Origin of the sequence: Acinetobacter sp. YH12227 (assembly GCF_013417785.1) — a bacterium.
Taxonomy (GTDB): Bacteria; Pseudomonadota; Gammaproteobacteria; order Pseudomonadales; family Moraxellaceae; genus Acinetobacter; species Acinetobacter gandensis.
Map to the genome: position 1 here is coordinate 1 of NZ_VPDH01000033.1, position 41241 is coordinate 41241.

Here is a 41241-nt window from a genome sequence, read left to right on the forward strand (position 1 = left end):
TGATGCCATTTTTCTTTATACTGTCACTGAGGCAGGTTGGACATTTGATTTCTAGAGTTATTTGCATTTCTCTATTTTATCAAAATTCAACCTGCTTTTTTTCAGCATACTTTTTGAAACACCACCTGGATTTGAAGTCGTCGCATTAATCACACAAAAAGAATTACTATTTAAAAAAGTCAGGACACGGTTGCTGGTTGTTCCATCTCTGACTGGTTGAAACTTAATGGCATGATATTCAAAGTTATTTAGAGCTGCAGCAGGTTGGATATCACTGATTACCATGTCATGCAGTAATTGATAACGTTTGGAAATAAATTCACCGCTGCAGGTTTTGCTTGAACTATTGTGTTCAGCATATTTTAGTTCTTCGTTCAGTGAACTGACTGAATTTTCACTGGTTTTATGAATGGAAATTTGTGGTAAATCACAATTACTATTACCGAGAGCAGAGTTTCCTTGAATCCACTCTCCTGTGAATTTATCCGCTACAGTTGTTGGCGTTGGCGTTGGCGTTGGCGTTGGCGTTGGCGTTGGCGTTGGTGTTGGTGTTGGTGTTGGTGTTGGTGTTGGTGTTGGTGTTGGTGTTGGTGTTGGTGTTGGTGTTGGTGTTGGTGTTGGTGTTGGTGTCGGTGTCGGTGTCGGTGTCGGTGTCGGTGTCGGTGTCGGTGTCGGTGTCGGCGTTGGTGATGGGCCATCATTATTGGAGCCGCCACAGCCGACCAAAGTACTAAATACAGCAGTAATAATGCTGATTTTATTGATGTTATTCATGACTAGTGCTCGATAAAAGAAATTGTTATGCACAGCTATTTTTGATGTTTGCTTTTTTTCAGAAATGATTTATTGCACAAGGTGAGATTCAATCCAGCCATTGCCGTATTCTGTAGTGACTTCGATTAGACCAGTTTTGGTCGCATTCCCAGCAAAAATAATATCCGCACTTTTTGACAGTTTGTTCAAAACTACCCCAGATTTATCGGCACTTTGATAAAGCGGAAGATTATTTATTTTCGGGCGAAGTTGTTGGCCTACGGTGAAACTAGAATTTGTATAATTTGACGTGTTATTCGTTCGACTACCTGTCCATTCACGGGCTGTATTTGAAACCTCTTTTGAAGTTTCATTAAATTGGCTCAGGGTGCTGCGTAAATCACGCATGGTATCTGCAAAGCCAGCATTAGTCTGAATGCAAATCAAAGAGAGACTACTTGCTAGTATTAAGTAACTAATTTTCATTAACTTTCTCCTTTGTTGAGTTATCTAGCGCTATTTTTATAGGGGCTGATAACATCCACTGTGTTTAAATAATTTTAAAATGCGAAAATTTAGCATTTTTAAAATAGATCATTTATACTTCAGTTGTAAAGAGGGTGGAGATAGTGAGATGAACTTAGAAAGCCAGTATAAGAATATTCAGCATAGTCAAATTTGGTATCAATCTTTACCAACGGAATGGCAAGACTGGTTGACTGAAAACATTGATAACGGTTGTAATACAGAAAAAATAAGTGAAATTTTACAAGCACATGGATTTAGTCCAGTTAGCTATACAGATACTTTTGCTCCAATAGAGCAATTACCAGTGCATCTGCAAAATGTATTATTAGATGACTGCTTGAATGGTTTAAATACTGCAGAAATATTAGAAAAAAATAAGCAAGAAAATATTTCAAATCATTTGATCATTCATTTTTTAAAGCAAATAAACAATAACGTTATTTTTAAAAGATTGAAAAAAGTAACACAGCAACAAAACAAAGAGCGTTGGTTGTTGAGTGTAATAGGACAACTTAAAACATTGAACGCAACAACCACAAATCATATCGAGCGTATCGAAACACCAAATTTCAAAACATTTATTCAAGATTTTTATAGCCAAATGCAACCTGTAATCTTACAAGGTGGTATAGATCATTGGCCAGCACTGAGTAAATGGTCACCTGACTATTTTTCACAAACTTTCAAAAATGAACTTGTAGAAGTTCAGATGGACAGAACACGACATCAAGACTTTGAAAAAAAGTCGGTACAACTTAAGCGGATTATTTTGATGCAAGATTTTGTTGAAAAAATAAAATTGTCTGAACAGACAAATGATATTTATTTGACGGCAAATAATGCAGCTCAAAATAAAGATTTCATATTGAAATTGAAAGATGATCTCGCTGACTTTTCAACAGGCTATAGTCAAACTGTACAAACAGATCGACATTTTCTTTGGTTTGGGCCAGCAGGCACATTTACGCCACTGCATTATGACTTAACCAATAATTTGTTGGCACAAATCTATGGTCGTAAGAAAGTGACCTTAATTCCTGCTTGGCAAATGCCATATATGTATAACGATCAGTGGGTATTTAGTGAAATTACAGATTTAAAAAAGGCTGATTTTTTTCAATATCCATCGTTGAAAAAGGTCACACCTATTGAGTGTACAGTGCATCCAGGAGAAACCTTATTTATACCGATTGGGTGGTGGCATAGCGTTGAAAGTTTGGATATATCGATCAGCGTGTCATTTACGCACTTTAATGTAAAGAATGATTTTTTTACTGAATACCCTCAAGATCTCATCAGATAAAAATTGTGCAGTAGAACAAATAATGCGAAAATTTCACTTATGCAGTCTAATTTTCATGGCAATTTAATGAGCAAACTTCTCACCAATGAGGCAGATCAAAATTTACAGCAAGTATTGGTGCTGATGAATGAGTTGAGCCAATGGTTGATACGATCAGGTGTTGGATATACTGAGTTTACTGCTGCATTGAAGCCTATATTTTTTCAACAAGCTGTGCATGAACTTGAGCGTATTGATCAAAAACCAACAATATCAGCAATTAGTTTACTTTCAGGGCTGCATCGTAAAGATGTCACGGCTTATAAAGAAGTGATTTCCGAAGGTAAAGCGCTGAAAGATGCAACTGTGTCTGAACCGATTAGTGTGCCATCGCGTGTGATTGGTTTATGGTTAGCAGAAGGTTGGGGGGATTGTTTACCATTTAGCAGTGAGTCAGAAAATAGCTTTGAAATGCTGGTGAAAAGAATTTCAACAGAACGTCATCCGCGTTCAGTACTCAACGAGCTTATAAGGCTTGAAATTGCGACAGAAAAAGATGGGCAGGTATATTTACAACAGCGTCGTTTTATTCCAGATCCTTCACAATTAGAAGCACGCAAAATTTTAACTCGAAACGTTCAAGCGCATTTAGAAGCAGGTTTGCATAATTTATTGAATCCTGATGAAATGCCATACTTAGAACAAGCCATTTGTGCTGACGAATTAACAGAAGAATCGATTAATAAATTACATGAAATGAGTTTAGAGCTTTGGCAAAAATACTCACTACAACTTTTCAAACTTGCCGCGGAGCGTTGCGAAATGGATGAGGGAAATCCTGAAGCAAATCGTGTATTTCGCTTTGGAGTTTATCAACATGATACGAAAATTAAACTTTAAGACTTTAACCCTTTGTGGCTTGATCAGCGTTTTAGCGGGTTGTGACATAGAGTTTTTTCGCAGTGGCGGGGTTTCAATTGAAGGTACAGGTGATCCAATCATTGATATCGGTCATGCAGGGGAAGGCCGCGGAACAATTATCTTGGGGACACGATATTTAGAGTTTTCTGCTTCCGTGCAGGATTCTTGTTATGGCGTGGAACGTAAATTAACCTTCCTCAATCCATTTGATCGTCAGTCGATTGACACAAAAACGTATGTAGAAATACCTGCTGCCCAAGCGGATCTTAATTCGCAAAATGTTCAATTGATCTTAAAAAATACCAATAGCGTACCAGTCACCATTCATTTGCAATGTGATATGCCATTAACCATGCAATTATTCGAGCAGGTTAGACCATATTTTCCAAAACAAGTATGTGATACACCTATAGATATCAAACTCTATTCACAACAACAGCATGTATTTGAAGCAGCTGTAAATTTAGAGACTGTTGAAGATGGTATATGGTCACACGGTGATGGAGCATCGGTTGAATTAAAAGGCAATACACCAGACAAGTGTGAAGAAATTTCAATTCAATTTCAGCAATCTAGAAAAGCCATACAACCTTAATTGGTATATTTAGAACAACAAAAAAGGCGCTTAAAGCGCCTTTTTTGTTTAGAGATAAACTTGATTAGAATTTATCATCAAATTCGTTATGTTGCGGCGCTGGGTGTTTAAAACCTTTGGTTTTATAACCAAGGTATAAAATACCAAACATTGCCCACCATAAACCGTATTTCAATGCAGTTTCTTCAATTTCCAACCACATTGCAAAGATACTGATAAAGCCAAGTAGTGGAATAACTACGAAGCTAAAGATATCTTTGGCATTTTTGGTGCGACCATCACGCAGCGCATATCGTGAAATTACAGACAAGTTCACGAATGTAAATGCAGTCAAAGCACCGAAACTGATCATCGAAATAACGATATCAAGATCCATGAAGCCTGCAGTTAATGCAACAGCACCAACGATCATGATGTTATAAGACGGGGTGAAATTTTTCGGGCTAATATGACCGAAGATTTTCTTATTAATAACACCATCACGGCCCATAACGTACATTAAACGTGATACACCCGCATGAGCAGAAATACCCGATGCCATTACAGTTACAATTGCAAAGTAAAGTACAACAGTCTTAAATGCTACACCACCAACTGCTTGAAGAATGTCAGGTTGCGTTGCAGCAACATCTTCAAAGTATGTTTTTGGATCGTTCGGGAAATAGATTTGCATGAAGTAAGTACTGATGATAAAGATCACACCTGCAATTAAGGCAGTTAAGAAAATTGCCTTAGGTAAAGTCTTCTCAGTATCTTTAGTTTCTTCAGCTAGTGAACTTAATGAGTCAAAACCTGTAAATGAGAAGCAGAGTAAGGTTGCACCTGTAATTAATGCACCTACGCTGGTTAATTCATTCCAGAATGGTTCTAAACTCCATAATTGGTATTGCGCATTAACCAATGTACCGTCGGCATTTACACCGCCAGCCAATAGGCTGTATACCATCCAAGTAAAGTAAGCAATAACACCTAATTGTACGAATACGATCAAACCATTGAAGTTTGCAACGAATTTAGCACCACGCAGGTTGATTCCTGTCATGAATGCTGTCAGTACAATTACCCAAACCCAATGGTTAACTTCTGGGAATAAGGCTTCAAGATAAATCACTGCAAGAATGATATTTACCATTGGAGATAATAGGTAGTCTAACCAAGAAGACCAACCCACCATGAAACCTACGTTCGGGTGAATAGATTTTTGGGCATAGGTATACGCAGAACCCGAAGAAGGGTAGCGACGGATCATATGACCATAACTAATCGAGGTAAACAGAATTGCAATAAGGGCAATAATGTAAGAAGTCGGCACATGTCTATGACTTTCTTCAGATACTAAACCAAAAGTATCAAATAGAGTCATTGGTTGGATGTAAGCCAAACCGATAATAATAATGTGCCAGAGTCCAAGCGTTTTTTGCAGTTTAGCTGCCGATTGAGTCCCAGAAAAATTTGTCAACGGCGTTATCCTCTTATCGTTGATCAAGGATCAGTCATGTTCTAAGGATCGTTTGAGACGAACGATCCCCCCTACGTTTTAAAACAAAAGTGCGCCAATCTACTGTAAATGGAACATTTTGTCAGTAACTTTGAATTTGTTTTTAGCAGAAATTATGCCAATTTGGTTAAAAAACTGACTATTCTTTGTTTCTGCAAGTGAAAAGCCCGATGTTTAAAAAAACATCAGGCTTAAATTTGTCGCTATATTCGCTTATTTTTCAGTAATTACCAAGCTTTTTTTAGAATACTTTTTAGGTCTTCTAAGCTGGCTTCTTTCGGGTTGTAAATGATAGAACCATCATTCAGTGCCTTTTCGGCAACTTCATCTAATTGTGCTTCAGTCACTTTACCTGTTTCACTCAAAGTACGTGGTAATTTGGTCAAGCTATACAGGCGATCACGCATAGTTAAAATCGTTGAAATTGCTTTATCTGCACGAAGATGTGCTGGTGTCTGTGCATAAATGTCTGGGCCAGCTAAAGGTAATAATAATTCTGCAATTTTATCGCCATTGACTTCTTTGTTGTATTCCAGCACATAAGGCAAGAATAAGTTCATGCATAATCCATGGGGCAGGTGAGCAACAGCACCTAAAGCATGACCCAATGAATGGACTAAACCAACCATCGAATTTGAAAAAGCAATTCCTGCCATTGTTGATGCTTGTGCCAATTCTAAACGGCCATGTGCATCGGTTGTATTATCTAATACACTAAATAAACTATTGCTAACCTTTTTGATGGCAGCAGTGGCATAGGCATCTGAAATTGGGTTTGCCGCCATACACGTATAGGCTTCAACCGCATGTGTCATCGCATCCATTGCTGTCATTGCAGTAAGATGCGGCGGTAATGTTTGTGTCATACGCGGATCTAAAATAGCAGCATGTGGCATCAAGTAGTTAGATGCAAAGGCCATTTTGACATTCTTTTCAGTGTCAGATACCACGGCAACCATTGTGACTTCAGAGCCCGTACCTGATGTGGTTGGTATCACAAAGAAAGGATTTAATGGCTTTGGTAAATTGTGCGCACCTGAATATTTTAATAAGTCATCGCCGCCTTCAGACACCAAGATATTGGTCGCTTTAGAAGTATCAATAACTGAACCACCGCCAATGGCAATAATTGCATCACAATTGTTGTCTCGATAAAGCTGTGCTGCTTTGCGAACGGTTTCAAGACTAGAGTCCGGTGGAACATCATCAAAGATAAAACCAATCACAGCATCTGTGCTCTCGAACGCAGCTTCAATGGGTGCAAGTAAATTATTGCTGCGGACACCTTTGTCAGTAATGATCATCGGGCGTTTTGAGCCGAGGCTGGCAAGTTCAAAGGGAATGTGTTCTAAAGCAGCATGGCCAGCAATCACTTTTACAGGACAGAAAAATTCGTAATATGGTTTAGCCATGTGTTATGCACTCCGCTTTAAATAAGATTGGGCTACCTTCAAATAGATATTTGCAGCACCACTGAGTTTTTCTTTTAGACTTAATTGTGTTGGATATTCTTTAACTGCAAGTTCAGCCACCAGTTTTGGCAAAATAAGCGCTTCCATTTTATTAAGACAACGTACTAATCGAATCGCATAAGACAAATCACCATCTGCAATCATACGGTCATTAGCAAAGGCTTGAGCTGTACTTTCTTGAAAGGAAAACACTAAAAAAGCATGGGTCAAATGTTTAAAGGTAATGGTTAAATCAGGTTTTTGGCTACCCGGTATCAGCAGCTTTAGCTGATGATCTTCAGTTACCTGTGCCACAAATGCAGCACCATTTGGAAATACATTCATAGAGAGAATGAAGTTCACAGGAAATTTAGCCACTTCCTGTTTAATTTCTTCATCGACCTGGCTCGCCATGACCAAGCCTCTGCCAATTACATCCATCATGAGTTTGACATAGGCTTGTTGGAGGGCGGGTTTAACGGATTTAGTTGCAATCACGCGATCATCCCTTATCTATAATTATCTATTTAGAGTAAATACTCTAAATTATTTTGTATTAGAAAGCAAAGTCTTTATAGTTGTTTGACGGTTACGTCTTTAAAGTAACCGCTGTTTTTCAAAGTATCAATGATATCGACGCACAAGTTTGCAAATTTTGGATAATCTGGAACTAAGTCTTGTATACGTACCATTTCTAAACCTGCATAACCGCATGGGTTGATGGTATGAAATCCAAACAAGTCACAGTCAATGTTTAATGCTAAACCATGATATGAGCGCCCTTTACGGATTTTAAAACCGAGTGAACCAATTTTGCGTTCTGCAACATAAACACCAGGTGCATCAGGCTTGGCATAAGCGTCGATACCGTACTTTTTCAGCAGTTCGATCATCAAGTTTTCTGCATAGGAAACCAGCGTACGCACGTTCCAACCTAAGCGATTTAAGTCAAACATGAAATAAGCGACCAACTGACCAGGACCATGCCACGTTACTTGACCACCGCGATCGGTTTGTACCACAGGAATATTACTATGCATGAGGATGTGTTCAGGTTTGCCTGCCTGACCTTGAGTTAACACATCATGATGCTGCAATATCCAGAGTTCATCCGCAGTGTGTTCATCACGTTGTTCAGTCAACGCTTTCATTTCTAAAAAGCGATCTTCATAGGGAGTCAGTGTATTGTACTGGCGAATAATTAGTTCTGGCTTTTGAGCAGTCTCAGTCACGCGTGTTGCGTCCTTTATGGTCAAACATAGAGTTTTATTATAATGAATTGGCAGAATAATGGGGGCGTTGAACGGTTTGAGTTGTAATTTAATGCTCTATTTTCACATAAAAAAACACGCTCGAAAGCGTGTTTTTTAGTACTTACAGTGCTGTCTTAATTAATGGACAAGCTGCAAGGTCTGCATAAACTGCGTGAACTTGTTCAAGCTCTATAAAACGCAACTGAGCAGTTACAGAATGGTATTTACCTGTGCGTGAAGGCGTTACAGTCATGGTACTGCCATCAAACTCAGGGAAATGTTTCAAGAAAATATCATTTACCGCTTGACGGAGTTCCTCACCTGCAAGACCAATCAGTTTAATTGGATAGTCCATCGGGAACACCCAAAGATGTTCTTGCAATTCGCGTGATGGCATACGATTTGTCATGTCAGTCATGGGACACCTCATTTATAAAAATACCTGCAAGATGCAGGTATTTTGTTTTATCTCTACATGCTCATATTATGGGGGAGTTTCCCCCATATTCAAGCCTGTATTATCCTATGGATAGGTTAGTCATTCTCAAGGAATGAACGCAGATGTTCTGAGCGTGAAGGATGACGTAATTTACGCAATGCTTTCGCTTCAATCTGACGAATACGTTCACGTGTTACATCAAATTGTTTACCAACTTCTTCTAAAGTGTGGTCCGTTGGCATGTCGATACCGAAACGCATTTTCAAGACTTTCGCTTCACGTTCAGTTAAGTTTTCAAGCACTTCACGTGTTGCTTCTTTTAAGCCTTCTGAAGTTGCAGCATCAATTGGAGAGGTGATGTTGCCATCTTCAATGAAGTCACCAAGATGCGAATCTTCATCATCACCAATTGGCGTTTCCATAGAAATCGGTTCTTTGGCAATTTTCAGTACTTTACGAACTTTAACTTCATCCATTTCCAGACGTTCGCCTAATTCTTCAGGCGTAGGTTCGCGGCCCATTTCTTGAAGTAATTGACGAGATACACGGTTGATTTTGTTAATCGTTTCAATCATGTGTACTGGAATACGAATAGTACGTGCTTGGTCAGCAATCGAACGGGTAATCGCCTGACGAATCCACCAAGTTGCATATGTCGAGAATTTATAACCACGACGGTATTCAAACTTGTCTACCGCTTTCATCAAGCCGATGTTGCCTTCTTGGATCAAGTCAAGGAATTGCAAGCCACGGTTGGTGTATTTCTTCGCAATCGAAATTACCAAACGTAAGTTGGCTTCAACCATTTCCTTTTTCGCACGGCGAGCTTTCGCTTCACCAATCGACATACGTTTTGAAATGTCTTTGATGCCTTTAACGTCAAGGCCCAATTCTTTTTCAATATCAGCAATTTTTTGTTGGAATGCTAAAACGTCAGGACGAACTTTTTCAAGGTAACCTTTCATGTCCGCAGGAGCTTTGGCAATTTGTTCTTCTAACCAAGCGGGATTTGACTCTTGACCAGGGAAAGAAGTACGGAATTGCGTACGATCCATACGACCACGACGTACTGCATAACGCATTACTTCACGTTCAGAAGTACGGATTTGATCATGCGTATCACGAATTAGGTCAGAAATAATGTCAAATAAACGTGGCGTGAATTTGAACATCATGAACACTGTTGCAAGAGCTTCAAGTGCAGCAGCAGCTTCTTTGCTGTTACGACCATGTTTCTCAATCGCAGTTTTAGTTACGATCCAAGCATTTTCAAGTTCAGTAAAACGTGCTTTTGCAATTTCAGGGTCTGGACCAGATTCGCCTTCAGAATCGTCATCACCTTCAGATTCTTCGTCTTCTTCATCGTCATCTAATTTGACATCTTTCGTCGATTTCGTCGATTTCGTCGATTTCGTTGTGCTTGAATCTTCATCATCAAGATCAGCGTCATCTTCTTCGATTACTTCTGGAATTTCTTCATCTGATTCTGGATCGAGATAACCAGACAAAATGTCAGCAAGACGGCGTTCGCCCGCTTCATAATCTTTGTATTCTGATAAAACTACTTCAACCGCGTTTGGCCAGTAAGCAATCGAGTGAAGAACGTCACGAATACCTTCTTCAATACGTTTTGCAATACTGATCTCGCCTTCACGAGTCAACAGTTCAACTGTCCCCATTTCACGCATATACATACGTACAGGGTCAGTGGTACGACCAGGTTCATTTTCTACAGATGCAAGTACAGCAGCAGCTTCTTCTTCAGCAACTTCATCCGTCGCTTCGCTGCCACCTTCAAACATTGTATCGTCAGTTTCCGGAGCTCGATCATGCACAGGAATACCAACGTCATTCAACATTTGAATGATGTCTTCAATCTGTTCGCTTTCTGTGATCGAGTCTGGGAGATGATCGTTAACCTCGGCGAAAGTTAGGTAACCTTGCTCTTTGCCTCGGCTAATCAGCGCCGCTACTTGAGAAGTAGGGGAAGTCATATCGCTCATCTTTGCTTACTCTTCAGTGAATCTGTGGCAGTAAAAAACCGTGCATAAGTGCACGATTCATCTCATTTAAATTTTGTGAATAGCTTGAGTATTTCATCAGTTCTGACAGCGAAATGTGCTGACTGATAAAATATTAAAAATATAAATTCAGTAATTTAAGGTGGGGGTGAATTTGTTGTTTTCAAGTTCATCCCATACGCGCGCCTATTTTGAAAGTTTTGTAAAACTGTCATAAAACAGAAGGACGCAGGGTGGATTATATCATGCCATACATTTCAGTAAGAAAAAAAGCCCTATTTTTCGCTTTTAAATATGTTTTTTTTAAATAAAACTTGACAATATTTTATAACCCATATAAATAGCGGCTAGACCCCTTCAATTTTTTGCATTATGAGGTAGTTTCAGTGTCTTCTACAGATTTTGAACTAGATGATAACTACGGTGATGATGATGTGAATTTCGATGAGGCCAGTGCGAAAACTTCAGCGAAAGAATCGCTAGAAAAACGCCGTCTTATCGATGAACTTCTTACACAACGTCGTCTTGAGCGTGAGCTTAAAGATTTTGACTATGACTTCGACGACGATGATGATTTTGATGACGAAGAAGACTAATTAACGTTTAGCATAGCGCCTGAAAATGCTATGCTAGCGCATTAAGTTTCTAACTCTGGATATGAAATGAGTGCTTTAGATTTAGACCTTTTGAGTGACTATCTAGACGGCGATGACAACGAGCATGGTCTAGATTTTGCAGCGACTCATGGTTTTTTGTGTGCAATTGCAGTTGGCCCAACTTTTGATAAATGGTTGGATGAACTTTTTGATAATAATCAAAAGAAAGTTCCTACTGAAATTATTGCACAAGTAAAAGCATGGCTTGAATCTATACGTCAAAATCTTGCGAATGAAGACGGTATTGAATTTCCGTTTGAAATTGAAGAAGCAGATGTTGAATCAAGTCTTGGTGACTGGAGTGTTGGTTTCGTTGATGCTATGTTCCTAAACGAAGATGCTTGGTTTACAGATGAGTTTGAAGAGCAACTTGTTGACCTGACTTTACCAATTATGGTGTTCAGTGGCATTGACGAAGAAGATCCACAAATGGAATCTTTCCGTCGTAATGGTCAGTTAATGGATGAACTTGCAGAAGAAATTCCAACTAACTTGAACGAGTTGTATTTGATGTATCACACACCAGCATAATGTTTGCAGTGCAATGTTGAATTACATTGCAAGTGTGTTTCAAATGATTCAAAAAAGCACCGTAAGGTGCTTTTTTTATGGGTTAAATAAGCATTTATACTGTTGTCTTGGGTAAAAAGTACTTTGCTATCCAACCAAAAGATAATGCCAAAATCAAATAGTGAATAAGCAGTGTAAATGCGATCGCAATCAACCAAACCCAAGAGGGCAGCTGGGTCATAGCCATTTTTAAAAATGCCAATGTTTCAGGGAATACAACAATACTAATTAATGTCGCAATGATGCTGATGATGATTGAGGCAAGTAGACAGCCCCAAACTAAAGTTTTCTTTTCAGTCTCATCAGGAACACGTTGACGGTCTTTGACAAAGCTTGCAGCAGCGCTAAAACCACCAACAATTAAACAGGTCATGGATGTTCCGCTAGGTAAATCAAATAATGACTCGATGGCAACAACAGCCAGCATCGTAATCACATAAGCTGCAGTAAAAGTCAGGATATATTTTTTCATTTTTAAACTTCGTTTTATCGTTATTAAAAAGGATTGAATCACACAACATGGATCAGTTTAAAACATCCAAAGCTTTTGCTTAGGTTCGGCAATGGTATTTTTTGGAATGTTTCGATGACTATAATTTTTTTGCACAATAAGTTGCATACCAGCCATAGGCAATATGGAATATCACACCATGAATTGCAATCATACATAGCATGATCAGTGCTGATAGCCCTAAACCTGCCTGATCAGCTGCTTTCAAAATGGCTTCAGCATTTGGATTTATCAACACGAGGAAGAATACGAAAATACTGCCAATGATGATTGCTACGGCACTTGAGCCCCATACCAATTGAATTTTTTCATCACTCGTCGCAAGACGATGTTCTTTTTGTACAAAATGACGTGCGGAAATGAAAGCAGAAGCAATCAATGCAGGGAATAGTGTTAGACCACCCAAATTTAAACCAAACATTAAAACTGTAACCAAAAGCACCAAAGCAATGCTATAAACTGCCGCAAAATGTAATAAATAATGTTTCATTCGAACCCCAAAATAAAAACAGATTAACGCTGTCGACGTTGATGGCGACGGTAAAAAATCCAAGCAATGATAATAACTGTAATTGCAATAATGACGTGGCCAACTTTACTAAAAATTTGCTGCATCAATTGTTGGTTTTCCCCAAAATAAAAACCAACATAGGCAAGAAATGTGGTCCAGATAATTGTTCCTAACCCACTAAAAAACATGAATTTCCAAAAAGGCATGCGACTCATGCCTGCTGGAATACTAATGAGGGAGCGGACAGCAGGAATCATACGGCCAAAAAATACAATACGGTGTCCATATTGCTCAAACCAATTTAAGGACTTTTCTACGTCTTGTGATTTGATAAATAGGTATTTTCCATAGCGATCGACAAAACGGAAAATACTGTCATGTTTAAACTTATAACCAATCCAATACAGCAAAGCAGCTGCAGTCAAAGAACCAATACAGCCTGCAATGATGACACCGATGATCATGAGCTGTCCTTGTGAAGCAGCATAACCTGCGGATGGCATAATAATTTCGGATGGAATTGGCGGAAAGACATTATCGAGGAACATGAGAAGGGCAATGCCGAAGTAGCCCAATTGTTCCATGATGGAAATAATCCATTCAGTTAAGTTCATGACAGTCTGGATTTAAAAATGGTAATTCATCCTAAGTGTAATCACTGAATAGGTAAAGTGCTTCATGCATTTACACAATGATAATTTGACGACTAGACTGAAACGAAAAATGGAAAAGTGATTTTAATTTTTAGATGCGCTATTTTGTTTTTTAGTTTGAGGACTGAATTGCTAGAGGCATAGAGCTAATATGGCGCTTCACATTATTTCAATGAAGTATTTTATTTTTGAATGCATTGATGTTTTGAAAGCGCCTTGAATTGAAAAACAGTGAACTGAGTTGTTAAACCCACGCGTTAATCTTGTTCCATATGTATAAGCGTGTAGATATACACTTGGCGTAATAGTAATGCGATGCTTACTGGAATAAGGGTAAGTAATCCGATATGCCACAGTGTGGGTTGTATATGAAGATTGTAGGCAATGCTGATGGCGAAAATGGCCCCAATACACATACCTACAGCGACAATTAACAGTTGTGCTGGATGATTCATTTCTTGTTTGTACATGCTGGCATTTATTGTGGTCGGAGATACACTGTGTGATCTCCTTGCGGGCAGTACCGTTGAATCTAGAACTTTTGGCATATTAGTATCCTTTTCAAGTATCTAGTTGTATTTGTTAGTCGAACTTAATGATTAGGATTAGCTTATAATTGTTAAATGCAGCAGGTATATACCTAGAATCTGTGAAATTGTCGCGAAATTTTAAAATTGTTTAACTTGCGTAAAAAAAAGCCCTTAGAAAAGGGCTTTTTTATTAAAAATTTACAATTAAAAATTAGAGGCGTTTACGTTTTGCCGCAACAATTTGTGATTGGCGCATACGGAAGCCAGCTTTTTGCTGCTCAGATGTTTTATCAATACAGTATTTGCATGAAACGCCGTGTTCATAGCTTGGTAGTTCAACTTCAGCAGGAAGGAGTGGCCAACCACATGCGTGACATTTAATATTTTCGCCTTCTTCCATACCGTGCGTCACAGCGGTACGTCCATCAAATACGAAACATTCGCCTTCCCACATGCTTTCTTCAACAGGGGTTTCTTCTAAGTATTTAAGTACGCCGCCTTTGAGGTGATAGACTTCATTGAAGCCTTCTTGCAAAAGCAATGAAGTTGATTTTTCACAACGAATACCACCCGTACAAAACATCGCAATTTTCTTATCTTTGTGCTGCTCAAGTTCTTTTTTCACATAGTCAGGGAATTCACGGAAAGTTTCAGTTTTCGGGTCAATTGCACCCTTAAAGGTACCTGCTTTGTATTCGTAGTCGTTACGTGTATCAATTAGAATCACGTCATCACGTGCAATCAGTTCATTCCATTCTTTAGGATCAAGATAGTGACCGACTAAATCGCGAGGCTTAACTTCCACGCCCAAAGTCACGATTTCTTTCTTCAATTTGATTTTCATTTTACGGAATGGTTTGTCTTCACTATGTGATTCTTTATATTCCATTGTCGTAAAACCTTCATCAAGAAGGAATTGTTTGATCACATCAACGGATTTACGATCACCTGCAACCGTTCCGTTAATGCCTTCACCTGCCACAATTAGAGTACCGCATAGGTTGATGGTTTTTACCAAGTCTAAAAGACGTTGCTGAAGATCAGCAGGATCTTGAACTTCTTTGAATTGATAAAGTGCGGCAACAACCCAACCAGAGGTCGCTTGCTGTTCTACAGGTGCAAGCTGTTCTACAGTAGCGTTCATGGAGTACTCCAAAGTAATAAAACAGGAAAAATTAAGGGGCGTATTCTATCGTGAATTACATGAATTTGCGAGTGACTTGCAGGCTTTTAAAATACGATATTCACGTGGCTTCAATTCAACGGTTTTAGCGTGTATAGTCATGCGCTGTTGGTCATATTACGCAGTCTTTGTGATGTTGTGGAGTTTGTTTTGAGTATTGATCGTCGAATTGCCTCATTAACCCCGTGTGCAGGGCGCTGCTCTACGGTATTTGGTGATTCAGTTTGTCGTGGTTGTCGTCGATTTAATCATGAAGTGATTCGATGGAATACCTATACCCCTGAACAACATAGCGCTATTTGGCGTCGGCTGGATGCTCAACTTGATCAAATTTTAATTCCAATGTTGCCCATGGCGAATGTTGTACATGTTGAGGCTTTTGTGCTGTCAAAACGTGTGCGTTTACGCACAGATGCCACGAAAGGTCGCAAACTTTATCATGCTTTGAAGCTATGCGAAAAAAATCGTCATTTTACCGATGAAAGTGGTCTAGGCATTCATTATAAAGATGTTCGCCCGTTATGGGATGAATTTGAGCGCCGTGTATTGGCACTTGCGACTGCCAGTTATGATTTGGCCTTTTTACGGGCAGATGGCATCAGTTTGCATTTATTGCATAGTATCGAAGAAGAGGACTAAGTCCTCTTTTTTTTGAGTTCGCATTTAGGCAGGCCAATAAATAAAAGGAAACGAACTTTGAATTTTGCTGAATATTTTTTGTATATGGTTGCGGTGGTCATTATGATCGCAACGCCTGGGCCTGTCATGCTGTTGGTTGCAAGTGCAGGCTTAAAAGGGGGCTATAAAAAGGCATTACAAACAATATTTGGGACGAATCTTGCTTCCTTAGTGTTGATTTTACTATCGGTGCTGATCTTAAAAGGCATGCTAAATATTAATGAACAGTGGTTAAGTCTGATCAAAATATTCGGTTGCCTATATATTGCTTATATTGGACTCGGTATTTTAAAAGAAGTCTTTGATAAATCTTCGATGGATGCTGACCTACCTTTACATGCAGTGAATGGCGGGTTTAAGCAGGGATTTTTGGTCGGTATTTCCAATCCTAAAGATATTATTTTTTTCGCCTCATTTTTCCCACAGTTTGTGAATATAACGCCGGATATGAATCTGAGTTTAACGATGCTGACCTTGACTTGGATTGTTTTAGATTTCGCGACGTTGTCTGTGGTGTACTTGTCTTTTCAAAAGCTGTCTAAATCACGCTTGTATTCAAAGCTTTTGGCAGCCTGTGGTGTGATACTGATATTGGTTGCTCTATATGGCATTTTTACAACCTTAAAACTCTAAATTTAAAATGAAGAACAGGCCTATTTAAATAGACCTGCTAAGTAGCCGTTGAGGTTATTTTAAATATTATGTTTTAAGCGATACTGCACAATTTCTTCAATGGTGATCACTGTAAGGTGATGGGTTTGAGCATAAGCCAAAACTTGAATACCATTCGCCATGGTTCCGTCCGGATTGGTTAATTCACAGAGTACGCCAGCAGGTTTTAAGCCGGCTAAACGGGCTAAATCAATTGTGCCTTCGGTGTGACCACGACGCGTCAACACGCCACCTTCACGAGCTCGAAGAGGAAATACATGCCCAGGGCGATTTAGGTCACTTGCAACGACACCGTCTTTAATTGCAGCTTTAATCGTTGTGGTGCGATCTTTCGCTGAGACCCCTGTTGTTACACCTTCAGCTGCTTCAATTGTTACTGTAAATGCAGTTTTGAATTGGCTTGAATTGTCAGTCACCATTGGTGGTAATGCTAGATGATTGGCATGGGCGTCGGTTAAGCAAAGGCATACAATGCCAGAACCATCACGGATCATACGTGCCATGGTTTCAACGGTGAGGGTTTCAGCTGCCACAATCAGGTCGGCTTCGTTTTCACGGTCAAAGTCATCCATCACAAGTACAGGTTTGCCTTGACGGATATCTTCTAAGGCTTGCAACATACGTTGCTCTGCGGGTGGAAGGGCAGAAAAGAAAATTTCGGGTTGAATTAAACTAGACATTGAAACGCTCGCGTAAATATTAGATACGATTGAACATTTCAGGACATGTGAAATAGTGGCGTTACGATATATATTGAAAATGATCAATGATATAGAGATGTGACGTCGTCTTCTTTCATCCGGACTATACCGTCGGCTCAGGTTTTGCACCTGATCTGCGAATCATAATGAAATGATCCGCTCGTGGGCTTTTTGATTTGGCATATATCAATCAAATTTACCACCGGTGGGGAATTACACCCCGCCCTGAAGCGATGTGAAATGATTATAGACCTGTTCTAGGCTGAATAGGGTGTTAATACTCCGAATCCTTTGCAAAATTTTAGATAAATAAATTCAATGATTGGATTTGTAAGCATTTTCATTAACTGCAGCAAAGCATGTTATCTTCCCGATAAATCAACAGTGATTTCATAATGATAAAAAATGACTGCACACAATAATGCTCAGCAGCAAAATTTAAATCTGCACAGTTCTAAACCTAAACATGAATTCTCTACGCGGTTGTTCCGACACGTACAGGTTATTCAGTATTTGCAAGTGATTGGTCTAGCGTTGATTGCTGCGAGTTTTCTGTATTTAGTTGCGGCAAATTGGTTGATGCTGCCAAAATTCATTCAATTGGCGATACCCATCTTACTACTGGTTTTAAGCGCTGCTGCGAGTGTGTATTTAACTAAACATACATGGATACGGCAAAGTCTTGATGCTTTGAGCGGGTTATTCCTTGGCTTAAGTCTCGCTGTGATTGGACAGGTCTATCAAACAGGTGCGGATAGTTATTTGCTGTTTTTGGTTTGGGCATTGCTACTTTTGCCTTGGCTCTATCGACCCAATATAGGTGTTTTTGCGCTGCTGTGTATCGTCAGTCAATTAGCTTTATTTTTGTATTTTAAACAAAGCTTTTTAATGTCAGAACATTCATTATTGTATTTGCTGTGTATGAATGTTTTGACGGCGTTCTTTCTTACGTTCAGTTTGAAATATTATTCAGCATTGCGCTTTCTATTTATTGCATTTGTCACAGTAATGTCGATGTATAGCATGTTTCTATTTTGCGGCAATGGTGTTGAACAATATCAATGGCAGTATTTGCTGCTTTCAATCGTGCTACCGATTTATCTGATCCTCTATTTTTATCTGCAACATCGCGCATTAGAAACCAGTTTACAAGCCGCAGGTTTGGCAGCCAGTTTTAGTATTTTGATATTCCAATGGGCTGAACATATTTTGTCTGATTCGATTGTTGGAATACTGGTTTTGGCTTTTCTTATTTTTGCTTGGTTTGCCGTAATTAGTTTGGCGTTGATGAAGCTTCTACCACAAACGAAATTTGCTGTTATTCCATTAGCGATTGGCGCATGGCTCGCAGGTATTATTTTATCAAGTCTATTACTGACTTATTGGAAAGCATTTTCCATTGTAATGGGTTTGATCTTCATTACTATAGCTTGGTGGCTTATTCGACGTGCGCAAAGTATTTTTAGTCGCCAATTTGCATATTGTTTATGGGTTTGTGGACAGTCTGCGGTATTAATTCATAGCGAGATGCTGACGCAGAGTATTGCCTTTATTTTCATCCTGCAAATTGGATTTATATTACTGTGTCTATCGAGTCGTATGCATTGGTTTATTGCACTCATTCAACTGATTGCAGGATATGGTCTCGCTGTTGCAACCATTGGCTTTGGCGATATGATCCAGGGTGAAGAAAACCTCTTTTTAGCTGTAACAGGTTTAAACCATCTGCTACTGATTATCTTGCTCATAACTGCAGCATATTGGCTGCAATCAATGTATCGCAAAACCGTTGTGTTATGGATGTTATTTATTGTCTTGGCGAGTGTCGTGTTGCAGACCTTGTCAAATAATTTTCTTTATTTTGAACAATCACATAATCGTGTTGCTTACCTATTTATTGTTTATATCTTACCTGTAATTTGGCTCTGCCTATACATCACATATGATCAAAAGTATCTGGGGGGAGAAAAATGGCTTTTATTGTTATTGGGTATGGTGCTCATTGCGCTGGGCTACTTTGAAATTTTCTTATTATTGGTTCTCATATCTTGGGCACAGGTTTATCAACAAACATTAGTCAAAACGCTAAGCATTGTGTTGTTCATTTTTAGTTTATGGATGCTGTATTACAACTTAGGACTCAGTTTTTTATTAAAAAGTCTCACCATTCTGCTATCAGGTGTATTGCTGCTAGGTATCACATGGGTACTGTCAAAGGTAAATGTAAAGCAAGTAGGAGGAGCATAATGAAAATTCCCATGCAAAAAATGCTTCCACTTGTTTTAGCCACTCTCAGTATTATTCTATTTGGACTGATGATTGCACGACATGAGTGGCATTTGGCTCATAGTGATCATATTTATGTGAAACTCCAACCGGTCGATCCGCGTTCATTGATTCAAGGGGATTATATGGCGCTAAACTACGATTTGTATTTTGGAGGCAAACCACCTCAAGCAACATCAACAGATGTGCAGATTGCTCAAGATAGAACAACTGAAAATTTAGAACGTGAATATTTTATTGATCAACCAAGTATATTGAGCTATGTGCTGCTCGATGCGCAGCATCGTGTCATTCGTACTAGTTTTAATCCAGACTTATTAACGATGTATCCAAATTCATCGACAAAGCTCATACTCAAAAATTCTGAAAATACTTTTGATGAGCTATATCCAGCAGCACGAAGTTATTTATTTGCTGAAGGATTGGAGGCATGTTATCGCGATGCTCAATATGCGGCACTTAAAGTGAAAAAAAATGGTCAGCCTTTATTGGTGGGCTTAGTGGGAGAAAATTTACATGCATTTGACTGTGAACAAAAACAAGCGTGGTGGAAAGGATCGAAAGCGACATTGGTAAATTGATTAAAAATTATTGGGTGTTTGTGTTTAGTGGGTGAATACCTGAATTAAACGCTAATGTTTCTAGCCATAAAAAAGCCTGCAAATTTGCAGGCTTTTTTGAATCTTTAAATTTGTTTATGCAACTTGAACTGGAATGCAGTTTGCTGTGTGATTCACAGTATTATTTGGATTTGCATAGACTAAACGAGGTTTGTGTGCATTTGCTTCCGCTTCAGTGAAATCACCAAAAGTCGCAATAATCATTAAGTCACCAACATCAGCTTGCAGTGCAGCGCCACCATTAACAGAAATGATGCCTGAACCTTCTTCACCACGAATTGCATAAGTCGTAAAACGCTTACCATTAGTCACGTTCCACATATGAATTTCTTCATATTCGCGGATACCGGCTAAATCTAGGAGAATACCGTCAATCGCACAAGAACCTTCATAATGTAATTCTGCTTGTGTAACGACACAACGGTGGATTTTAGCTTTTAATAAACGAGATAGCATGGCTAGCGTCTCCTTAGTGGACCTAAGATTGTGATCTTATGGTGGAACAATCTATGAATGCTGGATAAGCAGTCAAATGCAAGCGCATTTTGCTCTGAAATGAACAAGATGGCAATAAGCATTGTTCAACAATTTGTGGATTAGTCAGTTCTATTTGTAAGCATTGATTTGGTTCATGGCTTGCTGAAGCTCACCTGTTACCAGCAACTTCGTGCGTGATAATGCATGTGCGATCGCATCGTCCATTAAACCTTGTTCACTACTCGGTGCTTTACCCAAGACATGGCCAGATACACGTTCTTTTGAACCAGGATGACCAATACCAATACGTAAACGATGGAAATTAGGACCTGTATGCGGGACGATATCACGTAAACCATTATGACCGCCGTGACCACCACCTGTTTTTAGGCGAATGACACCGGGATTCATATCAAGTTCATCATGTGCAATGAGCATCGCTTCAGGAGCAATTTGATAGAATTTAGCGAAGGGAACAACACTTTTACCGACAAGGTTCATAAAGGTTGTAGGTAATAGCAGACGAACGTCTTGACCTTCAATATTACCGCGACCGCTAATTCCGTTGAATTTTGGGTCTGCTTTGAGGGAAATGCCATATTGATCTGCAAGGCGTTCAACAAACCAGAAGCCTGCATTATGGCGGGTTTGGGCGTACTCAGAACCTGGGTTACCCAAACCAACAATCAGTGAAAGTTTACTCACTCATTTACACCATTTAACACTTATGCGCGAACAAAGTCAGCGTGCATTGGAGTGTTTTTAGCTGGGTGACGTTGTAACGCTTGGATTTTAACGCTTTCAACTTTACCGTCGATGTTGATTTCAACAACTTCTTCGAAGAATGCATTGTTTTCTAAAGCTTTAACAAGCTCACGTAGTTCTAAAGTTACTGTTACAGGAGCTGCTTCGCCACCATAGATGATTGCTGGAACTTTAGCTTGAAGACGAAGGCGGCGGCTCGCACCTTTCCCTTGTACTGCTTCTTCACGTGCTGCTGCGTTTAATACGAAGTTTGCCATGATAGACATCCTATTTTAAGTTTAAATGACTAGACTTGCGACCAGTCTAGTGAGTAAAAGCCCCGCCAAATGGCAGGGCTTTGGAATTTCAGCGCTATATTATAGATAAGAATCAAACATTGCGCTAATAGATTCTTCGTTGTTAATACGACGAATTGTTTCAGCAACCATACTTGTTACTGAAACTTGGCGAATCTTGCCAAGTGCTAAAGCTTCTTCTGAAAGAGGAATTGTGTCAGTAACAACAAGTTCATCAATCACAGAATTTTTAAGGTTTTCAAGTGCTTTACCAGATAAAACTGGGTGAGTTGCATAAGCAACAACTTTACGCGCACCGAAAGTTTTAAGTGCATCAGCAGCTTTACACAATGTCCCTGCTGTATCCACCATATCATCCACAATGACACAGTCACGGCCTTTAACGTCACCAATCAAGTGCATTACTTGTGATTCGTTGGCTTTTTGACGGCGTTTGTCGATGATTGCTAGGTCGATATCACCCATTTGTTTAGCAACTGCACGCGCACGTACAACACCACCAACGTCTGGAGAAACAACCATAAGGTTGTCGTGAGACTGTTGACGAAGATCAGCTAAAAGCGCAGGAGTACCGTAGATGTTGTCTACAGGAATATCGAAGAAACCTTGGATTTGGTCAGCGTGAAGGTCGATCATCACAACGCGGTCAATACCCACAGTTGTTAGCATATCTGCTACAACTTTTGCAGTAATCGGCACACGACTTGAACGTGGACGACGGTCTTGACGAGCATAACCAAAGTAAGGAATTACAGCAGTAATACGACCAGCACTTGCGCGACGCAAAGCATCAGCCATCACTAAGATTTCCATTAGGTTATCGTTAGTTGGGGCACAAGTAGGTTGTACGATGAACACGTCTTTACCACGAACATTTTCAGTAATTTCAACAGCGATTTCACCGTCAGAAAATTGACCGATAGATGCAGCACCTAGAGGGATGTGCAGGTGGCTTACGACTTTTTGGGCGAATTGTGGATGTGCAGATCCACTAAAAACGACAAGATTGGGCATGAAGCACCCTTGGCGGTTGGCAAATTAGGGAATTAGATGGCAGGGGCGGCTGGATTCGAACCAACGGATGCCGAGATCAAAACCCGGTGCCTTACCACTTGGCGACGCCCCTAATGCGGCAGAACTTTAATATTTTTACTGTGTTTTGTCAAGGTGAATTAACAAAGACGCTGTAAATTATGCTCTGTCTTTTTTGAAGAAATGGCAGGGGCGGCTGGATTCGAACCAACGGATGCCGAGATCAAAACCCGGTGCCTTACCACTTGGCGACGCCCCTAATTTGATATTGATTGACTGTGAAGTTAAATGGCAGGGGCGGCTGGATTCGAACCAACGGATGCCGAGATCAAAACCCGGTGCCTTACCACTTGGCGACGCCCCTAAAACTTTACAGCAATAACATCTACAGGTGAAAAATGATGGCAGGGGCGGCTGGATTCGAACCAACGGATGCCGAGATCAAAACCCGGTGCCTTACCACTTGGCGACGCCCCTATATCAAACTTCAAAACGACGTAATGGTGATTCTTTCAAACTCTGAACCAAGTAAGCTTTACATGGTGAATTTTTCAGAATGTCATCAATATTCATTTTTTCAGTTACTTCAGTAAATACACAAGCACCTGTACCTGTAAGCTTTGCTGCACCGAACTGATCTAAATACTGCATTGCTTCATCGACTTCGGGGTATAAACTTTTTGCCACAGGCTCAAAGTTGTTTCCAAAATCAGATGGCATATCCTGATAGCCGCAAAATTTAGTAGGCTTCGTGTCTCTTGTCAACGTTTTTTGTGAAAAAAGCAGTTGAGTGCTGATAAAACAGTCAGGTTTTAACACAATGTACTGTTTTTGATCTAAATCTATGAATGTTAAGTGTTCACCAATGCCTTCAGCCCATGCATTTAAACCATGTACAAATACCGGAACATCTGCGCCAAGTTGTAAACCTAAGGCTGCCAATTGTTCAGTATTTCGTTCACATTGCCATAATTTATTCAGCACAATAAGCGTGGTTGCAGCATTGGATGAACCCCCGCCTAGTCCTGCACCCATAGGAATATTTTTCTCAATGCGGATACTTTGTGCAGTCAAATTTTTCGCGAAAGGTTTGAGTATTTGCGCAGCACGAAAAATAAGGTTTTGTTCTAGATTGACATCATTTAAACCATCTATTTGAATCAAAGCTTGCTCATCTGTTACTTCGCATTGGCTAAATTCAAGCCAGTCGCAAAGATCAATGAGCTGAAAAATGGTCTGTAATTCGTGATAGCCGTTGGCACGGCGACCCGTGATATGCAAAAAAAGATTAAGTTTTGCTGGAGAAGGTACACGAATCACAGAAGTCATAAGTCAGCTTAGAAAAAATTAACGATTTTGAATGATCATTGTAATACGGTTTTCTGTACCGTTCTCAAGCGATTGTTTTAAAATTAACTTATTTGGCAGCTGTGCAGCATCGTTGTAGCTTAGATCTACGGTCCAACCATCTTCAAGTATCTGTTGAGGGCGTTCTGCGGTATCACGGGTGATTTTTGCTTGAGTCGTTGCAGGACGTGCTTGAACCCAATCAACTAAATGGGTGATTGGAGCTTGCCAACCTGTTGCACGTTCAAGTAATTCTTCTGGTGTATCTGCTTCAATGAGGCCGGTTTTTGCACTATTGAGTTGAACGAGCCCTGATTTGCCAGATATTTGGGTTTTACCGACACCTAAAATACCACTCAGTTCAATCTCGTATTCTTCACGGTCTTGTGCCCACGTAAAAAATGCGCTACCTGTTTGCTGAGGGGTTCGAACACCAATCTTACCTTGTAGATTAAATTGGTTTGCAGCAATTTCTTCGGGCGTAGGCGGAGTTTGGGGTTGTACATATTGCTGACAACCGGTGAAAAATAATGTACAGCAAGTGAGGGTGGATAACCCAAATTTTGAAGTTATACGCATAAAAATGTTTTAACTCTTTTTCATTTGTAGGGGTAACAATAACGAATCCAGCTGTTCTAATTGCGGATCATTCGGGTATTTTTGTTGGAGTTGTTGTAACAGGGTGTCAAATTTTGACAAGTCACCTAACATAAAGACAGAACGCGCATAGCGAACACCTATTTTGACGCTATTGCTTAATTCAAAAGCTTTTTCTAACACGGCCGCAGCTGTACTATAATCATTTTGTAAATAACAAATATAGCCGAGTGTATCCAATATCGAAGCTTGTTCAGGCGCATATTCCAAGGCATGTTCAACATATTTACGCGCCTCATCTAAACGGCGGTTTTGCACGGCTAAGGTGTAGGCATAAGCATTCAAATAGGTTGGGCTATTGGGCTCAATTTCGAGTAATTGTTTAAGCAGTCTGTCCAGTTTATCTTTATCTTGATGGGCATCTAAAAGTAAAACTTCTGAATAAATTAATTCTGGATCATCGGGTAAGTTTCGTACTGCTTCATCAAGTAAGCGAATGGCTGCTTTTTTATTATTCATGAGTTTAAGAATATCCGCCTGAGCCAAATACAGAAAACTTGCATGTTGTGGATAGTTGACACGTTCTTGCGTTAAAAAGCGCAAAGCATCATGCAATTTACTTTGTTGAGCAAAAATACTGATCATATTACGGCGTGAAACGGTATATAAGCTGCCATCGACCAAGCGATAGTAGGCTTTTGCAGTTTCAAAATGTTGTTTACGTTCCGCATTGACAGCCAAATAGTAATAAGCTTCGTTTTGATATTGCGATGAATAACGTAGTTCGACCAAATATTTTTCAGCTTTTTCATATAGCTCTAAGTCGATACTGGTTAAACCCGCCATGAATAAGCCTTCTTCAGCATCAGGCCATTTTTTTAAAATGTCTTCTAATTTTTTGAGACCAAGTTCTGATTGGTTAATTTTAATCAGATATTTGGCTTCGGCGAGTCGCACTTCCATATTATTTCGGTGCTTACGACTGGATTTTTCAAACCATTTTAAAACTTCATCTTCATCGCCCATAGCCATTAATAAATTGGCTTTCATTAAAATGTAGCCAGTGACTTTTGGACGTTTTTTTAGTGCAAGATTAATGGTGTCAAGTGCATCTGCAATTTCACCATTTTGTGCCTGTAAGCCTGCGACTAAAACCAAAATAGAAGGATTATTTTTTTCTTTACTGGCACTTAAAGCCTGAATGAGATAAGCACGATCGTCCGTCGATTCAGGTGAAATACCTGCCAAGATTTGCTCAAGGTCTGCATTTGGGTCAATAGTTAATATTTTATCGAGTGTTTCCGCCGCGAGTTCGTACTCATGGGATTTTAACGCGATATGTGATAAATAAAATAAAGCAGGAACGTCTTCAGGTTCTTGCACCACCCAATGGGTTGCAATGTCTAATGCTGCATGTAAGTCATTTTGCTCAATCGCAACATTTAGAGCGCGTTGCTTGACCATACTTGATTTACTTTTAATCGCAAGAACAGTGTAATTATGCAAAGCAGTTGGAATATCTTGGTATGCCAATGCAAACTCAGCAATCATACTTTGTTTTATTGCATCATATCCTGAATTTGCATGGTAAACTTCTCCAACTGCCCGAATAGGGAGAGTTGAAGCCATGCTACCCACAAGTAAGAATGTGGTAGAATAATGCTTTATTGTCTGGCCGTTAATTCGGCTATTTGTTAGACGCAATTTTTCTTGATCCAAGTAATGCTTTTTATGACACCGATGTTGCACAATAGCATAAATTTAGCGAAATGATGATCTGATATGTCTTTCTTTGCATTGGGTGTCAACCATCAAACCGCCTCTGTAGAACTGCGTGAGCAAGTCGCATTTAACCCTGAAAAGTTAAGTGCTTTACTTGAACAGCAAAGCCACACCCCTGAATTGAATGACATGGTGGTGGTGTCTACATGTAATCGTACCGAAGTGTATGCGATGTCTGAAAATGCAGACATGGTATTGAATTGGCTCGCCCAATCAAATGGTATTGATGTAAAGCAATTGTCAAATCACGTGTATCGTTATGAAAATGCGCAAGCCGTAACACATTTAATGCGGGTTGCGAGTGGTCTTGATTCTTTGATGCTTGGTGAGCCGCAAATTTTAGGGCAAGTGAAAACGGCCTTATCTTTAGCCAAAGATGCGTCAACTGTTTCTCCCAATTTAAACCGAATTTTTGAATATGCTTTTTATGCAGCGAAGCGAGTACGTTCTGAAACTGCTGTTGGAAGTCACGCTGTTTCAATGGGTTATGCAGTAGCGCAGTTAGCTTTACAGGTGTTTAGCAAGCCCGAACAACTAACCGTGATGGTTGTTGCTGCTGGTGAAATGAATAGTCTTGTGGCGAAGCATTTAGCTGAAATGGGTGTTGGTAAAATCATAATTTGTAACCGTACACGCGCACGTGCTGAAGCTTTGGCCCAAGAAATTGCACATCGCGTTGAAGTTGAAATTATTGAATTTGATGATCTGGCGGCTAATTTGTATCGCGCAGATGTGATCTCAAGTTGTACTGGTAGTTTGCATCAGGTTATTCATTTTGCTGATGTAAAAGCCGCATTGAAAAAACGTCGTTATAAGCAAATGTTGTTAGTGGATTTGGCTGTACCACGTGATATTGAAGCGAAAGTGGAAAGTCTAGATGGCGTCTATTTGTACGGTGTTGATGACCTGCAAACGGTGATTGAAGAAAACTTAGCTCAGCGTCGGCAAGCAGCGGTTGAAGCTGAAGTTATGGTCAATCAGCTTGCGACTGATTTGATCACGCAACAAAAAGTGAATCAAGCTGGCTCAACAATTCATGCCTACCGTGCACAGGGTGAAGCTTTACGTCAGGAAGAATTGGCTTTGGCTTTAAATCGTCTGCAAAAAGGGGAAGATGCTGCGCAAGTCATGCAAGAGTTTTCTCATCGCTTAACACAAAAATTACTGCATCCGACATCTATTGCATTGCGCCATGCAGCGACCGCTGAAGATCCAGCCTATTTTGAAATGTTAGAACAAGATTTGGTTCATACTGCGGAAAATCGTCGTAAACCGAAGAAATAACTCGCTGCAAATATTCAATGTTTTATTAAATGCCATGCATATTATAGGGGCTTATTTCCGCCCAAAAATTTAATCTTCAAGTAAAGTCAGTGATCGTTTTTTCGCAATCTCTGCAATTCGTTGTTTGAGATTGCGCATTTCTGCCAGTGACGAGAACTTATTGGTTTTAATTTTTTGCTCTAAGAAAGCATATTGCAGCTTAGTCGAAAAATCTGCTGCCAGCTTATCCGCCTGTTCAGGCGAAGACGTATAGTCGCTTATATTTGCGTGTTCTAAAATATGCTGCAATTCATGATGATGAGCCGCACACGCACCTAACACATAATAAGTCGAAAGCTCAGGGTCATCAGGTAACTCATCGAAAATCACATTGAAAATATTCAATATGTGGAAGAGTAATAAGTCTTGTGAAACCAGTGCGCGTAATGGCTCAAAGTGAATATAAAGATAAGGGTGGTTAATTAAAATGGCGATGACATATTCTTCAGCATCAATTTTGGTACTGAAGCTCAAAGAAGCATCATTGTTAACTTGTGGTTGCCACTTACGATTAAAACCTAATTTTTCACGGAAGAATTGCTGTAATAAATAACGGAATGAACCATGCTTCGGTAATAGCTCTGTCAAATTTTTTAATTCGCCCATCACCTGACTTTTACCTTCAGGTGTTGCAATATTTTGGTTCTGCGTCAACAGAGCAAAAATAAAATCCGACATTAATGGTGATTGATCTAATAAACGTCGGAAATTTTCAATGCCTTCGCGGCGAATGAGCGAGTCAGGGTCGTGATCATTTGGCAGTACAAAGAACTTGAGTTCGCGGCCGTCATTCAGCAGCGGTAGAGCAATTTCAAGGGTACGACGTGCTGCTTTTTGACCAGCAGCATCACCATCAAAAGCAATAGTGATTCGATTATTTTGTTTAAATAAAATATTTAAATGATCGGTATTGCTGGCTGTCCCTAGTGTTGCTACAGCACCATGTATGCCATATTGCTGTAATGCAATGACATCCATGTAACCCTCCACCATGAGCCAGTCTTGCGCTTTCTGTTTACGGCCTTCATATAGGCCGTAAAGCAATTGGTTTTTATGGAAGACCTCAGAATCTGGCGAGTTAATGTATTTGGGCTTAATCTCGTCATTCAGGGCACGACCACCAAAACCGACAACACGGCCTTTATTATCGCGAATCGGGAAAATAACCCGTTCACGTAATAAGTCGAAGTCACGTCCGCTATCACTGGTACGAATCAGGCCTAATAACTTAAGCCCTTCGATATCTTGTGGAAACGCTTTTTCTAAATGCTGCCAATCTTCAGGGGCATAACCCAGCCGCCAATAGGCAATGGTTTCTGCACTCAGCCCACGCTGTTTAAAATAGGCTTGACCGATTTGGCTTAATGGAAGCTGTTGCTCATAAAATTGGGCGACATTTTCTAATAGGTCGTAAAGGTTACCGTCTTGCGGGACATCTTCAAAACCATCAGCAATTTGATCGAAATGCGCAAATGGATCATTGCCATAAAAAGCTTCGTCTGCAGACTGAAACTCAGCAAATGGATCATGTTCAAAAACTGCGGGTGTATCTGAATTTGATGGTTGTTGAACCAGAGGCTCTTGTGTCGATGCAGCAGGCTTTTTTTCTACAGGTTTGGGTTTTGACTCACGTTTATATTTAAGTTTATTTGAGTCTGTATTGTCTTTAGGGAGCTCAATACCTGTTTGGCTAGAGAGATCCTTCATTACTTCAATAAAGTTTCGGCTACCGATATCCATTAAAAAGCGAATGGCATTACCATTGGCTTGACACCCAAAACAGTGAAAGTATTGTTTATCACGATATACATGGAAAGATGGCGATTTTTCCTGATGGAAAGGGCAACATCCAGAATAGGTGCGTCCGGTCTTTTTCAATTTCACAAACTGACCAATCACATCGACAATGTCGGTGCGATCTAAAATTTGATCAATGGTGTGTTGTGGAATTGCCATGCTGTATTGTCTGTCTATTCGGTCAGTTAGTGCAGTTCTTTAAGTAAAATAACGTCAGCAATGCTGTAATTCATTTCTACAAAATCGGTATGTGCTAAAGAGTGCGTATCTTTTAATCTATCTGATAAATTTCATCATGAAAAGACAAAAGGGCAAGTATTCTAACTTGCCCTTTGTAAAAAATCGACAATATATGAACTGATATTATTCAGCTGCTTCGGTCGATTGTGTTTTTTCATCTTTTGGACGATCGAGTAAGCCAAAGCTTAAACGATTAGTCAAACTACGTTTTTCTTCATCGGCCTCAACTTCAGACGGGTTTTGTTCCGTTAAAGTTTGGGCTTCTTTACCAAAAATACCTAAGGTCGCACGGTTAATAAAACTACCTTCACTACGTGCGGCACGCATATTCACGGTACCGTCGGACTTAACCAATTTAGGGTAGTTGAGCTTCAGCACTTCAATATATTGTTGAGATGTTGTTTTATCACCGAGTTTGTCATAGCCATAAGCGACAGTTGCTAAAGCTTCGGGTACTTGCGGTGCTTGCGGGTAGTGTTCAATCACCCAAAGTGAGCGCTCAACCGCAGCTAACCATGCTTTACGCTTTACGTTGAAACGTGCAGCATTCATTTCGCTTTCAGCCAATTCTTGGCTAATAAACTTCATGCGCTGTGCGGCATCAACAGCATATTCGCTTGAAGGATAACGACGAATAAAGTCGACAAAGTTCTGGTATGCCACTTTTAAATAGCTGACATCACGGTGTGACTGTTTTAATGACGTATAGCGAAGTAAACCGTTATAGTTTTGCTCCATGTTTGACACACCACGCACATAGTAAGCGTAGTCAACTTGTGGATGCTGTGGATTCATACGAATAAAACGGTCTGCAAGTGCGATTGCACCTTCATAGTCTTTTTGCTGAAATTTTACATACAATAGTTCAAGTTGCGCTTGCTGTGCATAGTTACCCGTAGGGTAATAGGTTTCAAGTGCTTCAAGGTGTTTTGCCGCATCTGTATATTGGTTACGTTCAAGCGCTTTTTTTGCTTTTTCGATATAAACCTGTTCGCTTGATTGTGGACCTGTGTCGACCACTTCTTTCTTTGGATTACTGCTACAGCCTACCATTGCCGATGCAATGCCTATAGTTAGAGCAAGCATTGTCATTTTATATTTTGGTAGCGACATAAAAATTCCTCTGTTAATACGGGCAATGAGCTACAATTGAACTATTAAACCACTTTTGTCTGAATGAGCAAATGAGTCAAGCACAATCTTCCAATTCTAATTTCCCTGAAACTGATTTCAATTTACTTGAAGATTCTGAGGATGCAGATAACCATACTTCAGACTCAACTGCAACACGTTTATCGTTGCAATTTCAATTGGATGAAAGCTATTTAGGACAACGTATCGACCAAGTTTCTGCGCTGGTTTGGACTGATTTTTCTCGTGAAAAACTCAAACAATGGCTCAAAGAGGGCCATTTGTTGGTCAATGGTAACACTGTCAAGCCAAAGTACAAATGTGAAGGCAATGAGCTTTTAACACTCGAAGTTGAGCTTGAAGCACAGACACGCAGCTTACCTGAAGACATTCCATTAAATATTGTCTATGAAGATGACGATATTATGGTGATTAACAAACCTGTGGGTATGGTAGTACATCCGGGTGCAGGTAATAGTAGCGGAACGTTAGTGAATGCGATTTTGCATCATTATCCAAAATCGGCTGAACTTACACGTGCGGGCTTAGTCCATCGTATTGATAAGGATACATCAGGCCTACTTGTTGTAGCTAAAAACTTAGAGTCTCAATTTTCATTGAGTAAGCAGCTTGCGAAAAAGTCTGTTTATCGCGTTTATGATCTTGTAGTGTACGGCAATATCATTGCAGGTGGCACGATTGATGAGCCAATTAAACGTCATCCGGTTGATCGCGTAAAAATGGCGGTGTTACCAGGCGGTAAAGAAGCAGTGACTCACTATAATGTGAAAGAACGTTTCCAAAACTTTACTCGTATTCAAGCACGTCTTGAGACAGGTCGTACACATCAAATTCGTGTGCATCTGATGTATATTGGTCATGGTCTTGTTGGCGATCCCGTTTATATGCCACGTGTACGTATGCCAGCAGGCGCCTCACAATTACTTGACGACACTTTGCGTGGCTTTAAACGTCAGGCATTGCATGCTGTGCAACTGGGCTTAGTTCATCCACGTACAGGTGAAGACATGATGTTTGATGCACCATGGCCAGAAGACTTCAATCATTTAGTTGAAGTGCTCCGTACAGAAAATAAAGCTTACTAAGCTGAAGACTGATTTACTCGCTATAGTTACAAAGGACGACAACATGCAATTTGTTCAGGGACTGCCACACGGCGTATATGTGGGACAAACACGTGTACATCATGAGCAAATGCAGTCATCAGATGTACCTGAATTAGCAGGGTTTAACCTTGCTTTGCATGTTGGTGACAATCCTGCACGTGTGCAAAAACACCGGATGCAATTGCTTCAAGACTTTGCAGGCTATGGCGTGGATAAAATCAGTTGGATGAATCAAACTCATAGTACCATTTGTCATACGATTAATGAGCAAATGTATTTTGCTGCGCCTGAAGGCGATGGTATGACAACTCAGCGTAAGCACCACGTATTAATGATGATGACAGCAGATTGTTTGCCGATAGTATTAGTTAATGCGGATGGAAGCGAAGTTGCCAACTTACACGCAGGTTGGAAAGGTTTAGCACACGGTATTGTTGAAAATACTATTGTAGCTATGCAAAGTCAGCCTGTTGTGGCCTGGTTGGGTGCAGCCATTAGCCAAGACTGTTTTGAGATCGGTGCTGAAGTTAAGACGGCCTTTTGTTCCAAGTATCCTGAACTAGAGACAGCTTTTAAAGAAGGTGTTAAAGCAGGGAAGTACTATGCGGACCTGTATGCTATAGCCACTTATATACTTAAATTACATGGTGTTGAAGCTGTACTCGGTGGAGACCAATGTTCATTCAGCCAAGCGGATCAATATTATTCATACCGTAGAGAAGCAAAAACAGGTCGTATGGCAACATTCGTTTTTATGGCGTGAAAATGCTAAACTTGACTGAATCTATCGACTTTTAATTGTTATGTCTTTGACTGCTAAATCTCTTGCTGTTGTTTATCACAGTCCATATGGACATACTGCTAAAGTAGCCCAATATATTACGCAAGGTGCTGAAAAAGCGGGTGTTCAAGTACATTTAATGAATGTTGAACAAGTTGATTGGGATGTGCTTGATGCGGCAGATGCGATAATTTTTGGTTGCCCTACCTATATGGGGAGCTTGAGTGCTGCCATGAAACTTTTTATGGAGCAGTCTTCTAAGCGCTGGTTAGCACGCAGTTGGCAGGGTAAATTAGCTGCTGGTTTTACCAATGGCGGAGGTCTTAGTGGTGATAAATTGGCTGTTTTACAGCAAATTAATCTTTTTGCCATGCAACATGGCATGTTGTGGTCGGGCTTACCTCTTATGCCAACAGGGCGAAGCACTACAGATTTAAACCGTATGTCGAGCTTCTTGGGGCTAATGACACAATCTGATAATGCACCCGTTGAGGTGACGCCACCTGAAGGAGATTTAACAACGGCTGTTTGGTTTGGTGAATACATCGGATTGTTGTTAAATAAAATTAATTAATTTGTAAGAAAATACACTTAGAAATTATGATATAAATCACTGAAAAGCCTGGAGAATAAAATATCTTCAGGCTTTTTTATTAAGTTTTTATGCATACTTATTGGCATTATGTATCATTTATCTGTGATACGTGTCACAAAAATGATATTCATTTGCTCAAAAACTATTGATTTAATCTTCTCATAAAAATCCACTCGGGATGGGTGGAAATATGAAAAAGGATTAATTAATAATGAAAAAATCAGCATTAATCATTGCGTTATCTGCCTTGTCGCTCACATCATTTGTATACGCTAATGAAGGCCTTGTAAGCTTAGATGATCAAGAGTTGTCTAGTATTGATGGTGCTGCATTAATTAATCTGAGTGTTGTTGATCCTGAGAATACCAATGCTTTGATGAAAGCAGCCAATGTCGGTTTTTATAAACTTGGTATGGATGCTGAAATGGATATTAACGTCAATGTTAAAAGCCTAAGGCTTGGATGTGGCGGTGTAAATGGCGCGGGTGCATGCGATATTGATATCGATAATTTAAGTCTGAGCGGGCAAAGTAGCTCTTCGGATGGCCGTGCTAGTTCTTCTGCAAAATTAACCAATCCATTCATAGAACTTGCAATAAAAAATCCAAAAAGTGCATCGCAACGTGAGGTTGTTGGCTTCCGTTTGAGTGCAGATAAAGTGGTAGGTTTATTAACTACAGGTACAGAAAATACCAGCAAACCCAATGGTATTAATAACTTATCTGGTTATATGAAAGTACAGTCCGATAGTAGTGGTATGATTAAAGGTCTCGCAAGTACAGCTGGCACGCGATATAACCTGTACGGTTCAAATCAATACGGTAATTTATCAGTGACTGGGCGACTTCAAGCTTTAGGCTTGGGAGGCTTGGCCGAGGTTGATTTTAAAACCACAGCGGGTGGTTTTAATATCCCAAATATCGAGCGTAATCCATTTACCACACCGGCAATTGTGGTGAATGGTACGCGGATGAAAGATGTGACTTTGGTATCTCAAGTCAAAGTCCCAGATATCTTACTGGGTGATGACAAAAGTGGATATCCAGCAGCTGGGACTGTAAGTTATAACGCGAATGGTAACCCCACGGGTGTGACAGCTCTTGGCGGTAAGGTAACTGCCACGGTGACAGGGTGTGATTGGTTAGCCTGTCTGCTCGCACCCACAGGTTCAAAATTTGAAAATGTCTATATGAGCGGTAAAATTACGGGAATCACTGCGGATTTAACATTAAAACAATCATTGGGTTTAATTCATAACTTACCAATTAATTCAGCAATGTCACTTAGTCTACAAAAGCAAGCCATTAAGTGGTTGGGCACCAATGATGATGATATTGCTCAAACAGGATGGTGGTTATCGGCTAAAGATCCTGTAAACATTGGTGAAGTGATTCCACAAGATTTAATTAATATTGAACAGTTTTTTCCTCAAATTGGTACAGCAGTCAGTGCTTACCTAAATACTAATCCTGCCAAGACCAGCGATTTGGGTGGTTTATTAAAAATTGGTGCTTTGACAGCAAATATTGGTAATGTGGATTTAAGCAAGTCACCACTAAAACTTAATGTTGAAAACTTAATCCTAAATGGGCAAGGTTTTGCACCGAACTGTTTTGGTGGTTTGAAATTCTGTTAAATGCTGATTGCAACATATAAAAAACCTCCGAATTGGAGGTTTTTTTATTTTGTATCTACATGCGGACTTATTTATGGAAAATCCGTGCTTTATCACGTTGCCAGTCACGGTCTTTTTCAGTCGCGCGTTTGTCATGTAATTGCTTACCTTTTACCAAAGCAATTTCCAATTTGGCATTTGGTCCTTTCCAATAACACGCTAAAGGCACACACGAATAGCCTTTTTGGTTAATCGCACCTTGTAACTTTTCAATTTCACGACGATTAAGTAAAAGCTTACGTGTACGTGTCGCTTCAGGTACAACATGTGTTGAAGCACTTAGCAAAGGCTGTACTTGCGCACCAAATAAGAAAGCTTCACCATTTTTAAATGTAATATAACTTTCCACAATGGTCATACGACCCGCGCGCATAGACTTGACTTCCCAGCCTTGTAGAGAAAGGCCAGCTTCAAATTTTTCTTCAATAAAATAATCATGACGAGCACGCTTGTTGAGTGCAATCGTTCCGCCGTTATTCTTTTTAACTACAATACTTGCTTTCGCCATAATCTAATACTTCCAAACTTAAGACTATTGTACCCGAACTTTTGAAGAGATGAAGTCTTTAAATTAATCGAGTTACTTCACCTATAAATCAAGATTTTGCTAAAATACCCATCTACAAAATAAACAGAGTACAGCTGGATGTCTAAAACTCGTGTAATTTATCCGGGCACATTCGATCCAATTACCAATGGTCATATTGATCTAGTCACTCGTGCATCACGTATGTTTGATGAAGTTGTTGTGGCAATTGCAATTGGTCATCACAAAAACCCAGTATTTAGTCTGGATGAACGTGTCGCACTTGCACAAGAGTCATTAAGTCATCTGTCTAATGTTGAATTTGTAGGTTTTGATGGTTTGTTGGTAAATTTCTTTAATGAACAAAAAGCCACTGCGGTACTGCGTGGTTTACGTGCAGTTTCAGATTTTGAATATGAATTTCAATTGGCCAACATGAATCGCCGTTTAGATTCTAAATTTGAAGCGGTATTCCTAACACCATCAGAGCAATATTCTTTTATTTCATCGACATTAGTGCGTGAAATTGCTCGTTTAAATGGTGATGTAACACAGTTTGTTCCTCAAGCTGTGGTCGAAGCCTTTAAACGGAAACAACAACAAGGCTGGTAGAGTGTCTTTATATATCACTGATGAATGCATCAATTGCGATGTTTGTGAACCTGTATGCCCAAATGAGGCAATTTTTATGGGTGAGGTCATTTATGAAATTAATCCAGACCTATGTACGGAGTGTGTAGGTCATCATGACAAACCACAATGTCAGTTGTTTTGTCCTGTAGATTGTATTCCGCTTGATCCATCACATGCAGAAACCCAAGAGCAACTTTTGCAGAAGTATGAAAAACTGATTGCTCAAAAAACATCAAGCAATTAGTTTGCAAATTTGTTAGAATTCGCCCCGAAGTGAACCAGACGATCGCTGCTGTGTATAGGTCTTCGTGACTAAAGCAGGGGAGGAAAGTCCGGGCTTCATAGGGCAAGGTGCCAGGTAACGCCTGGGCGGCGTGAGCCGACGGAAAGTGCAGCAGAGAGTAGACCGCCTTCATTATGGTTTTGAGCAATCAAAATCGGAGGTAAGGGTGAAAGGGTGCGGTAAGAGCGCACCGCATGACTGGTAACAGTTCATGGCATGGTAAACCCCACCGGAAGCAAGACCAAATAGGGATCCTTTAGGCATGGCCCATGCTGGATCCGGGTAGGTCGCTTGAGCGTATGAGTGATTGTACGCCTAGAGGAATGATCGTCCTCGACAGAACCCGGCTTATCGGTTCACTTCAACAAATTTTGATCAAATACGCGCATTATGGGCTTGACGATATTTAAATATCCCTCCATAATGCGCGCACAGTTTAAGGCTATGTAGCTCAGTTGGTTAGAGCACCGCACTCATAATGCGGGGGTCACAAGTTCAAGTCTCGTCATAGCCACCATATTCAAAAAAAGACCACTCCGATTGAGTGGTCTTTTTTTATGTCTCAATTTTCCAAATTTAAAAAATTAACGATAAATAAAACGACGCATACCTGCACGTAAGGCAAATGCGCCATGCATATATATGCCCCCGAGCCAATACGGCACATTAAAAACTTCTGAATAGCGATATTTGACTAAACCAAATTCAGCTAATAGTCCTTCAAAGAACATGCCGCCAATGGCAAGCATAATGGCTAATATCAGTAGCCATGTACGCTCATAGCTAAATAACCAGCGAATAAAAAAGCTAATATAGAAAATCCAGCACAATGCTTCTGGGTGGAAGTTACCAAAACCACTGAGTATGTAGACAATCGCAAAGAGCACCAAAGCCTCAATCAATGGAGCTGTACCGTCGTGATGGCAACTGAGCTGAGTCATCACATAGTGTTTGAATAGTTGCGTAAGTTGGATGTAGCTAAATGCCATGAAAGCAAAGGCAATAAAAAAGCCGGGGAATACCCACCAAGCCTGATTAAAAAATATTGGGTCTGGATAACTAAGCGTCTGGGTATAGACATGAATCGCATCGCAAAAAGTTGCGACGACTGCTGCCAGTAGGGCAAGTATAAATATGCCTGAGAATTGAGTGGTTCTCGTCATCATTCATCCTGAAAAGTAGTGATCTTTTTATTTTGTGAGTTCTTTATAGTATGAATTTAGAGAAAAGGCTATGACAAGTTGCGAGATGCTCATGTGTTAAATGTTAATTTATAGAGCTACTGTTATACTTAATATATAGTTAACTTGATGAATATAAATAGAAATGATAGATAACCAATTGAACTGGTCTAAAGATAATTTTGAGAATATTGAAACTGCATGGGAGGGTGATCTTTGGGATCGCCGCCGTTTAGGAGAGCAACTCACCAACTATGTTGACCGCTTAAATTGTGGAGCTGTCCTTGCTTTGGATGCACGATGGGGTGAGGGTAAAACGTGGTTTGTCCGTCATTGGGCGAAGCATTTAGATGATACTCAGCATAACGTGATTTATTTGGATGCATTTGCTAATGATTATTTGGAAGATCCATTTTTAACGATTGCAGCTGAAATAAGTCAAACTTTTAAAGAGTTAGAAGAAATTGATGATGATGAAATTAAAGATTTTAATGCTAAGACTGCTTCAGTATTAATATCGTTGGCGGCTGTCATACCAATGATTGCGGCTAAAGCGGGCATGCATTGGATTGGCTTGGGTGGAGCTGGAGAAGCATTTAAAGAGGTATATGAAGAAGGAAAAGCATTGTATGACACAGCAAGTGAGGAAATAGCTGCAAAAGTTAAGGAGAAAATCGAAAAGAAAATAGAGAATTATCAAGTTGAGAAACAAACAATTCATGACTTTAAGAAAGAACTTGCTGTATTAGCTGGAAAATTAGATAAACCTTTAGTTTTTATTATTGATGAATTGGATCGATGTCGTCCTGATTTTGCAATTCGTCTAATTGAAAGAATTAAACACTTTTTTGATATTCCAAAAATTGTTTTTGTTTTGGTAATGAATAAGCCTCAACTATTACAATCAGTCAAATCATACTATGGCTATGATTCAGAGATGAATGGAGATTATCTGGAGAAATTTGTGGATTTCACAATTCACCTGTCGAACGAGGGCGATATTTATGATTTTGAAGAAGTTATTAAATACGAGTTATTCAGAATTGGTGAGTTGAAATCTATTAATGATAGGAATGAGTTATTTTATTGGTTATTAGGCTTGCAGCTTGATAAAAGGCTAAATAGTAGAGAGTTAATTAAAAAGCTGAATCAATATGCGTTGTTGAGAACGTCGAATCAGAAGAAGAATTTAATTTTGCTTAGTTTGATAATGGGGCAGAAACCTTATGTAAATTATCATATTTTTATCCAATCAATTGTCAAAAAAATCAATGAATATTTGTGTACTAATAAACGCAGTTTTATGCAAAGACATAATTTGAGTACATGGGGTTCTAACGGTATTAGTGACATTGAAGAATCAGAGTGGTTTAGATTGATTTTGGAAAAAGACTTGGATATTAAAGATACATTTATTGATAAGATTCTTTCCGCATATGATAATGCTAAAAAGAGTAAAGATCCTGAATATCAATTGATTAATGTATTGAAAGATGTATCAATCTCTGAGCTAGATCATTCAAATAATTTTATTAAAGATTGGCAGTCATATATAGATAAAGGGCTTTAATCCATTATAGATTAAAAAATGGACTAATTTATCAACATTATCTGTCTGTAACTGTTCCCGCATTTTTAGAAACTGCTTTTCATCTAAGTCATAGAGCTTAAGTGAAAGCAGTTTTTCGATATCTTCTTCAGGAAAGCGATATTTAATAATTTGAGCAGGCACTCCGCCCACTACAGCATATGGTGGTACGTCTTTGGTCACCACCGCGCCTGTAGCCACCACAGCACCTTCACCAAGTGTAACGCCTTGCATAATCATGGCACGTGAGCCGATCCAGCAGCCATCACCAATGATTGTGTTACCGGCAGGTACAAAACTACGTGTATCAAACGGAAATGCTGAAATCCAGTCAGTACGGTGGAGTTGGTTGCCGCCCATCATAATCACGCATTCTGCGCCAAAACAGACAAAATTACCGATATATAGCTGGTCTATCGGCTTCTCAGCTGTTGCAGGTTTATCATGTAAATAACGCACCACACAGCGCTCAAAACCCTGATCCCAATATGCAGAATAATATGAATAATTACCTTTGATGTGAATATTAGGGTTCTTCACTGTTTTAGAGATGAACTCAAACTCACACCAATGATTGACAGGGGAATTAATCAATTTTTCAGACATAATTTTAAATAGCTTAATGATTCGCGTGACTATTCTAGCTGACTCACTATAAATGTCGACTATAGATAAATGCTTAAGCCCGTTTTAAATGCAGCAAATGCGTGGCTTGAGTATGTCGTATTCCATCCTTACGATTTGCAAAATAACGCTGAGTAATGTCATGTGCAGATAAATCTTCTAAGACCACATAACCTAGCCTTGAAACGGCACGGTGTAACTCATCACTGTGAAATGTCCCAATAATGGGTTCACTTAAAAAATAGGTAAATTTGGAAACAGCAAATGATCCGACACGCTCTAGTCCTGTTAAATCTTGATAGGGAATGGAATAGTCTAAAACCAATTCGCTGCCTGTGGCTGCAAATTCGGCAATGGTTTGTAAGGTGCTAAAAGTTGTTTCTGGTTTTAAATAATGCGTCGTTCCAAGCCAAGAAAAGAAAGCAGGTTGCGCGGTATTATATGAACTACGTTTTAAAGCATGCGCTAGATTTTCTTTTTCAAAATCAATTGAAACAAATTCAACATGGTCTGGAATATGGCCAAGTTTTTGTAGACTTTGTATTTTTAATGCCTGAGTATCAGGGTGATCAACTTCAAAGACTTTAATATCGGAGTACTTCTGAGCTAAACGGAGGACAAAAGAATCTAGGCCAGCACCAATCAGCACATATTGTTTAATCCCTTGTTGTAGTGCCATTTCTAATTGATCTTCGGCATAGCGTGAACGTGCTACTACTTGTGCGGTGAGTAATCCAAACGCTTGATTGGGTATTTTACTATTTAACGCTTTTATACACGTACGATTTGAAAGCACTCGACGCCAAATTGGACTGGTGAAATGAAAGGCATAAGGGTCGGAAAAAACAGGTTGGTTCGTATATAGATAATGATTAGCGCGAATGGCAGCAGCAGCTTGCGCTGTTCGGCTTGCATGTCCAAATTTCATCGTGTGTTATGACTCTTTTGTTTTAGATAACACTTTAATGAAATAAGCCATTTGAACAATGACGTATTCAGTCGACTATCTTAAAGTGAAAGAGGACTCCACCCGACAGTCAGGGTGGAGGTGAATTTCAAAGATTTTAACCTTGTTGGTTTTCAATGTATTTTTTAATAATATCCAAAGGTGCGCCACCACAAGACCCTG

44 protein-coding genes, 5 tRNA genes, 1 other RNA gene and 1 riboswitch are annotated in these 41241 nt (G+C 39.7%); of the genes, 19 read left to right on the top strand and 31 right to left on the bottom strand.

The window, feature by feature from the left end; genetic code table 11:
• Positions 1-57: 57 nt before the first annotated feature.
• Positions 58-774 (bottom strand): hypothetical protein, encoded by a 717-nt coding sequence (locus FTV09_RS18295; RefSeq protein ID WP_180058054.1) that lies wholly within the window; start codon positions 772-774, stop codon positions 58-60.
• 69 nt (positions 775-843) lie between these two features.
• Positions 844-1239, bottom strand: coding sequence for a hypothetical protein (locus FTV09_RS08880; protein WP_067764350.1), 396 nt, complete (start codon positions 1237-1239; stop codon positions 844-846).
• Positions 1240-1387: 148 nt separating this feature from the next.
• Between FTV09_RS08880 and FTV09_RS08885 the strand changes: the two genes are divergently transcribed.
• From FTV09_RS08885 to FTV09_RS08895, 3 genes are all read left to right on the top strand, one after another.
• On the top strand, positions 1388-2584 hold the full coding sequence (locus tag FTV09_RS08885; protein WP_180058058.1) for a cupin-like domain-containing protein: 1197 nt from the start codon (positions 1388-1390) through the stop codon (positions 2582-2584).
• 66 nt (positions 2585-2650) lie between these two features.
• A complete protein-coding gene (locus FTV09_RS08890) occupies positions 2651-3463 on the top strand; it encodes a DUF6502 family protein (RefSeq protein ID WP_180058059.1) in 813 nt (270 codons plus the stop codon).
• A complete protein-coding gene (locus FTV09_RS08895) occupies positions 3441-4079 on the top strand; it encodes a hypothetical protein (RefSeq protein ID WP_180058061.1) in 639 nt (212 codons plus the stop codon). Before FTV09_RS08890 ends, FTV09_RS08895 begins: the two co-directional genes overlap by 23 nt.
• Before the next feature lie 64 nt (positions 4080-4143).
• On the opposite strand, the gene FTV09_RS08900 is transcribed toward FTV09_RS08895, so the two are convergent.
• The 6 genes from FTV09_RS08900 to rpoD all read right to left on the bottom strand — a co-directional run bounded on the left by FTV09_RS08900 (position 4144) and on the right by rpoD (position 10723).
• Positions 4144-5538 (bottom strand): APC family permease, encoded by a 1395-nt coding sequence (locus tag FTV09_RS08900; protein WP_067764338.1) that lies wholly within the window; start codon positions 5536-5538, stop codon positions 4144-4146.
• A gap of 266 nt (positions 5539-5804) precedes the next feature.
• On the bottom strand, positions 5805-6989 hold the full coding sequence (locus tag FTV09_RS08905) for an iron-containing alcohol dehydrogenase (RefSeq protein ID WP_180058063.1): 1185 nt from the start codon (positions 6987-6989) through the stop codon (positions 5805-5807).
• A 3-nt stretch (positions 6990-6992) separates the two neighbouring features.
• Entirely contained in the window at positions 6993-7526 is a 534-nt protein-coding gene (locus FTV09_RS08910; RefSeq protein WP_180058065.1) for a hypothetical protein, read from the bottom strand.
• A gap of 74 nt (positions 7527-7600) precedes the next feature.
• A complete protein-coding gene (lipB, locus tag FTV09_RS08915; protein ID WP_067764330.1) occupies positions 7601-8260 on the bottom strand; it encodes a lipoyl(octanoyl) transferase LipB in 660 nt (219 codons plus the stop codon).
• Between the two features lie 142 nt (positions 8261-8402).
• On the bottom strand, positions 8403-8690 hold the full coding sequence (locus tag FTV09_RS08920; protein ID WP_067765004.1) for a YbeD family protein: 288 nt from the start codon (positions 8688-8690) through the stop codon (positions 8403-8405).
• A gap of 125 nt (positions 8691-8815) precedes the next feature.
• Positions 8816-10723 carry an RNA polymerase sigma factor RpoD gene (gene rpoD, locus FTV09_RS08925; RefSeq protein ID WP_067764327.1) on the bottom strand — a complete coding sequence of 636 codons (1908 nt, stop codon included), beginning with the start codon at positions 10721-10723 and terminating at the stop codon, positions 8816-8818.
• A gap of 404 nt (positions 10724-11127) precedes the next feature.
• On the opposite strand from rpoD, the gene FTV09_RS08930 reads away from it, so the two are divergent.
• Positions 11128-11337 (top strand): PA3496 family putative envelope integrity protein, encoded by a 210-nt coding sequence (locus FTV09_RS08930; RefSeq protein ID WP_067764324.1) that lies wholly within the window; start codon positions 11128-11130, stop codon positions 11335-11337.
• A gap of 66 nt (positions 11338-11403) precedes the next feature.
• Positions 11404-11928 (top strand): YecA family protein, encoded by a 525-nt coding sequence (locus FTV09_RS08935; RefSeq protein WP_067764321.1) that lies wholly within the window; start codon positions 11404-11406, stop codon positions 11926-11928.
• Between the two features lie 94 nt (positions 11929-12022).
• On the opposite strand, the gene FTV09_RS08940 is transcribed toward FTV09_RS08935, so the two are convergent.
• The 5 genes from FTV09_RS08940 to FTV09_RS08960 form a co-directional block, all read right to left on the bottom strand.
• Positions 12023-12439 (bottom strand): ABZJ_00895 family protein, encoded by a 417-nt coding sequence (locus tag FTV09_RS08940; RefSeq protein ID WP_180058067.1) that lies wholly within the window; start codon positions 12437-12439, stop codon positions 12023-12025.
• A 118-nt stretch (positions 12440-12557) separates the two neighbouring features.
• Complete coding sequence (locus FTV09_RS08945) at positions 12558-12968, bottom strand: ABZJ_00895 family protein (protein WP_067764315.1); 411 nt, start codon at positions 12966-12968, stop codon at positions 12558-12560.
• A gap of 23 nt (positions 12969-12991) precedes the next feature.
• Entirely contained in the window at positions 12992-13603 is a 612-nt protein-coding gene (locus FTV09_RS08950) for a DedA family protein (protein WP_180058069.1), read from the bottom strand.
• A gap of 296 nt (positions 13604-13899) precedes the next feature.
• Positions 13900-14190 carry a hypothetical protein gene (locus FTV09_RS08955; protein ID WP_180058071.1) on the bottom strand — a complete coding sequence of 97 codons (291 nt, stop codon included), beginning with the start codon at positions 14188-14190 and terminating at the stop codon, positions 13900-13902.
• A 193-nt stretch (positions 14191-14383) separates the two neighbouring features.
• Positions 14384-15316, bottom strand: a complete 933-nt coding sequence (locus FTV09_RS08960) for a rhodanese-related sulfurtransferase (protein ID WP_180058073.1) — start codon at positions 15314-15316, stop codon at positions 14384-14386.
• A 189-nt stretch (positions 15317-15505) separates the two neighbouring features.
• Between FTV09_RS08960 and FTV09_RS08965 the strand changes: the two genes are divergently transcribed.
• Both FTV09_RS08965 and FTV09_RS08970 read left to right on the top strand, forming a co-directional pair.
• Complete coding sequence (locus FTV09_RS08965; protein ID WP_180058074.1) at positions 15506-15994, top strand: DUF1289 domain-containing protein; 489 nt, start codon at positions 15506-15508, stop codon at positions 15992-15994.
• 57 nt (positions 15995-16051) lie between these two features.
• Positions 16052-16666 carry a LysE family translocator gene (locus tag FTV09_RS08970; protein WP_180058076.1) on the top strand — a complete coding sequence of 205 codons (615 nt, stop codon included), beginning with the start codon at positions 16052-16054 and terminating at the stop codon, positions 16664-16666.
• A 59-nt stretch (positions 16667-16725) separates the two neighbouring features.
• On the opposite strand, the gene ribB is transcribed toward FTV09_RS08970, so the two are convergent.
• On the bottom strand, positions 16726-17385 hold the full coding sequence (gene ribB / locus FTV09_RS08975; RefSeq protein WP_067764297.1) for a 3,4-dihydroxy-2-butanone-4-phosphate synthase: 660 nt from the start codon (positions 17383-17385) through the stop codon (positions 16726-16728).
• A 103-nt stretch (positions 17386-17488) separates the two neighbouring features.
• A riboswitch (FMN riboswitch) is annotated at positions 17489-17642 on the bottom strand.
• 169 nt (positions 17643-17811) lie between these two features.
• Between ribB and FTV09_RS08980 the strand changes: the two genes are divergently transcribed.
• Together FTV09_RS08980 and FTV09_RS08985 are read left to right on the top strand one after the other, a co-directional pair.
• On the top strand, positions 17812-19653 hold the full coding sequence (locus FTV09_RS08980; RefSeq protein ID WP_180058078.1) for a DUF2157 domain-containing protein: 1842 nt from the start codon (positions 17812-17814) through the stop codon (positions 19651-19653).
• 11 nt (positions 19654-19664) lie between these two features.
• Positions 19665-20273: a GDYXXLXY domain-containing protein gene (locus tag FTV09_RS08985; RefSeq protein WP_180058096.1), complete on the top strand. Its 609-nt coding sequence runs from the start codon at positions 19665-19667 to the stop codon at positions 20271-20273.
• 114 nt (positions 20274-20387) lie between these two features.
• On the opposite strand, the gene panD is transcribed toward FTV09_RS08985, so the two are convergent.
• From panD to FTV09_RS09040, 11 genes are all read right to left on the bottom strand, one after another.
• Complete coding sequence (gene panD / locus FTV09_RS08990; protein WP_067668515.1) at positions 20388-20768, bottom strand: aspartate 1-decarboxylase; 381 nt, start codon at positions 20766-20768, stop codon at positions 20388-20390.
• A gap of 150 nt (positions 20769-20918) precedes the next feature.
• The gene (pth, locus tag FTV09_RS08995; protein WP_067764293.1) at positions 20919-21494 is read right to left on the bottom strand and encodes an aminoacyl-tRNA hydrolase; all 576 of its coding nucleotides are present in this window, start codon (positions 21492-21494) and stop codon (positions 20919-20921) included.
• Positions 21495-21514: 20 nt separating this feature from the next.
• Positions 21515-21811, bottom strand: coding sequence for a 50S ribosomal protein L25 (gene rplY, locus FTV09_RS09000; RefSeq protein WP_067764290.1), 297 nt, complete (start codon positions 21809-21811; stop codon positions 21515-21517).
• A 99-nt stretch (positions 21812-21910) separates the two neighbouring features.
• Positions 21911-22864: a ribose-phosphate pyrophosphokinase gene (locus tag FTV09_RS09005; protein ID WP_067764287.1), complete on the bottom strand. Its 954-nt coding sequence runs from the start codon at positions 22862-22864 to the stop codon at positions 21911-21913.
• Between the two features lie 37 nt (positions 22865-22901).
• Positions 22902-22976: transfer RNA gene (locus FTV09_RS09010), tRNA-Gln, on the bottom strand.
• A 90-nt stretch (positions 22977-23066) separates the two neighbouring features.
• Positions 23067-23141, bottom strand: a tRNA-Gln gene (locus FTV09_RS09015).
• A 30-nt stretch (positions 23142-23171) separates the two neighbouring features.
• Positions 23172-23246: transfer RNA gene (locus FTV09_RS09020), tRNA-Gln, on the bottom strand.
• Positions 23247-23284: 38 nt separating this feature from the next.
• Positions 23285-23359, bottom strand: a tRNA-Gln gene (locus tag FTV09_RS09025).
• 3 nt (positions 23360-23362) lie between these two features.
• On the bottom strand, positions 23363-24202 hold the full coding sequence (gene ispE / locus FTV09_RS09030) for a 4-(cytidine 5'-diphospho)-2-C-methyl-D-erythritol kinase (protein ID WP_180058097.1): 840 nt from the start codon (positions 24200-24202) through the stop codon (positions 23363-23365).
• A gap of 27 nt (positions 24203-24229) precedes the next feature.
• A complete protein-coding gene (gene lolB / locus FTV09_RS09035; protein ID WP_180058080.1) occupies positions 24230-24808 on the bottom strand; it encodes a lipoprotein insertase outer membrane protein LolB in 579 nt (192 codons plus the stop codon).
• A 9-nt stretch (positions 24809-24817) separates the two neighbouring features.
• Complete coding sequence (locus FTV09_RS09040; protein ID WP_180058082.1) at positions 24818-26530, bottom strand: tetratricopeptide repeat protein; 1713 nt, start codon at positions 26528-26530, stop codon at positions 24818-24820.
• Positions 26531-26608: 78 nt separating this feature from the next.
• Here FTV09_RS09040 and hemA point away from each other — a divergent pair, with 78 nt between their 5' ends.
• Entirely contained in the window at positions 26609-27892 is a 1284-nt protein-coding gene (gene hemA, locus FTV09_RS09045) for a glutamyl-tRNA reductase (RefSeq protein ID WP_067764281.1), read from the top strand.
• A 69-nt stretch (positions 27893-27961) separates the two neighbouring features.
• Here hemA and FTV09_RS09050 read toward each other — a convergent pair whose 3' ends face one another.
• The gene (locus FTV09_RS09050; protein ID WP_067764278.1) at positions 27962-29887 is read right to left on the bottom strand and encodes a DNA primase; all 1926 of its coding nucleotides are present in this window, start codon (positions 29885-29887) and stop codon (positions 27962-27964) included.
• 204 nt (positions 29888-30091) lie between these two features.
• Positions 30092-31081, bottom strand: coding sequence for an outer membrane protein assembly factor BamD (locus tag FTV09_RS09055; RefSeq protein WP_067764275.1), 990 nt, complete (start codon positions 31079-31081; stop codon positions 30092-30094).
• A 71-nt stretch (positions 31082-31152) separates the two neighbouring features.
• On the opposite strand from FTV09_RS09055, the gene rluD reads away from it, so the two are divergent.
• From rluD to FTV09_RS09075, 4 genes are all read left to right on the top strand, one after another.
• Positions 31153-32205, top strand: coding sequence for a 23S rRNA pseudouridine(1911/1915/1917) synthase RluD (gene rluD / locus FTV09_RS09060; RefSeq protein ID WP_067764272.1), 1053 nt, complete (start codon positions 31153-31155; stop codon positions 32203-32205).
• Positions 32206-32248: 43 nt separating this feature from the next.
• Positions 32249-32989: a peptidoglycan editing factor PgeF gene (gene pgeF, locus FTV09_RS09065; protein ID WP_180058084.1), complete on the top strand. Its 741-nt coding sequence runs from the start codon at positions 32249-32251 to the stop codon at positions 32987-32989.
• Positions 32990-33029: 40 nt separating this feature from the next.
• Entirely contained in the window at positions 33030-33581 is a 552-nt protein-coding gene (locus FTV09_RS09070) for a flavodoxin family protein (RefSeq protein ID WP_180058086.1), read from the top strand.
• 232 nt (positions 33582-33813) lie between these two features.
• Entirely contained in the window at positions 33814-35238 is a 1425-nt protein-coding gene (locus FTV09_RS09075) for a hypothetical protein (protein ID WP_067764263.1), read from the top strand.
• A gap of 67 nt (positions 35239-35305) precedes the next feature.
• Here the strand turns inward: FTV09_RS09075 and smpB are convergent, their stop codons facing one another.
• A complete protein-coding gene (gene smpB, locus FTV09_RS09080) occupies positions 35306-35785 on the bottom strand; it encodes an SsrA-binding protein SmpB (RefSeq protein WP_067764260.1) in 480 nt (159 codons plus the stop codon).
• A 138-nt stretch (positions 35786-35923) separates the two neighbouring features.
• On the opposite strand from smpB, the gene coaD reads away from it, so the two are divergent.
• From coaD to FTV09_RS09100, 4 genes are all read left to right on the top strand, one after another.
• The gene (gene coaD, locus FTV09_RS09085; RefSeq protein ID WP_067764257.1) at positions 35924-36415 is read left to right on the top strand and encodes a pantetheine-phosphate adenylyltransferase; all 492 of its coding nucleotides are present in this window, start codon (positions 35924-35926) and stop codon (positions 36413-36415) included.
• 1 nt (position 36416) lies between these two features.
• A complete protein-coding gene (locus tag FTV09_RS09090) occupies positions 36417-36680 on the top strand; it encodes a YfhL family 4Fe-4S dicluster ferredoxin (protein ID WP_067764254.1) in 264 nt (87 codons plus the stop codon).
• A 26-nt stretch (positions 36681-36706) separates the two neighbouring features.
• An RNA gene (gene rnpB, locus FTV09_RS09095) (RNase P RNA component class A) lies at positions 36707-37086 on the top strand.
• Positions 37087-37159: 73 nt separating this feature from the next.
• Positions 37160-37236, top strand: a tRNA-Met gene (locus tag FTV09_RS09100).
• Positions 37237-37303: 67 nt separating this feature from the next.
• On the opposite strand, the gene FTV09_RS09105 is transcribed toward FTV09_RS09100, so the two are convergent.
• Positions 37304-37882, bottom strand: a complete 579-nt coding sequence (locus FTV09_RS09105; protein WP_180058088.1) for a hypothetical protein — start codon at positions 37880-37882, stop codon at positions 37304-37306.
• Between the two features lie 163 nt (positions 37883-38045).
• On the opposite strand from FTV09_RS09105, the gene FTV09_RS09110 reads away from it, so the two are divergent.
• Positions 38046-39470 (top strand): P-loop NTPase fold protein, encoded by a 1425-nt coding sequence (locus tag FTV09_RS09110; protein ID WP_180058090.1) that lies wholly within the window; start codon positions 38046-38048, stop codon positions 39468-39470.
• Here the strand turns inward: FTV09_RS09110 and FTV09_RS09115 are convergent.
• Both FTV09_RS09115 and FTV09_RS09120 read right to left on the bottom strand, forming a co-directional pair.
• A complete protein-coding gene (locus FTV09_RS09115; RefSeq protein WP_180058092.1) occupies positions 39447-40094 on the bottom strand; it encodes a CatB-related O-acetyltransferase in 648 nt (215 codons plus the stop codon). The genes FTV09_RS09110 and FTV09_RS09115 overlap by 24 nt on opposite strands.
• 73 nt (positions 40095-40167) lie before the next feature.
• Positions 40168-41040 carry a class I SAM-dependent methyltransferase gene (locus FTV09_RS09120; RefSeq protein WP_180058094.1) on the bottom strand — a complete coding sequence of 291 codons (873 nt, stop codon included), beginning with the start codon at positions 41038-41040 and terminating at the stop codon, positions 40168-40170.
• Positions 41041-41241: the final 201 nt, after the last annotated feature.

Bases quoted from the DNA above. Each gene is read 5' to 3' on its own strand.
- FTV09_RS18295 (WP_180058054.1), bottom strand. From the start codon at position 774: ATGAATAACATCAATAAAATCAGCATTATTACTGCTGTATTTAGTACT.
- FTV09_RS08880 (WP_067764350.1), bottom strand. From the start codon at position 1,239: ATGAAAATTAGTTACTTAATACTAGCAAGTAGTCTCTCTTTGATTTGC.
- FTV09_RS08885 (WP_180058058.1), top strand. From the start codon at position 1,388: ATGAACTTAGAAAGCCAGTATAAGAATATTCAGCATAGTCAAATTTGG.
- FTV09_RS08890 (WP_180058059.1), top strand. From the start codon at position 2,651: ATGAGCAAACTTCTCACCAATGAGGCAGATCAAAATTTACAGCAAGTA.
- FTV09_RS08895 (WP_180058061.1), top strand. From the start codon at position 3,441: ATGATACGAAAATTAAACTTTAAGACTTTAACCCTTTGTGGCTTGATC.
- FTV09_RS08905 (WP_180058063.1), bottom strand. From the start codon at position 6,989: ATGGCTAAACCATATTACGAATTTTTCTGTCCTGTAAAAGTGATTGCT.
- FTV09_RS08920 (WP_067765004.1), bottom strand. From the start codon at position 8,690: ATGACAAATCGTATGCCATCACGCGAATTGCAAGAACATCTTTGGGTG.
- rpoD (WP_067764327.1), bottom strand. From the start codon at position 10,723: ATGAGCGATATGACTTCCCCTACTTCTCAAGTAGCGGCGCTGATTAGC.
- FTV09_RS08935 (WP_067764321.1), top strand. From the start codon at position 11,404: ATGAGTGCTTTAGATTTAGACCTTTTGAGTGACTATCTAGACGGCGAT.
- FTV09_RS08940 (WP_180058067.1), bottom strand. From the start codon at position 12,439: ATGAAAAAATATATCCTGACTTTTACTGCAGCTTATGTGATTACGATG.
- FTV09_RS08945 (WP_067764315.1), bottom strand. From the start codon at position 12,968: ATGAAACATTATTTATTACATTTTGCGGCAGTTTATAGCATTGCTTTG.
- FTV09_RS08950 (WP_180058069.1), bottom strand. From the start codon at position 13,603: ATGAACTTAACTGAATGGATTATTTCCATCATGGAACAATTGGGCTAC.
- FTV09_RS08955 (WP_180058071.1), bottom strand. From the start codon at position 14,190: ATGCCAAAAGTTCTAGATTCAACGGTACTGCCCGCAAGGAGATCACAC.
- FTV09_RS08960 (WP_180058073.1), bottom strand. From the start codon at position 15,316: ATGAACGCTACTGTAGAACAGCTTGCACCTGTAGAACAGCAAGCGACC.
- ribB (WP_067764297.1), bottom strand. From the start codon at position 17,385: ATGTCTAGTTTAATTCAACCCGAAATTTTCTTTTCTGCCCTTCCACCC.
- FTV09_RS08980 (WP_180058078.1), top strand. From the start codon at position 17,812: ATGACTGCACACAATAATGCTCAGCAGCAAAATTTAAATCTGCACAGT.
- FTV09_RS08985 (WP_180058096.1), top strand. From the start codon at position 19,665: ATGCAAAAAATGCTTCCACTTGTTTTAGCCACTCTCAGTATTATTCTA.
- panD (WP_067668515.1), bottom strand. From the start codon at position 20,768: ATGCTATCTCGTTTATTAAAAGCTAAAATCCACCGTTGTGTCGTTACA.
- rplY (WP_067764290.1), bottom strand. From the start codon at position 21,811: ATGGCAAACTTCGTATTAAACGCAGCAGCACGTGAAGAAGCAGTACAA.
- FTV09_RS09005 (WP_067764287.1), bottom strand. From the start codon at position 22,864: ATGCCCAATCTTGTCGTTTTTAGTGGATCTGCACATCCACAATTCGCC.
- lolB (WP_180058080.1), bottom strand. From the start codon at position 24,808: ATGCGTATAACTTCAAAATTTGGGTTATCCACCCTCACTTGCTGTACA.
- hemA (WP_067764281.1), top strand. From the start codon at position 26,609: ATGTCTTTCTTTGCATTGGGTGTCAACCATCAAACCGCCTCTGTAGAA.
- FTV09_RS09050 (WP_067764278.1), bottom strand. From the start codon at position 29,887: ATGGCAATTCCACAACACACCATTGATCAAATTTTAGATCGCACCGAC.
- FTV09_RS09055 (WP_067764275.1), bottom strand. From the start codon at position 31,081: ATGTCGCTACCAAAATATAAAATGACAATGCTTGCTCTAACTATAGGC.
- rluD (WP_067764272.1), top strand. From the start codon at position 31,153: ATGAGTCAAGCACAATCTTCCAATTCTAATTTCCCTGAAACTGATTTC.
- pgeF (WP_180058084.1), top strand. From the start codon at position 32,249: ATGCAATTTGTTCAGGGACTGCCACACGGCGTATATGTGGGACAAACA.
- FTV09_RS09070 (WP_180058086.1), top strand. From the start codon at position 33,030: ATGTCTTTGACTGCTAAATCTCTTGCTGTTGTTTATCACAGTCCATAT.
- FTV09_RS09075 (WP_067764263.1), top strand. From the start codon at position 33,814: ATGAAAAAATCAGCATTAATCATTGCGTTATCTGCCTTGTCGCTCACA.
- smpB (WP_067764260.1), bottom strand. From the start codon at position 35,785: ATGGCGAAAGCAAGTATTGTAGTTAAAAAGAATAACGGCGGAACGATT.
- coaD (WP_067764257.1), top strand. From the start codon at position 35,924: ATGTCTAAAACTCGTGTAATTTATCCGGGCACATTCGATCCAATTACC.
- FTV09_RS09105 (WP_180058088.1), bottom strand. From the start codon at position 37,882: ATGACGAGAACCACTCAATTCTCAGGCATATTTATACTTGCCCTACTG.
- FTV09_RS09110 (WP_180058090.1), top strand. From the start codon at position 38,046: ATGATAGATAACCAATTGAACTGGTCTAAAGATAATTTTGAGAATATT.
- FTV09_RS09115 (WP_180058092.1), bottom strand. From the start codon at position 40,094: ATGTCTGAAAAATTGATTAATTCCCCTGTCAATCATTGGTGTGAGTTT.
- FTV09_RS09120 (WP_180058094.1), bottom strand. From the start codon at position 41,040: ATGAAATTTGGACATGCAAGCCGAACAGCGCAAGCTGCTGCTGCCATT.